This is a genomic window from Bradyrhizobium sp. MI1.11, from assembly GCF_055811255.1.
Genome location: NZ_JBVVPM010000030.1, coordinates 48,077 through 103,480, shown reverse-complemented (window position 1 = coordinate 103,480; position 55,404 = coordinate 48,077). Strand labels below are relative to the sequence as shown.

At 63.7% G+C, this 55,404-nt stretch carries 53 protein-coding genes and 1 pseudogene; 20 read left to right on the top strand and 34 right to left on the bottom strand.

Annotated features, from left to right (window positions below; genetic code table 11):
* Positions 1-41: 41 nt before the first annotated feature.
* From AC0L30_RS27105 to AC0L30_RS27065, 9 genes are all read right to left on the bottom strand, one after another.
* A complete protein-coding gene (locus AC0L30_RS27105; RefSeq protein WP_473405630.1) occupies positions 42-2,219 on the bottom strand; it encodes an EAL domain-containing protein in 2,178 nt (725 codons plus the stop codon).
* 77 nt (positions 2,220-2,296) lie between these two features.
* Positions 2,297-3,658, bottom strand: a complete 1,362-nt coding sequence (locus AC0L30_RS27100; RefSeq protein ID WP_473405629.1) for a protoglobin domain-containing protein — start codon at positions 3,656-3,658, stop codon at positions 2,297-2,299.
* Between the two features lie 296 nt (positions 3,659-3,954).
* Entirely contained in the window at positions 3,955-4,956 is a 1,002-nt protein-coding gene (locus tag AC0L30_RS27095) for a PAS domain-containing protein (RefSeq protein ID WP_473405628.1), read from the bottom strand.
* 194 nt (positions 4,957-5,150) lie between these two features.
* The gene (locus tag AC0L30_RS27090) at positions 5,151-5,648 is read right to left on the bottom strand and encodes a hypothetical protein (protein ID WP_473405627.1); all 498 of its coding nucleotides are present in this window, start codon (positions 5,646-5,648) and stop codon (positions 5,151-5,153) included.
* A 13-nt stretch (positions 5,649-5,661) separates the two neighbouring features.
* Positions 5,662-8,826 carry an efflux RND transporter permease subunit gene (locus AC0L30_RS27085; RefSeq protein ID WP_473405626.1) on the bottom strand — a complete coding sequence of 1,055 codons (3,165 nt, stop codon included), beginning with the start codon at positions 8,824-8,826 and terminating at the stop codon, positions 5,662-5,664.
* The gene (locus AC0L30_RS27080; RefSeq protein WP_354129328.1) at positions 8,823-9,896 is read right to left on the bottom strand and encodes an efflux RND transporter periplasmic adaptor subunit; all 1,074 of its coding nucleotides are present in this window, start codon (positions 9,894-9,896) and stop codon (positions 8,823-8,825) included. Before AC0L30_RS27080 ends, AC0L30_RS27085 begins: the two co-directional genes overlap by 4 nt.
* A complete protein-coding gene (locus AC0L30_RS27075; RefSeq protein ID WP_473405625.1) occupies positions 9,893-11,011 on the bottom strand; it encodes an efflux RND transporter periplasmic adaptor subunit in 1,119 nt (372 codons plus the stop codon). The genes AC0L30_RS27080 and AC0L30_RS27075 overlap by 4 nt, the downstream gene beginning before the upstream one ends.
* Complete coding sequence (locus AC0L30_RS27070) at positions 11,008-11,178, bottom strand: hypothetical protein (protein WP_473405624.1); 171 nt, start codon at positions 11,176-11,178, stop codon at positions 11,008-11,010. The genes AC0L30_RS27075 and AC0L30_RS27070 overlap by 4 nt, the downstream gene beginning before the upstream one ends.
* Positions 11,175-11,837 (bottom strand): sensor histidine kinase family protein, encoded by a 663-nt coding sequence (locus AC0L30_RS27065; RefSeq protein ID WP_473405623.1) that lies wholly within the window; start codon positions 11,835-11,837, stop codon positions 11,175-11,177. The genes AC0L30_RS27070 and AC0L30_RS27065 overlap by 4 nt, the downstream gene beginning before the upstream one ends.
* Before the next feature lie 185 nt (positions 11,838-12,022).
* Here AC0L30_RS27065 and AC0L30_RS27060 point away from each other — a divergent pair, with 185 nt between their 5' ends.
* The gene (locus tag AC0L30_RS27060; protein ID WP_162479041.1) at positions 12,023-12,685 is read left to right on the top strand and encodes a TetR/AcrR family transcriptional regulator; all 663 of its coding nucleotides are present in this window, start codon (positions 12,023-12,025) and stop codon (positions 12,683-12,685) included.
* A 19-nt stretch (positions 12,686-12,704) separates the two neighbouring features.
* On the opposite strand, the gene AC0L30_RS27055 is transcribed toward AC0L30_RS27060, so the two are convergent.
* Genes AC0L30_RS27055 through AC0L30_RS27045 form a run of 3 tightly spaced genes read right to left on the bottom strand, consistent with a single transcriptional unit; the run spans position 12,705 to position 14,081 of the window.
* Positions 12,705-13,355 carry a TetR/AcrR family transcriptional regulator gene (locus AC0L30_RS27055; protein ID WP_354129329.1) on the bottom strand — a complete coding sequence of 217 codons (651 nt, stop codon included), beginning with the start codon at positions 13,353-13,355 and terminating at the stop codon, positions 12,705-12,707.
* A gap of 8 nt (positions 13,356-13,363) precedes the next feature.
* The gene (locus AC0L30_RS27050; RefSeq protein WP_245289054.1) at positions 13,364-13,801 is read right to left on the bottom strand and encodes a hypothetical protein; all 438 of its coding nucleotides are present in this window, start codon (positions 13,799-13,801) and stop codon (positions 13,364-13,366) included.
* 4 nt (positions 13,802-13,805) lie between these two features.
* Positions 13,806-14,081 (bottom strand): hypothetical protein, encoded by a 276-nt coding sequence (locus AC0L30_RS27045; RefSeq protein WP_473405622.1) that lies wholly within the window; start codon positions 14,079-14,081, stop codon positions 13,806-13,808.
* Between the two features lie 181 nt (positions 14,082-14,262).
* Here AC0L30_RS27045 and AC0L30_RS27040 point away from each other — a divergent pair, with 181 nt between their 5' ends.
* The 3 genes from AC0L30_RS27040 (at position 14,263) to AC0L30_RS27030 (ending at position 15,988) form a co-directional block, all read left to right on the top strand.
* Positions 14,263-14,517, top strand: coding sequence for a hypothetical protein (locus AC0L30_RS27040; protein WP_183259299.1), 255 nt, complete (start codon positions 14,263-14,265; stop codon positions 14,515-14,517).
* A 1-nt stretch (position 14,518) separates the two neighbouring features.
* Positions 14,519-14,737, top strand: a complete 219-nt coding sequence (locus tag AC0L30_RS27035) for a hypothetical protein (protein ID WP_183259300.1) — start codon at positions 14,519-14,521, stop codon at positions 14,735-14,737.
* A 711-nt stretch (positions 14,738-15,448) separates the two neighbouring features.
* Positions 15,449-15,988, top strand: coding sequence for a PepSY domain-containing protein (locus tag AC0L30_RS27030; protein ID WP_473405621.1), 540 nt, complete (start codon positions 15,449-15,451; stop codon positions 15,986-15,988).
* A 629-nt stretch (positions 15,989-16,617) separates the two neighbouring features.
* Here the strand turns inward: AC0L30_RS27030 and AC0L30_RS27025 are convergent.
* Genes AC0L30_RS27025 through AC0L30_RS27015 form a run of 3 tightly spaced genes read right to left on the bottom strand, consistent with a single transcriptional unit; the run spans position 16,618 to position 19,111 of the window.
* Positions 16,618-17,157 (bottom strand): 4-hydroxylaminobenzoate lyase, encoded by a 540-nt coding sequence (locus AC0L30_RS27025; protein ID WP_354168840.1) that lies wholly within the window; start codon positions 17,155-17,157, stop codon positions 16,618-16,620.
* Positions 17,158-17,180: 23 nt separating this feature from the next.
* A complete protein-coding gene (locus AC0L30_RS27020) occupies positions 17,181-17,921 on the bottom strand; it encodes a nitroreductase (protein ID WP_354168843.1) in 741 nt (246 codons plus the stop codon).
* Entirely contained in the window at positions 17,897-19,111 is a 1,215-nt protein-coding gene (locus tag AC0L30_RS27015) for an ABC transporter substrate-binding protein (protein ID WP_473405620.1), read from the bottom strand. Before AC0L30_RS27015 ends, AC0L30_RS27020 begins: the two co-directional genes overlap by 25 nt.
* Before the next feature lie 529 nt (positions 19,112-19,640).
* Here AC0L30_RS27015 and AC0L30_RS27010 point away from each other — a divergent pair.
* Complete coding sequence (locus tag AC0L30_RS27010) at positions 19,641-20,624, top strand: LysR family transcriptional regulator (RefSeq protein WP_473367219.1); 984 nt, start codon at positions 19,641-19,643, stop codon at positions 20,622-20,624.
* Here AC0L30_RS27010 and AC0L30_RS27005 read toward each other — a convergent pair.
* Positions 20,617-21,048 (bottom strand): annotated as a pseudogene (locus AC0L30_RS27005) (3-carboxy-cis,cis-muconate cycloisomerase); the annotation flags it as partial. The gene AC0L30_RS27010 and the pseudogene AC0L30_RS27005 sit on opposite strands and share 8 nt — an antisense overlap.
* Positions 21,049-21,237: 189 nt before the next feature.
* Here AC0L30_RS27005 and AC0L30_RS27000 point away from each other — a divergent pair.
* The 4 genes from AC0L30_RS27000 (at position 21,238) to AC0L30_RS26985 (ending at position 24,100) form a co-directional block, all read left to right on the top strand.
* Positions 21,238-22,887, top strand: a complete 1,650-nt coding sequence (locus tag AC0L30_RS27000; RefSeq protein ID WP_473405619.1) for an amidohydrolase — start codon at positions 21,238-21,240, stop codon at positions 22,885-22,887.
* Positions 22,888-22,987: 100 nt separating this feature from the next.
* Positions 22,988-23,221 carry a hypothetical protein gene (locus AC0L30_RS26995; RefSeq protein ID WP_473405618.1) on the top strand — a complete coding sequence of 78 codons (234 nt, stop codon included), beginning with the start codon at positions 22,988-22,990 and terminating at the stop codon, positions 23,219-23,221.
* Positions 23,222-23,328: 107 nt separating this feature from the next.
* The gene (locus tag AC0L30_RS26990) at positions 23,329-23,457 is read left to right on the top strand and encodes a hypothetical protein (RefSeq protein WP_473405617.1); all 129 of its coding nucleotides are present in this window, start codon (positions 23,329-23,331) and stop codon (positions 23,455-23,457) included.
* A gap of 409 nt (positions 23,458-23,866) precedes the next feature.
* Entirely contained in the window at positions 23,867-24,100 is a 234-nt protein-coding gene (locus AC0L30_RS26985) for a hypothetical protein (RefSeq protein ID WP_007600644.1), read from the top strand.
* 470 nt (positions 24,101-24,570) lie between these two features.
* Here AC0L30_RS26985 and AC0L30_RS26980 read toward each other — a convergent pair whose 3' ends face one another.
* From AC0L30_RS26980 to AC0L30_RS26960, 5 genes are all read right to left on the bottom strand, one after another.
* A complete protein-coding gene (locus tag AC0L30_RS26980) occupies positions 24,571-24,861 on the bottom strand; it encodes a hypothetical protein (protein ID WP_007600642.1) in 291 nt (96 codons plus the stop codon).
* A gap of 154 nt (positions 24,862-25,015) precedes the next feature.
* Positions 25,016-25,507 carry an Hsp20/alpha crystallin family protein gene (locus AC0L30_RS26975; protein WP_007600641.1) on the bottom strand — a complete coding sequence of 164 codons (492 nt, stop codon included), beginning with the start codon at positions 25,505-25,507 and terminating at the stop codon, positions 25,016-25,018.
* 167 nt (positions 25,508-25,674) lie between these two features.
* The gene (gene rpoH / locus AC0L30_RS26970) at positions 25,675-26,547 is read right to left on the bottom strand and encodes an RNA polymerase sigma factor RpoH (RefSeq protein ID WP_473405616.1); all 873 of its coding nucleotides are present in this window, start codon (positions 26,545-26,547) and stop codon (positions 25,675-25,677) included.
* 25 nt (positions 26,548-26,572) lie between these two features.
* On the bottom strand, positions 26,573-26,755 hold the full coding sequence (locus AC0L30_RS26965; RefSeq protein ID WP_354201052.1) for a hypothetical protein: 183 nt from the start codon (positions 26,753-26,755) through the stop codon (positions 26,573-26,575).
* Positions 26,756-26,876: 121 nt separating this feature from the next.
* Positions 26,877-27,428 (bottom strand): TetR/AcrR family transcriptional regulator, encoded by a 552-nt coding sequence (locus tag AC0L30_RS26960; protein ID WP_219685313.1) that lies wholly within the window; start codon positions 27,426-27,428, stop codon positions 26,877-26,879.
* A gap of 115 nt (positions 27,429-27,543) precedes the next feature.
* On the opposite strand from AC0L30_RS26960, the gene AC0L30_RS26955 reads away from it, so the two are divergent.
* Together AC0L30_RS26955 and AC0L30_RS26950 are read left to right on the top strand one after the other, a co-directional pair.
* Positions 27,544-28,401, top strand: coding sequence for an oxidoreductase (locus AC0L30_RS26955; RefSeq protein WP_354128866.1), 858 nt, complete (start codon positions 27,544-27,546; stop codon positions 28,399-28,401).
* 47 nt (positions 28,402-28,448) lie between these two features.
* A complete protein-coding gene (locus AC0L30_RS26950; protein ID WP_473405615.1) occupies positions 28,449-29,450 on the top strand; it encodes an NADP-dependent oxidoreductase in 1,002 nt (333 codons plus the stop codon).
* A 28-nt stretch (positions 29,451-29,478) separates the two neighbouring features.
* Here AC0L30_RS26950 and AC0L30_RS26945 read toward each other — a convergent pair whose 3' ends face one another.
* The 4 genes from AC0L30_RS26945 to AC0L30_RS26930 form a co-directional block, all read right to left on the bottom strand.
* A complete protein-coding gene (locus AC0L30_RS26945) occupies positions 29,479-30,276 on the bottom strand; it encodes an adenylate/guanylate cyclase domain-containing protein (protein WP_473405614.1) in 798 nt (265 codons plus the stop codon).
* A 133-nt stretch (positions 30,277-30,409) separates the two neighbouring features.
* Positions 30,410-31,594: an adenylate/guanylate cyclase domain-containing protein gene (locus tag AC0L30_RS26940; RefSeq protein ID WP_007600633.1), complete on the bottom strand. Its 1,185-nt coding sequence runs from the start codon at positions 31,592-31,594 to the stop codon at positions 30,410-30,412.
* A gap of 143 nt (positions 31,595-31,737) precedes the next feature.
* Complete coding sequence (locus AC0L30_RS26935) at positions 31,738-32,322, bottom strand: HutD/Ves family protein (RefSeq protein WP_473405613.1); 585 nt, start codon at positions 32,320-32,322, stop codon at positions 31,738-31,740.
* Positions 32,323-32,425: 103 nt separating this feature from the next.
* Positions 32,426-34,516: an adenylate/guanylate cyclase domain-containing protein gene (locus AC0L30_RS26930; protein WP_473405612.1), complete on the bottom strand. Its 2,091-nt coding sequence runs from the start codon at positions 34,514-34,516 to the stop codon at positions 32,426-32,428.
* 319 nt (positions 34,517-34,835) lie between these two features.
* On the opposite strand from AC0L30_RS26930, the gene AC0L30_RS26925 reads away from it, so the two are divergent.
* From AC0L30_RS26925 to AC0L30_RS26910, 4 genes are read left to right on the top strand one after another with little or no spacing between them, the layout of a single operon-like run.
* Positions 34,836-35,141 (top strand): BufA1 family periplasmic bufferin-type metallophore, encoded by a 306-nt coding sequence (locus AC0L30_RS26925; RefSeq protein WP_007600627.1) that lies wholly within the window; start codon positions 34,836-34,838, stop codon positions 35,139-35,141.
* A 46-nt stretch (positions 35,142-35,187) separates the two neighbouring features.
* Entirely contained in the window at positions 35,188-36,102 is a 915-nt protein-coding gene (gene bufB, locus AC0L30_RS26920; RefSeq protein WP_473405611.1) for an MNIO family bufferin maturase, read from the top strand.
* Positions 36,092-36,871 carry an HvfC/BufC N-terminal domain-containing protein gene (locus AC0L30_RS26915; RefSeq protein ID WP_473405610.1) on the top strand — a complete coding sequence of 260 codons (780 nt, stop codon included), beginning with the start codon at positions 36,092-36,094 and terminating at the stop codon, positions 36,869-36,871. Before bufB ends, AC0L30_RS26915 begins: the two co-directional genes overlap by 11 nt.
* Positions 36,871-37,380 (top strand): DoxX family protein, encoded by a 510-nt coding sequence (locus tag AC0L30_RS26910; RefSeq protein WP_354168897.1) that lies wholly within the window; start codon positions 36,871-36,873, stop codon positions 37,378-37,380. The genes AC0L30_RS26915 and AC0L30_RS26910 overlap by 1 nt, the downstream gene beginning before the upstream one ends.
* A gap of 15 nt (positions 37,381-37,395) precedes the next feature.
* Here the strand turns inward: AC0L30_RS26910 and AC0L30_RS26905 are convergent, their stop codons facing one another.
* The 3 genes from AC0L30_RS26905 to AC0L30_RS26895 are packed head-to-tail and all read right to left on the bottom strand — an operon-like array spanning position 37,396 to position 39,482.
* Entirely contained in the window at positions 37,396-38,241 is an 846-nt protein-coding gene (locus tag AC0L30_RS26905) for an SDR family NAD(P)-dependent oxidoreductase (RefSeq protein ID WP_354128865.1), read from the bottom strand.
* 1 nt (position 38,242) lies between these two features.
* Entirely contained in the window at positions 38,243-38,803 is a 561-nt protein-coding gene (locus AC0L30_RS26900) for a carboxymuconolactone decarboxylase family protein (RefSeq protein WP_473405609.1), read from the bottom strand.
* Positions 38,781-39,482, bottom strand: coding sequence for a TetR/AcrR family transcriptional regulator (locus AC0L30_RS26895; protein ID WP_219685324.1), 702 nt, complete (start codon positions 39,480-39,482; stop codon positions 38,781-38,783). The genes AC0L30_RS26900 and AC0L30_RS26895 overlap by 23 nt, the downstream gene beginning before the upstream one ends.
* Positions 39,483-39,571: 89 nt before the next feature.
* Here AC0L30_RS26895 and AC0L30_RS26890 point away from each other — a divergent pair, with 89 nt between their 5' ends.
* From AC0L30_RS26890 to AC0L30_RS26880, 3 genes are all read left to right on the top strand, one after another.
* Entirely contained in the window at positions 39,572-40,561 is a 990-nt protein-coding gene (locus AC0L30_RS26890; RefSeq protein WP_473405608.1) for a Bug family tripartite tricarboxylate transporter substrate binding protein, read from the top strand.
* A gap of 40 nt (positions 40,562-40,601) precedes the next feature.
* Positions 40,602-41,138 (top strand): VOC family protein, encoded by a 537-nt coding sequence (locus AC0L30_RS26885; protein WP_219685325.1) that lies wholly within the window; start codon positions 40,602-40,604, stop codon positions 41,136-41,138.
* A 115-nt stretch (positions 41,139-41,253) separates the two neighbouring features.
* Positions 41,254-42,066, top strand: coding sequence for a class I SAM-dependent methyltransferase (locus AC0L30_RS26880; protein ID WP_473367208.1), 813 nt, complete (start codon positions 41,254-41,256; stop codon positions 42,064-42,066).
* Positions 42,067-42,091: 25 nt separating this feature from the next.
* Here AC0L30_RS26880 and AC0L30_RS26875 read toward each other — a convergent pair whose 3' ends face one another.
* From AC0L30_RS26875 to AC0L30_RS26865, 3 genes are all read right to left on the bottom strand, one after another.
* Positions 42,092-43,648 carry a L,D-transpeptidase family protein gene (locus AC0L30_RS26875; RefSeq protein WP_473405607.1) on the bottom strand — a complete coding sequence of 519 codons (1,557 nt, stop codon included), beginning with the start codon at positions 43,646-43,648 and terminating at the stop codon, positions 42,092-42,094.
* A gap of 357 nt (positions 43,649-44,005) precedes the next feature.
* Complete coding sequence (locus AC0L30_RS26870; RefSeq protein WP_473405606.1) at positions 44,006-45,031, bottom strand: fatty acid desaturase; 1,026 nt, start codon at positions 45,029-45,031, stop codon at positions 44,006-44,008.
* 167 nt (positions 45,032-45,198) lie between these two features.
* Positions 45,199-46,635: a lipopolysaccharide biosynthesis protein gene (locus AC0L30_RS26865; protein WP_473405605.1), complete on the bottom strand. Its 1,437-nt coding sequence runs from the start codon at positions 46,633-46,635 to the stop codon at positions 45,199-45,201.
* A gap of 306 nt (positions 46,636-46,941) precedes the next feature.
* Between AC0L30_RS26865 and AC0L30_RS26860 the strand changes: the two genes are divergently transcribed.
* Positions 46,942-48,009: an endo-1,4-beta-xylanase gene (locus AC0L30_RS26860; RefSeq protein ID WP_473405604.1), complete on the top strand. Its 1,068-nt coding sequence runs from the start codon at positions 46,942-46,944 to the stop codon at positions 48,007-48,009.
* 12 nt (positions 48,010-48,021) lie between these two features.
* Here AC0L30_RS26860 and AC0L30_RS26855 read toward each other — a convergent pair whose 3' ends face one another.
* The 3 genes from AC0L30_RS26855 to AC0L30_RS26845 form a co-directional block, all read right to left on the bottom strand.
* Complete coding sequence (locus AC0L30_RS26855) at positions 48,022-48,972, bottom strand: DUF6492 family protein (protein ID WP_354128863.1); 951 nt, start codon at positions 48,970-48,972, stop codon at positions 48,022-48,024.
* Positions 48,973-49,067: 95 nt separating this feature from the next.
* Positions 49,068-49,862: a protein-L-isoaspartate O-methyltransferase family protein gene (locus AC0L30_RS26850; protein ID WP_473367203.1), complete on the bottom strand. Its 795-nt coding sequence runs from the start codon at positions 49,860-49,862 to the stop codon at positions 49,068-49,070.
* Between the two features lies 1 nt (position 49,863).
* Positions 49,864-53,328 (bottom strand): ATP-binding protein, encoded by a 3,465-nt coding sequence (locus AC0L30_RS26845; RefSeq protein ID WP_473405603.1) that lies wholly within the window; start codon positions 53,326-53,328, stop codon positions 49,864-49,866.
* Positions 53,329-53,470: 142 nt separating this feature from the next.
* Between AC0L30_RS26845 and AC0L30_RS26840 the strand changes: the two genes are divergently transcribed.
* The gene (locus AC0L30_RS26840) at positions 53,471-55,399 is read left to right on the top strand and encodes an AMP-binding protein (protein ID WP_473405602.1); all 1,929 of its coding nucleotides are present in this window, start codon (positions 53,471-53,473) and stop codon (positions 55,397-55,399) included.
* Positions 55,400-55,404: the final 5 nt, after the last annotated feature.

Genomic DNA, 55,404 nt, shown 5'->3' with positions numbered 1-55,404 from the left:
AGATGGCAGCTCAATTGCGCGGGTATGCAAAGATGATTTTGTCAGGAAACCTCTTTGCGGTTCCGAGCGCAACCGCTCGCGTACCGGCGGGTGAAATTGCCAAGGTCCAGGCTTTCGGGCGCGCAAGGCTTCCCCAGCAAGTAGCCCTGTAGCTGGTGGACACCTTCGTGTCTCAGGTAATCAAGCTGTTCCGGAGTCTCCACGCCTTCAGCCGTCACTTCCACGCCCAAGCCGTGCGCCAAGGACATGATCGAGGCAACGACCGCCCTGTTCGCTGACTTGGTCAGAATGTCTTTCGTGAAAGATCTGTCGATTTTGACCTTGTCGAACGGAAACGAGACGAACGAGGCCAGCGAGGCATACCCCACCCCGAAATCATCCAGCGCGATCGAGATGCCGATGCTCTTGAGCTGGCGGAACAGGAGAAGATTTTCATGTTTCTCCTGCAAGAGCATCGATTCGGTAATTTCCAGCTCGAGCCGATGCGGGGGCAGACCGGTCTCCAACAGCACGCCGAGCACGACCTCGAAGAGGGTTGCACCTCGAAACTGGGCGGCCGAAAGATTCACGGCGACCCTGACATCGTCGGGCCAAGACAAAGCATCAGTGCAGGCGCGCTTAAGTATCCAGCGGCCGAGTGGTTGCATTAGTCCTGTTTCCTCCGCGATTCCAATGAACAGGTCCGGAAACAGCAACCCATCCGTTGGATGTTGCCATCGCACAAGCGCCTCCATCCCGCGGAGGCGAAGCGACTTGGAATCGAGTATCGGCTGGTAGTGCAACTGGAATTCGTCACGCTTCAGCGCCGCACGGAGATCATTTACCAGTTGGTTACGTGACATCGCCCGTCGGCTCATGTTTTCCTCGAAGAACTGGAAGCCGTTTCTGCCCTCGGCCTTGACCGCGTAAAGCGCAAGGTCCGCCTTGTGCAGCAGCTCGGAGGGTGTAAGCCCATCGGCGGGCGCAAGCGAAATTCCGATGCTGGCACCGACCGAGATCTCTTGCGTCTGAACGGCGAAAGGCTTCGCCATGGCATCGAGCAGATCGACACCCAACATCATGGCTCTCTCACGTTGATCCGAGGCGCCCATTTGCACAATCGCAAATTCATCTCCACCCAAGCGGGCGATGAGATCGCCAGGCGAAGCAAGGCGCCCCAGGCGCTCGCTAACCTCTTTCAAAAGAACGTCGCCTGCGGCGTGGCCAAGCGTATCGTTCACGACCTTGAAACCGTCAAGGTCGAGCATGTAGACCGTCAACGTCTTTTCTTCCTGTTGCGATCGGGCGACGCGTTCCGCCAGCTCCTCCATGAGCGCGGCGCGATTGAGCAGACCGGTCAGCGCATCGTGCCGCGCAGCATAATATATCTGCGCTTCGGCCTTCTTTCTGGCCGTGACGTCGATCCGGATCGCCATGTATGCAATCGGCTTCCCTTCCGGGCCGAGTTGCGGGGTGATGACCGTGTCGACCCAGTAGAGCTCGCCACCCTTCGACCTGTTGCAGAGCTCGCCGCGCCAGACGTCGCCCCGCGCGATGCCCCGGTACATCTCGCGAAAAACCTGCCGCGAGTGCAGTCCAGATTTCAGCATGCGGTGGTTGCTTCCGAGCAATTCCGTCCGCGAGTAGCCGCTGATTTGGCAAAACCTGTCGTTTGCATAAGTGATGGTGCCGCGCAGATCTGTAATTGCGACGATGACGGCCTGGTCAAGTGCATATTGCTTTTCAAGCAATTCCTGTCGCGCCTGCTCGGCACGCATTTCGGCAATTCGGAGTTCGGTGATGTCCCTGTGCCTTTCGACCAGGCCGCCATCGGGCATCGGGTGCATCTCAACGGCGATTAAGGTGCCGCCGCGAAGCTGGTAGCTAGTGTTGAAGGGCAGGCGGTCCTTGATCGCGGCAATACACTGGGCCAAGTGATCGGCCCCCGTCACCTCGCCACTGATCCGGGCAAGCCTATTCTTCAAGATCTCGTAGACCGATAGTCCAGGTCGGGCCTGGCTTTCAGCTAAGCCATACATGTTCCGGTGATGCTCGTTGGCAATCACCAGTCGAAGCTGATTGTCGAAGATGCAGAGGCCATGAGAGCTGCTTTCGATGGCGGTGCGCAGCAGGGCCTGCCAATCCATTTCTGCGGTATAATTTTGGATCGGTTCTTCCGGGCTTGTTGGATACGCAGAGGTGGTATTGTTGGAGCGCTGGTCTGGAGATGAACTCTTCATGCTACTTGTACCTACACGTGCTTCGCACCAAGACAGTAGTTCACAATTCCCGCTTACATCGATTGCCGGCCGGAACGCTAAGCCGCGCGGATGGCCGCGAGAAATTGTTCCACTTCGGAGCGAACTGCCTCCGCCTGACCCGACAGTTCATCGGACGCCTGCAGCAGTCCGCCGGCCGTCATCTTCGTGTCGGTCGCCGCCTGACTCACGCCCGAGATGTTGCTGGACACGTCCTGCGTGCCGCGGGCGGCATCTTGGATGTTTCGCGCTATCTCGGCCGTCGCAACCCCTTGTTCCTCGACGGCCGCCGCGATTATTGTTGCGATTTCGCTCACTGAGGCGATCGTCCCTCCGATGTCCTGAATCGCCCCGACCGACTCCTTGGTTGCGCCCTGGATCGCCTGGATCTGTGCGCCAATTTCTCCCGTAGCCTTCGCAGTCTGCTCCGCAAGCGCTTTGACCTCAGAAGCAACGACTGCGAAGCCACGGCCGGCTTCGCCGGCCCGTGCAGCCTCGATCGTCGCATTGAGGGCGAGCAGATTGGTTTGTCCGGCAATCGAACTGATCAGTTCGACGACATCGCCGATCCGCTGGGCCGCTTTGGCGAGCCCCTGAATGGTCGTACCAGAGCGAGCAGCCTGCTCCACGGCAGCTTGCGCGATCCGCGTCGACTCAGAGACTTGCCGACTGATCTCCTTGATCGAGGAAGTGAGCTGCTCTGTGGAAGCCGCCACCGCCTGTACATTTGCGGACGCCTCTTCGGATGCGGCCGCGACTGCGGTCGACTGCTGAGTCGACTGCGAGGCGACCGAAGCAAGCGCGTTTGCGGCGCTCTGTAAATTCCTCGCCGATCCGCCGACCGTATCCAGCACCGTCCTTATTCTTCCATCGAAGCTCTGGATCGCGGTCGAGACCTTCTCCTGCCTCTTCTGGCGCTCGGCGAGCATGGCTTCCTGGTAGACGGAAATGGCGATTTCCATGTCGAGCATGACCGCACAATTCACGGCGGCAAGCAGTTCCGAAAGATGGCCCGTTTGCCAGCGATAGCGCCGAACGGCCAGCGCAACAAGCTTGCTCAGAACAAAGTTGTAGGCCCCGATATACCAGCGCGGCTCAAGGCCAATCTTGTTATGGACCATGCCGATCGTGCGAACGCCTTGCATATACTCGTGGTCGAAACGACCATTGAACAGTCGCGCCCAGTGCGTCCCCTGGGCTTTCTTCAATCGAGGAATGTTGTTCCCGATCAATACGGCGAGTTCGCTCTCACTGCCGACATGGTGATAGAAGCCTTCAAGGATATCCGGCAGCGCCGGCTCGGCAATCTTCCAGAATTCACGAAGCAGCTCGCCCGTTCGGCCAGTGATGCCCATAAAGCGCATCCTTGCTTCCCGATCCTGCTCTGAGTTGGTGGGAGCTAATGCAGCGGCTGAGGACATCGTATGGGCTCCTTGAAATGATCTGAGTTGCAGAAATTCAGTCAGAGCGTGCGAACAGTTGCTCGCCAGCGGTTCGACCGCGAAAATTGAGATCAACTTGAAGCGATTGCAGAACAATAGTGCGAGCCAGCTAACCTTCCGTTAGGCAAACTTGGCCGCATACCTTGGGCAGACTGCGCCATCTGGCCGCGCGCGTTGAGCAACTTTGGTGATCGACAGCCAGATTGGCTCACATGTGGTTCGGATCGAACGATACCCGGCCGAAATTGCCGAGACACAAGCGTCGAGCAACCAATTTAGCGGGGCCGAACGCCAGGTTTACCAGCCTCGGGAAAGATGAATTCGACTCCGGCTTCCGAAAGAGCGGCTTCGATTGACGCGAGTGCCGGGTCGATTTGCGGCAAAGTCGCGTCCGTCTCCTCGAGGCGCCGTATAGTCGCTCGCGTAATTCCCGCAGCGTGCGCCAGGTCCATCACAGACCATCGAACCAGTCCTCGTGCTGCTCTGATTTGCGCGCCGGTGATGCATTGACTTCCGTCTTTCGCTCGCGCCCGCTCCAGATCAACACTGATCCCAAGCCATTCCTTGATCTGGCCGCCATCATCCAGGAGAGGGAGACCTGTTGACCGCTTCCATTTGAAGCCGCCGTCGGCCCGACGAATCCGATGCACCACCTCATAGCTGCGCTTTTCCCTGCCAGCTTCCTCTTGAGCCCTTATGACCCTTTGCCTGTCATCAGGATGAACGATTTCGAGCCACCCGGACTCCAGCGAAACCGCGTTGAGGCCCCCACTCTGATCGCAATTGATGACCTGATAAATCCGGCCATCGGACTTGGCGCTCCACACCACGGCCCCGGTCGCCTTGACGAGGGCCTGATAGCGTTCGTCTGCGACCCGAAGCGTGTTCAGCTGATCCTCTCTGACAGTGATGTCCGTGCATACTCCAAGTGCCTTTTCGGAGCGGCCTTCTGAGTCGACAAAAATGATGATCTGGCAATAGATCCAGACGATATTGCCGCCCGGGCGGATGACGCGAAACTTGCGTCTGATCGTGGAGGCCTTCTTGATGATGCGCTCAACTTCGGCCTGCTGAGCTCGATCTTCCGGATGCGTCACCTGAAGTATCGCTGCGAAAGACGGAGAGAGCTTCCCTGGCTCCACGCCCAGAAGATCATAGTACCCGCGGGACCACCGCATCTCGGTACTACGCAGATTCCAGCTCCAGAACCCGCATCGCAACTCACGTTCGATAACGCCGAAAGTCCCTTCGGCCCCCTCTCGCAGGAGGTTCAACATTTCTTGCTCTTGTCTCATTGTTGGCGCGCAAAGTACCGAACTTGGGAGGCTTGTCCAGCGCCCCTGAGTGCATCGATCCGGACCGCCAATGGCCCTCGCGGTTAACCGTGCACGGTAAAGAGAGGTGCTCGGAAGCACAAATCACGTCGAAAGTTGCGACGCGAAGAACGCGCCAGAGCCGTTCCTCATTTCAGCTAGTTGCAGACGAGAGTGCGGCTGTGGCGGCTGTAGACGTAATAGCAGTCGTTATCGGAATAGTACGAGCTCGAGCCGCCATAGGCATAGCCGGCGTAAGCGCCGGCGCCATACGCCGCGCTGCGACCGTATCGGGGTCCGCCATAGCGGCCATAGCCGCCGAAACGGTTGTAGGTGATGGATGTGCCGCGAACCGCACTTGTCAGCGCCGGGCTGCGACCCGTCGCTGCGACGGCGCCCCGCGAGGCGGGTCCGGCACCAAAACGAGGCGCCGCACCGCCCAGCGCGGCGCGTGGTGCGCTGCCTGGCACGATCGGAGGACGGCCCGCGAATGCCGGGGGTCCTCCGGCTGCCAGCGGAGACGGTCCGCCGGCCGCAATCGGCGGAGGCCCCGCGATGGGCGGCGGCGGAGGGAACTGCGCGAACGCGGCGTGCGTCGACAGCGTCAATGTTGCGAGCGTCGCGGTGAGCGACAGCATCAGTGTCATTCGTTTCATGGCGTTCTCTCTCTCAGGACTGTGTTTCGAGGACCGGCGTCGGCTTGGACGCGGGAACGGATGCCGGCGTCGGCGCCTCCGGACGCCGGGTGTCGTGCGCAGGCGCGGCGGGCTCCTCCGCGGATGTTTCATGGTCGAGATCGGGCTGAATGCGGAACCAGGCCACATACAGCGCCGGCAGGAACAACAGCGTCAGCAGCGTGCCGACGATGATGCCGCCCATCATCGCGTAGGCCATCGGGCCCCAGAAGATCTCGCGCGCGATCGGAATGAGGGCGAGACTTGCGGCGGCGGCCGTCAGCAGAATCGGCCGCATGCGATGCTCGGTCGCCTCCACCACGGCGTTCCAGGCCGGGCGTCCCTCCTTCCTGAGGTCCTCGATCTGGACGATCAAGATCACGGAGTTTCGGACCAGGATGCCGATCAGGGCCAGCACGCCTAGGATAGCGACGAAGCCGAGGGGCGCTCCGCTCGGCAACAGAGCCATGACGACGCCGATCACGGCGAGCGGGGCGACCGCGAACACCAGGAACAGGCGATGGAAGCTCTGCAGCTGAATCATCAGCACCGTCGCCATGACGAACAGCATGAGCGGAACGATGGCCACGATCGGCGCCTGGCTCTTGGCGCTCTCCTCCACCGAGCCGCCGATATTCACCGAGTACCCCGCCGGCAGCTCCTTCGTGAACTCCGCCACCTTCGGCGCGAGCTGATCGACCACGGTCTTGGGCTGCGCGCTGCCGACGATGCCCGCCTTCAACGTGATGGTCGGGATCCGCGCGCGCCGCCAGATCGTCGGCTGCTCGAGCTCGTAACGCAGGTTGGCCACGGCCCCGAGGGGCACGGACTGACCACCGACGCCCGTCAACTGCAGATCGCGCAGAGTGTCGATGGACGCTCGTTCCGCCGCGGTCGCCCGTCCGGTGACATTGACCAGGTAGATGCTGTCGCGCACCTGGGTGATCGGCGTGCCTTCGAGCACCGAATTCAGGGTGGTGGCGATGTCCTCGGAGGTCACGCCGAGTTGGCGCGCCTTGTCCTGGAGAACGTCGACCTTGACGACCCGCGCCGGCTCCATCCAGTCGAACACGACGTTGCCCAAATCGGGGCTGCTCCGGACGATCCCGGCAAGCTTCTGCGAAAGATCCCGCAGCTTGCCGATGTCAGGACCGCTCAACCGGTACTGCACGGGACGCCCCACCGGAGGACCGACCTCGAGCAGCTTGACGTAGGTGTCGGTGCCGGGGAACGTCTTCTTCAGGTAGGCCTCGAATTGCGCCTTGACCTGGTCGCGCGCCTTGATGCCGCCCTTGGTCACGACCACCATCTGGCCGAACCAGGTGTTCGCCGTCTGCACGTCGAAAGACAGGACGAAACGCGGCGAGCCGGTTCCGACATAGGTCGACCAGTGATCGACCGAATGGTTGTCCTGAAGCTGTTCGCGCTCGAACCGCGCCATCTGGACGTTGGTGTCGGCGATGGAGGCGTTCTGCGGCAAGTTCCAGTCGATCACGAGCTCGGCGCGGTCCGAGGACGGAAAGAACTGCTGCTGCACGAATTGAAGACCGAACAAGGCGACGAGGAAGGCTGCGGCCGTCACCGAGATGGTCGTCCAGCGATGATGCATGCAGAATAGAAGCAGACGCGCAAACACCTGCGCCACGCGGCCCTTCTCTCCATGATGGCCCTTCATTTTGGCGGGCAGGATCGTGACGCCGAGCAGCGGCGTGAACAGCACCGCGACGATCCAGGACACGATCAGGGAGACGGCGATCACCACGAAAAGCGTGAAGGTGAACTCACCGGCATTGCTGCTGTTGAGCCCGATCGGGATGAACCCGGCCACCGTGACCAGCGTGCCCGTGAGCATCGGAAACGCAGTCGACGTATAGACGTGGGTCGCCGCCTTCTCCAGGGGTTCGCCGATCTCTAGCCGCGCCACCATCATTTCGACGGCTATCATGGCGTCGTCGACCAGCAGGCCCAGAGCGATGATCAGCGCGCCAAGCGAAATTCGCTGAAGCGAGATCCCGGCATAGGCCATCACGACGAAGGTGATGGCGAGCACCAGCGGGATCGCGACGGCGACCACCAGGCCTGCGCGCAAGCCCAGGCTGAGAAAGCTGATGCCGAGCACGATGATCACGGCCTCGAACAGCGCTTCCGTGAAGCCGGAGACGGCATGCTCGACGATGACGGGCTGATCGGCGACCTGGTGAACGCCGACGCCGATCGGCAGGTCGGCGATGATCTTGGTCATTTCCTCCTTCAGCCCCTCGCCGAAGTGAAGCAGGTTGGCGCCGGACTTCATGCCGATGGCCAGCGCGATCGCGGGCTCGCCGCTGTACCTGAACAGGGTGCTGGGCGGATCGGCGTAGCCTCGCGTGATGGTTGCGACGTCGGTCAAGGGAAAGAAGCGGTCGTTGATGCGGAGGTTGACCGCCTTCAGGCTTGCCTCCGAGGTGAACTGGCCGTTCACCCGGACGCTGATCCGCTCCGGCCCTTCCTGGAACACACCGGAGGGCGCGACTGCATTCTGTCCCTGCAGCGAGGCCATGATGGCGTGGACGTCGAGGCCAAGGGCCGCAATCTTCCGGGTCGAGAATTCGAGATAGATCACCTCGTCCTGCGCACCGAGAATGTCGACCTTGCCGACGTCCGGCACAGTCAGCACCTTGGCGCGGATGTCTTCGACGTGATCGCGCAGCTGACGCTGGCTCAAGCCGTCGCTGGTGAACGCATAGATGTTGCCGAACACGTCGCCGAAGCGGTCGTTGAAGCCCGGCCCGATCACCCCTTGCGGAAACTCGCCCTTGATGTCCGCGATCATGTTGCGGACCCGGATCCAGGTCGGCTTCACGTCGGCGGCCTTGGTGGTGTCACGCAGATAGACGAAGACGGTGGTCTGGCCGGCGACGGTGACGCTCTTGGTGTAGTCGAGCGATTCCAGCTCCTCGAGCTTCTTCTCGATCCTGTCGGTGACCTGCCGGGTCATTTTCGCGGGCGAGGCGCCCGGCCACTGCGCCTGGATCACCATGGTTTTGATGGTGAAGTCGGGATCTTCCTGCCGGCCCAGCTGAAGGTAGGCAAACAATCCCGCCGCCATGAAGGCGATCATGAAATACCAGACGAGCGAACGATGACTGAGCGCCCAGTCGGAGAGGTTGAACGACTTCATGGCTTCTGATCCTGTTCGATGCGGACTTGCTGTCCTTGCTTGAGGCTGTGGATTCCGGCGGTGACAACGCGGGCGCCGGAGGCAAGACCGCCGATGACGCGGAGACCCGCGGGATCGGCAACGACATCGACCTTTTGCAGCGAGGCGGTGTTGGCGGTCTGGTCGACGACCCAGACGAAATTTGCGCCCTCTTTGGCGAGCAGCGCCGAGGCAGGAACGTGCAGGGCCCGGGGTTGAGCCCTGTCGAGTCTGGCGGTCACGGTCGCGCCAAGCCGAAAGCTGTCGGGGGGACTGTCGAGGGCAATCCGGACGCGCCGCAATCGGGTGACCGCATCGGCTTGGGGCGCAATCTCCCGGACGGTCCCCTGCACCTGAACAGCCGGTAGAAGCTGTAGGGAGACCGTGAACGGCAGCCCGATCTCCAGCGGCAGCGGAAAGTCCTCGCCGATATCGACGACGGCTTCGCGAACGTCCGGCCTCGCGATCGTCACCACCGTTTGACCAGGGGACACCACCTGGCCGACTTCTGCGCCGATCGCTGTGACCACGCCGGCGAAGTCGGCCTTGATCTGCGAATATCCGAGCTGCTCCATCGCCTTGGTCAGATTTGCCTGTTCGCGCGCTACCGTTGCTTCGCCGCCGGCGCGCGCCTGCTCGGCATTGTCCAGAGTCTGCTTCGTGGTGGCGTCGGTGGTGATGAGCGTCCGCTGCCGTTCCTCCGTCGCTCGAACCGTGGCGAACTGCGCCTCGGCCTTGGCAAGCTGTCCTTTGGCGGCGCGAACGGCGAGTTCGAGGGCCGTCGCGTCGATGGTGCCGATCGTCTGTCCCTCATTGACGAGATCACCGACGTAGACGGGACGGCTCGTCAGGCGTCCCAGCACGCGGAACCCGAGATTGGTCTTGTAGCGCGGCTCGATGACGCCCACTGCGACGGTATCGGCGGAATGATCGGCTTCGAGGAGCATTGATTGGACGGGACGCGTGGGCTCAGGCGCCTTCGCTTCCTGCTGACATCCGGCAAGCGCAAGCGCGCATGCCAGCGCGCCCGCCATAGTCACGGGGCTCGTCATGAGTGATCTCCTTCGTAAGTCACGGACTGGCCGACGCTCAGGAGCTTGCCACCGTCCACCACCACTCGCTCGCCCGGCTCGAGACCCGCCTTGATCAACACTTCGCCGGCTTCGTACCCACCGACGATCACCGGCTTCAGGGAGGCGATCCGCGTCGCCGGATCGACGATCCAGACCGCGGGTCTGTTGCCCGCCGCCATCAAGGCGCTCCATGGCAGGGCGACCTGCCGCTCAGCCTTCACTTTCACCGTTCCCGCGACGGCGCTTCCAAGCGTCATCGTGGGGGGCGGAGCCTTGATCGCCACCTTCACCCGAATGGTCGAACTCCTCGGATCGACGGCCGGAGAGATCTCTCGAACCTCGCCGTTCGCGGTCACGCCCGAGTCGGCCACCAGCCTCAACGAAACGTCGCCGCCGTCGGCATTTCCAAGAAACATCGACTCGTACACATCGAAGACCGCGTCCCGTTCGCCGTCTTGCGCCAGCGAAAAGACCGGCTGCGCCGCCTGTACGACTTGACCGGTTTCGAGGTTGCGGGCGGTGACGACGCCGTCTGCCTCGGCCCGCAGCGCGGTGTAGCCGAGGGCGTCTTTCGACGTCCCCAGCAACGCTCGCGCCGATTCAAGCGCACCTTCAGCGGTTCGCAATCCTTCCTGCGCCTGGTCGTAGGCCGTGCGCGTGGTGAAGCCGCTTGCGATCAGCGACTTCTGGCGCTCGAAAGTCGTCTTCGCCACACGGAGCTGGGCTTCGGCGGCCAGCACCGCGGCCGTCGTGGCATCGACATCGGCCTCCTGCTCGGCGGGATCGAGCAACGCCAGCACTTCGCCCGCCTCGACGTGGGTCCCCACTTCGACGAAGCGCGCGATCACACGTCCGCTGACACGGAACGACAGATCGGCGCGGAAGCGAGGCTGGACCTCACCGGTCAAGGTGATCGAGGCTTGCCGATCCTTCGGCTGCACGATTTCCGTGCGCACGAAGGCGGCGCGGGCAGCGGGAGCGGCCGCGTGATCGTCGCAGCCTGCGAGCGCGGCGGCGACGAGCGCGAGTGTCAGTCCGCCGACGGGCCTCATCAAGCGCTTGTCACGGACGAATTTGGGACAGGGAGGTTTCATAGCGCGACCATGCGGTTGGGGGATGAGAACAGCTGACCCAAGGCATCGGACGGTTTCGGATCCGGCTTGGCTGCAACGGGATGATTGGCCTGGTGCGAGACGGCAGCAGGCGGAGGAAGAGCCGCGGTGTCGGCCGACTTGGCCTTGACGGACCGCGTCAACCTCATGCCCGCGTCGCCATCCCCCAATTCGTCTGCCGCTCTCGCTCGGTCAGCGGAAACGAGAGAACGACCGACGTGAACTCGCTGCCGAAACCCTGCTCGATCCGACCGCCCAGGCTCCTCGCCAGGTCGTTGTCGGTCCGAACCCGCCGTCCGGCATCCGACCGCGCCGAACGCGAGCCGTTGTCCAGCACGACGCAGTTCACCAGTGCGCCGCGACGGGTCAGCTTGACCTTGATCTCACCGGCACGCGCATCGAAACAGGCGTGTTTGGCGGCCGTCGCGATCAGGTCATGGACGATCAGACCCAGCCGCCAGCACCGCTCCGACTGAAGGGGGACGCACTCGGTGTCGAAGATCAGCTGGATGTTCATGCCGTCCAGTCGGGACCGGCGCATCGCGCAGCCCAACGTACGGACGTGCGCTGCGGCATCGACGAGGGCTTCGCCCTGAGGCCGCGCGAGCATCAGATGCACTTCGGCATGTCCGTGCAGCAGGGAGGCCACATCGTTCAAGGCGGCCTTCGCTTCGGCCCCTTCGGCCCGGACGATCGCAGCCGAGACCAGATCGAGCGCCGAGGCGACGCCGTCCGCGACCCTGTGATGCGACTCCCGCAACAGGACGCCTTCCGGCAGACGATGCGAATCTTGGCTCAAAACCGGCACTGCGTTCTCCTGAAGTGGGATCGGATGATCGGCCTCAGCGCGAAGGCTCTTGCGGCCCCGATCACCCGAAGGCGCTGCAAAGCGTTAATCAAACTATACCGTATATTTTCTTTTTCTTGCCTTTCAGTGCCGCCTATGTCAAGTGGCTTCTGCGTACGCACAGACTCGTGATTGGGAGACCGTCGATGACGAAGAAGACCACCCCGAAACGGGGCCGGCCGGCGAAGGAATTCGCCGGCGACGTCCAGGCCCGGATCCTCGATGCGGCCCAGCAGCTTTTTCTCGACAAGGGCTACCGCAGCGCCAGCATCGACGACATTTCCGAACTGGCCCCTGCGAGCAAGCCGACGATCTACGCGCATTTCCAGGGCAAGGAGGCGCTGTTCGCGGCGGTGGTGGCCCGGACCATCAGCGGCCTGTCCGATTTCGAAGGCTTCGAGCCGGAGGGCCGCACCCTGCAGGACAAGCTCATGAGCCTGGGCACCGCGATCGTGGAGAAGGTAATCGAAGAATCTCTGGGGATGGTTCGCGCCACCATCGCGGAAGCGCAGCGTTTCCCGGAGTTGAGCCGCAACGTCCACGACGCCGCGCGGGATCGTTCCGTCGGCGCCATTTCTCAACTGCTGAACGAGACGACCCAGAAGGTCGCACGCGCACCGAAAGGTCCCTTCACGGGCAAGCGCAGCATCGCCACCGCTCAGATCTTCCTGGATCTGATCCTGCTCCCGATGCTTTTCCGTTCACTGGTGGGAGAAACGCCGAAAGACTTGCGACGGGAGTTGCCGTCTTTCGTGCGGGAACGCGTCCGGTTCTTCCTCTCGGCGTGCGAGGCGGATTGGACGCCTTGAACCGCACCTTCGCCAGCCGCTAGGCGCGGCACGTCGCGCGGTAGTGCAGCGGCTGGCTGGCGACCTGCGCCGGCGTGGCGCTGCGGAGCGCGCCCGAGCAGAAGCTCATCATCTCGTCGAAGGCCGCCCTGCCGGCCATCGTTCTCATGCGCGACGGATCGAGGTATGCACCCATTGCCTCACACGTGCAGCGGGCCAGCGCCGTCGGGCTCCCTGCCCGAAACTCGCCACTCGCCTGCCCGGCCGCGATGATCGACCGGACCAGGCCGCGGACCGTGTCGGCATGGGACAACACGACCGGCCAATCCGCTTGTTCTGCTGCAATCACCAGCTCGTGCAGCCTCGCATCGTGCGCCAGCCTATGTTCATGCCGCTGGCAGATCGCCCAAAAAGCGGCCTCCAGGCGCTCTTCGCCCGAGACATTACTGCGGGCCTCGATTCCCGCATCGGCGCACATCTCGCCGAGGAGTCCTGCCACCACGGCCTCCTCTACCGCCTGGCGGGAAGGAAAGAACCGATAGATATTTGCCGGGGACATGGAGGCGCTGCGGGCGATGTCCGCAACGGTCGTCTTCCGATAGCCGATGGCCCGGTACAGTCGAATGGCGGCCTGCACGATTCTTTCGCGAGGGCACGGCGATCCGCCCGGGGATGCCTGGGTCTTGTTCATCTTCGGGCTCAATGCGGCGGAATTGCCTGCACCTCGCGCCGGCAAGCCTCGCCGAATTCACGCAGCGGATCCATCTCTTCGAGGAAGCCCGGCAGGTCGACGAACGAGGTGTTCGGTGCCAGGTAGGTCTCGATGATCAGCCGTCCCGCCCGCTCTGCGGCATGGACCACCTCGTCGTCGGACAGTATCCGCATACGTCCGATCAGCGCATACAAATTCACCAGTGCCGGAATCTCCGATTTGTCGCTGGTCAGCGCGTCCGCATAGAGCCGGGACGCCTCCTCGATGAAGCATCGATACAGCTTTTCACGTTTGACGAACGCGTGAGCATGATGGCGTTCGCGTACCCTCCGACGGCGGGTCGCCCACCCCGTCACGATCGTGGAAATCGCTCCGAAGGCCGAGCCTCCGAACGCGGCGAAAGCGGGGAAATAGATCGTGTTCATGCGATCACTCCTCATCTTTTGCGCCGCGATGCCGACGCGCTTCCATCGTTCTGATCGAGGCTGCGGCGGCGGCTGCCTGGTCGAAGACGGCTCCGCAAGCTTCGCTCAGGTCCGACCTTCTTTGCCGGAGACAGGCTTCCACACCGGTGGGGTCGGGAATGTAGCCGATGCACAGGCGAAACGCGTCAGGCGCGCAGGCGGCCCTCTGCTCGGCCGTGCCGCGGTCCTCCTGCGCGAACGCCGCACTGGCCACTGAAATTAACGTCGCACCGACGAGCACCGCTCGCTTCCTAAACATATCCGATCCCTTTCACCGGTTGAGTCATTCGACCGCGCATCGCAGGACCCGAAGCCCCGCGGCCGAGCAGCGCGAACACGCGCTTGTGAGTCTCTGCACTTGACACTTTCGCGCCCCATGCGGTATGCGAAATATACGGTATAGTTTATTTAATGGTGGAACGATGTCAAGCCTGCTGTTGACGCTCGCAAGGGAAAATCCCTGGCCCGGAATTGCACTCGCATCTCTCAACTTCATGGTGGCCTTGTCGCTCGTGGGCATGAGCCTGCTGCTGACGGTGACCATCGGGGCACTCGCCTGGCTTCACGAGCTTGCCGACCGGGAGCCCGCGCCGCTGCGATGTGGCGAGCCGACCGGGCTCCGGATGCCTTCGACGACGCTCGGTTGCACCCCACGACAATCCTGGCGGAAATTCTGACATGCTCGGCGTGATCGAAGTCTTCGACGTCATGCACCCGGATCCGGCCACCGGCCATCCAGTGTGGACCGGCCTCACGGGCACGCGCACAGCCCTCAAGCGGGACGGGCACGAGATCGATCCGAAAGCCATGGCCTATTGCCCGGTCGAATGGATCGACGAGCGCGGGTATCTCGATGCCCAGCTCGCGCGCCGGCATCCGCGACCCTGGGGCATCTGACAATGAGAAGGTCTCGTGCCATGTCCAGGATCGAGCTGCCATGAGCAGGCAATCCATGCTGTCACGAAGTGCGAGCGGCCTCGTCGAACCGGAGCTACCCCTGCGGGGCTATTTTCTCTGGGTTGGAGGCGCGCTGCTCTTGCTGCTTCTGGCAGCCGGTTGGACGCTGCCTGCTCCTGCGCCGAGTCCACTCACGGACTCGCGTTCTGCGCTGCCGCCGATCCGGATCCGCTCCGACACCAAGGCACCGGAGGCGGTCGTCATCGATACCAGCGGGTTCGAACTGCACGCGAGGGCTGCCGAGCATGACATCGCTGCCGAAGCTCCATCCCGGCTGCCCGAAACTCACCTCGAAAGTAGCGACGAAACTCCGAGGCAGCCGACTGATCTGCGCCTTCGGCAAAGCCTGGCGCAATCGGAGCCGGACGTTCACGACCACGCAGGCCAAACCGCCAGTCGAGAGGAGATCGGAGCGCGAGAGCGCAAACTCGCTCGAGCGCATCCCGTAAAGCGGCGGCACGCTCCGCATTCTGCTTTCGCAAACGGCCTTGGTGCTTGCGGTTCATCGATCCGCGAGCGCCGTCATTGCCGGTATGCGTGGGCGCCGAACTAATCCCGGCCATGAATGAAAACCATAGGACTTATCCGATGCCAAAAATACAGTTGCTTGCCCTCCTGTTTTGCTCCGCCGTCGCGACCGGGACGGGAGCGATGGCCGACATCACTCGGGCTCCTTCCGACGCTGCACGGCAAAGCGCCGCCGCGCTGGACGATGTCGATGAAGCCACCATGCGCCATGTGCTCGAGCAGTTCCGTGCCACCCGCGTGCCGCTGGATCAGGCGATGACGATCGCCGAGCGCCTGCACGACGGCTCAAGAACCGCTGACGTCAACTTCGAGATATCCGGTCCACCCGTCTACCGCGTGCGCACGGTCAAGAACGAGCATATCTACGAGAACGTGATAGATGCGAGCACCGGGAGCGTGTCGCAGCGCGAGGTTGCGTCGTCATTGAAGGAGCTCGATCGAGAAGACCTCGCCAACGTCGTCGCCCTGAAATGGATCAAGCAGGAGCTGTCGGATGCGGTGCGGGTCGCGGAGAAAGCGGCGGAGGGAAAAGCGCTCGCTGGCGGACTGATGAAGCAGGACGGCAAGCTCAATTTCGTTGTCGTCGTCGCTGCCGGCGACCGCTTGAAGGAAGTGCTGCTCGAGCCGCCCAAGGTCGGGCGTCGCGAGTCGACGCACCGCTAGGCCGCTGCAGCGGTGGTATGCACCGCCATCGACAGTGCATCTCCGCGCCGGGGCCGGTGCGAGTGCCGAGGTGCGTGGCCTGCGTCCCCTCAAAGCGGCCGGCTCGCACAGAAAAAAGGTGTCGATTCCCGCAGCGTACTGAATAGCTTACGCGATCGAGTCGTTTTCAAAGCGAAAACCGGGGGGATCGAGTCGTTCTTAAAGTCAAAACCGAGTCGTTTTCAAAATGTGGGGTCGTGGAATATCAAAGGGATAGCCGAGTCGTTTTCAAAGTGGCCCCACACAGTGACCTGTCGATTACGCCGTCAGAAATTCCAACGGGATCAGGAACGATCTCGACGCAAATAACCAAGTCATCTCAATGGCACCTACGACAAGCGGGCCGTGCGTGACGGTGCGCTTGCAGGTTTGCTCACCCGATCGCCAGCAACGAAAACTGCTGCCGACTGAACAACTGTCTGCCAATTCCTGCGTTGGGTTCTCCGTCAGTGCGGGGCGAAGCTTTCCTCGGTACTTTCGCGCGGGTAGACGAATGTCATGTTTCTCACTTGGGTTGTCATTATTAAAATTTCAGGGTAGCCCGGCTACAGGTCACCTCAAGCAATCTGCAAACCAGCGGCCGGCAACAATTACTTCGGCGCTTCGAAATCGTACGAGATGCGGCCCGCCGGCAGGTAGAACAGGGCAATCACGGCTCCCCCTCTTACCTCGGGATAATGCCGGCTTCCAGGATCCGGCGCGGTCCAACCCGGTCCTTGCCAGCCCTGCAAGCCTTTGAGCTCTGCGCCCTCATCGATCGGAATGACTACATTCAGCTCTCCATAGGGGTGGCCATGATACTGGCCGCGCAGTACGTCGTCGTCGTGCTCGTCCTTGAATCGTTTAGGGTCCTTGCTGTCCATGTAGACGGCCGTGATGCTGAAATGGAAGCTCTCAGGCGATGGCTCCAGTATCCTGCTGCGCCGGTAGTTGGGTCCATCCACTTCCTGATTGGCAGCCCACCCCTCCTTCACGCCGAGCTTTATCAGCCTGGCGAGGTCCTTATAGAGCTCGCTGTTTTCACCGTACTTCTTGTTCAGCCACTTCTCCATGTCTGCGCCCGGGGTCATGTCCTTGACCTCCTGAAGAAATGGAATACTGCGTTGAATTAAGTCTTCCCGGTGTCCCATCGATCCTATCCTTTCGCTCGTGGTCAGTCTTCGAAGCCGATAAACCTTGTGAATTCGCTCACAGCGGCTCTTGGCATCAATCTGCCTGAACTCACCAACTCCTCTTCCGCAAAGCCGATTGAAACGCCGCAGACGACCATTTGCTCGGCAGGGATCGGAAGAAATTCCCTAAGCACAATGTGATACTTCGAGAACGTCTCTTGCGGGCAAGACTGAAGGCCCCGTGCGCCCGCTGCGATCATTACATTTTGGACGAACATTCCCAGGTCGAGCCAACTTCCGACTTGCAGCCGCCTATCGATGGTGACGATCAGCCCAACCGGTGCGCCGAAGAACCCATAGTTCTTCGAGGTTTGACCTGCACGAGCCACCAAGTCCGCCTGCTCGATTCCGAGCGATCCATAGAAGAGACGACCAAACTGATTGCGCCGCGACAGATAAGGCTCAGGCAGCTCCGTGGCGTAGTACTGGTACTCGGACTTATGTTGATCCCTGGCATTCTCGTGGGCTTCAAGTAGCGCCCGCGAGATCTCTTCCTTCTTGTTCCCACCGAGGACGTAAACATTCCAAGGTTGGATATTGGCTCCGCTCGGCGCGAATCTGGCGACGTTGAGAATGTCTTCGATCGTCTGCTTTGGGACCGCTCGGCTCGTAAAGGACCGATTGGCGAAGCGACCCGTTATGATCCTGTCGACAGGCTCCCGCCCTTCGCTGCCGCGCTGCGGGGAGGCCTTGGCGACTACTTCTTGCTTACCAGAGGACATCCACCCTCCTCCTGAGGTTTGAAAGCTTCATTGCCCGGTATTGTTGCCAGAAGCTGATAATAGTCGAACCTGTACTTGGATTCCTCGGGCTTCTTAACCCTGAAGAGATACATGTCTCTGACCAGGCGGCCATCCTCTCGGATCTTGCCGTTCTTGGTCATGAAATCGTTGACGGGAGTCTCGCGCATTTTCGAAGCAATCGTCGGACCGTCAACCGAACTAACGGCCGCCACTGCCTTGAGGTAATGCATAACGGCGCCGTAGGTACCGGCATGAATCATCGTCGGAACTTTGTTGGTCTTGTCGATGAAGCGCTTCGACCAGGCGCGCGTATCGTCATTGAGATCCCAATAGAACGCCGAGCTCAGTATCAACCCCTGGGCACTCGGCAACCCGAGACTGTTGATGTCTGCGATGAACACTAGAAGACCCACCAGCTTCTGAGTCCTAGTCACACCGAATTCACCGGCCTGCTTGACGACGTTGATGAAGTCGCCACCCGCATCGGCCAGCGCGATCGCTTCAGCCTTCGACGATTGAGCCTGCAAGAGGAAGGACGAAAAATCCGGCGTATTAATCGGATGCTTCACAGAGCCGACGACCTTGCCCCCCTCCGCATCGATGACCTTGCGACTGTCGGCCTCAAGTTGCGCGCCCAACGAGTAATCGGCCGACAGAAAAAACCACGGCTTCACACCTAGCTTGGAGACCGCCTTGGTGGTTCCTTGCGAAAGCGCATAGGTGTCGTAGGTCCAATGGATCCCGGTTTGCGAGCATTCATCCCCGGTCAAACGCGAGGTGGCTGCGCCGGTAGCGAGAAACAGTTTCTTCTTCTCACGGGTGATACCCTGGACCGCGAGCGCAACGGCCGAATTAGGCACATCCAATATTGCTTCAATATTTTCATTTTCAATCCAGCGGCGCGCGATCACGCCGCCGACGTCGGCCTTGTTCTGGTGGTCCGCGGCAATGAGTTCGATCTTCCTGCCGAGAACGCTACCACCGAAATCATCGATCGCCATCTGAGCCGCTACGGCGGAGCCAGGGCCTCCATTATCCGCGTAGAGCGACGACATGTCCGTCAACACGCCGAGCTTCAAGGGACCTGTCGCCTGAGCGTTCGCCCGATTCAAACCGACAACCGCCACGAGGCACAAAATCGTCGCCCCTAGTCGCTTTCCGCCAACCATGATTCCCTCCGTTTGCCAGTATTGCGATATTGAGCAGAGTGACGAACAGCGGAAGTGAAAGTACTTCAGGGTGAAAATGCGCCTCATTCAGTTGGACGAAACCCAGCCGATACCCTGCTGATTCAGGCAAAAGCAGCCAAAAAGCCCGGTCAGTGCGTTTGTTCGGTCCCGGGGCGTCAAAACGACACCGGTGCCATTCCGAAATCTGCCGGCGGTTTCGGTCTCCCCCTGCAGGTCGCGGCGGCACCTTTCCTGTGCCCCGTTAGGTCTTCCCGAGCCAAGAGATGAAATGCGCTTACATGTTACCGGCAAGCGCATCGCGGCCACCTCTTCGCAACATAGAAGCCCTCAGGACCCCGCTCAATGACACTTGGAAACCTTTACATTCCGGTCTAGCAAGGATGGTTACGCTCGCCGTCACGGGCGAACGAATATCGAACCAACTATTTCGGTTCGGAAATGGCCGATTTTCGATGAAAGCATCTTCAGGGCCCGCGGTGCCGTCCGCTGCCCTTGGCACGGTTCGGACATGATGGGTTCCTTCAATACACTGGACTTGAATCTGCTTCGCGTCTTCGACGCCGTGATGGAGGAACGTAGCGTTCTGCGGGCCAGTCAGAAGGTCTGCCTTAGCCAGTCCGCCGTGAGCCATTCGCTCGCGCGCCTGCGAGAAATGTTGGACGATGAGCTGTTCGTCCGCACGGCGACAGGCATGCAACCAACCGCCAGGGCGGTGGCTATGGCGCCGCTGGTCCGGGAAGCGCTGAAATCCCTCGAACAGGCGATCGAGCTACCCAAGTTCGACCCGGAGACATCGACCAAGAAATTGACGATCGCAGCAAACGACTTCACCACGATGGTTGTCGCTCCCCGCCTTCTCCACATCTTGAGAACCGAAGCGCCACACGTCGATATCGTGATCAAGCCGGTCACACGGATCGATCTCGCGGAGCAGATTGATCTCGGCAGGATTGACGCTGCTGTCGGTACCTTCTCCGCCGTCCCCTCGCGGTTCAAGTCGGGTTTCCTGTTCGAATACGACGACGTCCTTGTCACGCATTCATCGCAGCACCTCGGCCAGCTCACCACCGAGACACTTTCCGAGCTGCCCATCGTTGTCGTCTCGTTTGGAGGCGAACCGGAGGGAGCCATTGACGGATTTATCTCGGAACGCGGCCTGGCGCGTAGATCCGAAATGTACGACCGAGCCTCGTTCGAACGGGCGATGACCGCGTCAGAACGGGTGCCGAGGATTGCCGTCTCCCTCCCCCACTTTCTCGCACTCCCGGCTTTTCTGGATGGTTCGGGGCTTTCCGCCATCGTCCCGCGGCCTCTGGCCAACTCCTTTGCCCTTACCAACCCGATCTCAATTCACGAGCTTCCATATCCGACGACACGCCTCGAAGTCCGGACACTCTGGCACGAGCGCCATGAAGGCGACGCATCGCAAGAGTGGCTGCATGAAGTCATGAGACGGGCAACGGAACACCTCCGCGCCGTCGCCGTTACGTGATGCAGCGGCCTTCGAGGGACGCGAGCAAGCGGTCGATCATGGCCTGAGAGACTCCTTGATAGGTGCCAGGCTCGAAAAGCTCCGCGATCCGGTCCGGATCGAGCTGTGCAGTCACTTTCGGATCGCTCGCCAGCACGCTGCGCAAATGAAGCTTTGCGGCGGCCGCGTTTTTGCGAGCGCGATGTCGACTACGGCGGCAATCGCCCCCGACGTGACGGCGAGAAGCGGCGGCAGGGTTGGCCATTCCGCGTGCCAGGCTCCGGCGCTCCGTTCGTGCTCCTGGACTTGAGCGGCGAAAATCGTCGCAGCCAGGTTCGGAGCCATCGTGGCCGCCGCCAGTGCGCTCGCGGCCGCCACGGGATTGCGTTTATGCGGCATCGTCGGAAGAGCCGCCCCGCCCCTGGCCTGACGGCTCAAAGGACTCCGGGCGAAGGCGGGGCTGTAAAATCAATCGCTTGAGCCGTCACCGAATTTTCCGGTGGACCGGCTCATTTTGTTGGTGCCAGACATAGCCAGGATCGCGACACTCCCTGTTGCGACACGCGATGTCCGCGAGCGCATCCAGCGGCGGATGTATAGCGCCGCTTCGGCCTCTCTCATGTCGGGACTGATGATGCGAAAGCTTCTGGCGATTTTGGTGATCTCGTGCTGGGCCGGTTTGGCTTACGCACAAAAGGCCGACCTCATTGTCACGAACGCGAAGCTCGTGACGCTGGATCCCGCATCGACGATCGCGCAGGCTCTCGCAGTCCGCGACGGCAGGATCGTCGCAATTGGCGGCGACGACGCCATGGAAGGCCTGATCGGGCCCGCGACGCGCCGTGTCGACGCAGGTGGACGCACCATCATTCCGGGATTGATCGATTCCCATATTCACGCCGTGCGCGCCGGGCTCACCTACGCAACCGAGGTCAACTGGATCGGCGCAAAGACTATCCCTGAGGCCATGGAGCGCTTGCGCCAGGCGGCAAAGGCGCGGCCGGCGTCCTGGATTATCGTGGCCGGTGGCTGGAGCGAGTTGCAATTTGCGGAGAAGCGGCGGCCAACGCTCGCCGAGGTGATGTCGGCCGTTCCCGACAATCCGGCTTACATCCAGCTGTTCTATTCGGCGGTGCTGATGACGCCAAAAGCGCGACAAGCGCTCGGGATGTCCGCGGATCAGCTGCCGGCCGGTATCACGTCTGAGCGCGCCGCATCGGGCGACACCACGGGCTGGCTCAACGGCTCCATTGTCAGCATCTCCGCGCTGTTCGATCGGCTGCCGAGGCCGAATTTCGAAGAGAATGTCGCCGGGACCCGGCAGTTCTTCACGGAGCTCAATCGTCTTGGCGTGACCGGGGTCGTGGATCCCGGCGGCTTCAGCATTTATCCCAGCCATTACGCCGCCTTGCAAAAGCTCTGGCGCGAGAAATCACTTTCGGTGCGGGTCGCCTACAGCCTGTTCGCCCAGAATGTCGGCGCGGAATTCGAGGAGTACAAGTCTCTCACGCCGTTCCTGCCGATGGGATTCGGCGACGACATGCTGCGGTTCAACGGACTAGGCGAGCGGATCACCGGCGCCATGTACAACAACAATGCGCCCGACGCGGCGGCCAAGGACAAGTTCCGCGAGATCATTCGCTGGGCGGCCAAGCAAGGGCTGACAGTCACCATCCACTGGCAGGAAGACAAATCCGTCCATCACCTCCTGGATCTCTATGACGAGGTCAACAAGGAGACGCCGCTCGCGCCGTTGCGCTGGTCCATCGCCCATCTCGACAACACCTCGCCAGAGACGCTGGCGCGCATGAAGGCCCTCGGTATCGGCTGGACCATGCAGGACGCGATGTATCTCGGAGGCGACCGTATCGTGGCGCAGGTCGGCGAAGCCGCGCGCAGCATGCCACCCCTCGTCACGGCGTTGCGCATGGGGGTCCATGTCGGGGCCGGCACGGATGCGCATCGGGTCGCATCCTACAATCCGTTCGTGGCGCTGCAATGGATGCTCGACGGCAAGACCGTCGGCGGACTGTCGACGCGCGGCCCGGACGAAACACCCAGCCGCGAAGATGCCTTGCGCCTCTACACGGTGGGAAGCGCGTGGTTCTGCTTCGACGAGACGCGGCGCGGCACGTTAGAGACCGGCAAGCTCGCCGACTTCGCGATTCTCGATCGGGATTTCATGTCCGTCCCCGTCGAGCAAATTGGCGCCACGGCGTCTCTGCTGACGGTCGTGGGCGGCAAGGTCGTCTACGCAGCGGATGCTTTCGCGAGCGCGAAATAGGAGCTGGAGACCTGGTGTGCGGCGCAGCCTGAACCGGGTGAGAGCAACTAAATCGCCGATCCGGCATTATCCCCGCGAGCCGTTTCGCGGAGGTCTCACGATGGAAGACCAGAATCGGATGACCCTGGTTTTGAGTGCTATCGCCCTCGCCGTTGCCGTCGTGGTTGCATCTGCGATCACGATGGAGCGCGTCAACATGCCTGCGGTCAGCAACGACGCAGCTCCCGGAACGGTCGGACTCGCCAGGCCGCACCCGCCGCTGGACCGTGCGGCCGGTGAGCCGATCCAGACGGTCGGCGGCCCCTCCGGCGCGAATATGCGCGGCCGTCCCTGATCGAACGCCGGGATTACGGCACGGCACTCTTCATGATTTCTGCCGCTTTCGCGGGTTCAATATCCTATACAAGGCGCCCGTCCCCCCTCGCGCGGCAGGAGCCATCCATGACCAGTGAAAAAGGCCCGAACATCAAGAAGAAGCAGAAATGCAAGAACTGCGAGGGCAAAGGCCTGCTCAAGAAGGGCGAGAAGGTGGTGAAGTGCCAGCGCTGCAAAGGCACGGGCGTGCGGTGATGTTGGGCTGCCAGCCTCTCCGATGCCGAGGTGGAGGCAGTCAAATTGCACAAACCTTCAGTCCAGCGCGAACACCAACCTGATGTTCGCCCCGATCAGCCGCCTCGCTCCAACCTCGATTGGCACTTCCTGCGGCAAGGCGCGTTGCGGTCTTTTCAGGGAGGTGCAGATGACCAAGACCGACGCGCAAGGCGTAAGGACCGGGACATCAGGTTTGTAGGAACGACTTTGTAGGAACGACTTGGGCCCGTTGCGTATTGGGCCGCGCCGGGTCCTTGCGATTTCCGGCAATGGCGGCCTCGGCTCGAAGCCCCGCCCCCGGGCCACAGGCCGGGGCCGCCTGACGGGGATCGGCCCGTCATCTCAGCCCGTCATTTCAGGGCCGTCTTGGAGGACTGCGCGAGAGACCATGGAGGCGCCCACACCAGGGATGCAAAACCCGCTTCGACAGGCGCGGCTCTACGGCTACCTGATCGAACGCGAGGGCGCGCTGTTTCATCCCGGCGGCAGCCACCCGCTGTGCAGCGCAGGCATGACGCGACGCATGATCGAGGCGGGCTGGCTGATGAAAGCCGACGATCGCTACGAGCTGACGCCGCAAGCGCAGGAACGGATCGCCCCGGGCGCGATGAGTTCGGGATGACTTCATCGTCGCTGGTGCCGGATTTGCGCTGCCCCGCAGGAACAGGTGCGTCCCCAAATCTTTGCCTCGGCACGGCATGTGACCGTCAAGCATAGGAGCGGACATGAAAAAGCTGGTTCTCGCAGGGCTCGTTGCGGCTCTCGCATTTCCCCCTTCCGCATTCGCGCAAGGCGGCACGGGTGCGTCCAGGACCGGGTCGAGCATCGACTCCTCTGGCACCGGCGGCGCGACGGGAGCGGGAGCCTCCAGCCTCAACACGTCATCGGACAACAATGGCGGCGGCGCGAACGCACCGGCCAAATCGTCGACGACGCGGCCAGGCGATAACGACACAAGGCAAACGCAAGGAGGCCAGCAGGCCATGCCAGGTTCCGGCTCCACCGGAGCGAACCGCAAATAGGCGCGCCACGAACGATTGACCGATTGCGCTCACGCAGGAAGGCCCGGATGATGGTCCGGGCCTTGTCTTGTCACCACCAGGGATCCCAGTAGGGCGGAGGAGCGTAGGCGTAAGGCACATAGTAGGCCCGCCGCACGACGCGCGGTCCATAGTAGCCGTAGGGCGGGCCATAGTAGCGCGGGCCATAATAGGCATCGGCCGCGAGCCCCGCCGCAAGCGCACCGGCAACAAGACCGAAGCCGATACCCGGGCCTCCCCAATGGCCGTGCCAGCCGCCGCGCCAAGCATGGGCTTCCGCCGGCGAAGCCGCCGCCACGAACAGGGCCGAGATCATCGTCAGGACTAAAGCAAGTTTCTTCATGTGCGACTCCCAGAACTTGGAAACCGACCGCAAAACGCCAGACCGGAATTGAAGTTTCCGGGCGTTCCGGAAAATTTTGCAGCGAGCCGACGGACGCGAATGCGGCCGCCGGCAGGACGCGGGCGAGAGAGACGACTCCCGCCCGCTTCATGCTTTACTTGCCGTTGATCGCGATCCGCTTCACCTTCTGTTGTGCCGCCGGTGACTTCGGCAGGGTGACGGTAAGAACGCCGTTGTTGAAGGAAGCCGCGACCTTGTCCTGGTCGACGTCATCGACCGGAATGCGCCGCTCGAAACGGCCATAGTAACGCTCGCTGAAGAGACGCTCCTTGTCTTCCGTTTCGCTCTTCTTCTCGCCGCTGATCGTCAGCACCCCGTTTGCAAGCTCGACGTTGACGTCCTTCTGTTCGAGACCGGGAAGCTCGGCGACAACCTTGACCTCCTTGTCGCTCTCGTCGAGTTCGACGTTCGGCCAGCCCATTGCGGTCGAGGAACCGAACGGGCCGAGATCAAAGCTGCGGAAAGCGTCGTCGAACAGCCGGTTCATCTCGCGGTGAAGCGCAAGCAGCGGATTGCCGGCTTCGCCGCGCTGAGCGGCCATGTTGCGTGAGCCGTTGTTCCACGGAATGAGATCACGTAGTGCCATTGTCGTTTCTCCTTATCTCCTGTCTTGGTTGTCGATTGGCGCAGCTCAGCGCGCGGCGAGGGCCACGCACGCGCTGCAAAACCCGGACGATCAACTCGTCAGGCATCTGCTTGTGCTCGATGTTTCGGTCGGGGCTGCCAAAAGAATTAGGAGACGGCGATTTGGTTTCAAGAGCCGGCTGCCAAGCGCCCCCCGATGGCAGCCCGAACCTTTTCGAACGCGCGCATTTCGATCTGCCGCACCCGCTCGCGTGAAACGCCATACCGTGCCGCGAGCTGCTCAAGTCTCAGCGGCGGCTCGGAGAGCCAGCGCGCCTCGAGAATGTCGCGCTCGCGCGGCTTGAGGACGTTCAGCGCGCCGGCGAGGGCTTCACGCCTCCGTCTGGTTTCTTCCTGCTCGGCGTATTCGGCTTCAGGACTGGACGCGGGATCGACGAGCCGGTCCTGGACTTCGCCGCCGTCGGCGTCGCGCACCAAAACGTTGAGCGACAGGTCGCCGCCGAGGCGCCGGTTCATCTCGATCACGTCGTTCTCCTGCACGCCGAGCCGCCGCGCGATCTGGCTGGCGTGCTCGGGGCGGAGATCACCATCCTCCAGGGCGGAGATTTCCGCCTTGGTCCTGCGAAGCTTGAAGAACAGCTTCTTCTGCGCCCCGCTGTTGGCGATCTTGACCAGCGACCAGGACCGCAGGATGTATTCCTGGATCGACGCCTTGATCCACCACATCGCGTAGGTCGCAAGCCGAAAGCCGCGCTCCGGCTCGAAGCGCTTGACGGCGTGCATCAGGCCGACGTTTCCTTCGGAAATGATGTCCGCAACCGGCAGGCCGTAGCCGCGATATCCCATCGCAATCCTGGCAACGAGCCGCAGATGGCTAGTGACGAGATGATAGGCTGCCTCGCGGTCGCCGTGCTCGCGCCATCGCTTGGCATAGGCGATTTCCTGGTCGGGCCGCAGCATCGGAAACTTGCGAATTTCCGCCAGGTAATGTGTCAATCCGCCCTCAGGCGACAGCATCGGAACAGTTGCAGTGCTTCCCATTGCCCACCTCTTCGAGTTTGTCTGCTTACGCTCCAAAATCGACATGACAAAAAATGGTTTCGGCCGACGATGTTACGACCGGTGGGGCCGGCGCGTGAGTTTGCGGCGGCTCCGGTCGCGTCACGAGATAGAGCTCGCCCGCCACCAATAGGAGGGCAGCGACGGCCAGGGCCAACATGCCGAGCACCAGATCGCTGTCATCATCCATGCGCGTTCGAAACGTGTGTCGATGTCGAAGATCGGCAGCCATTGCCATTGGCTATCCGCGACATCGAACGTCGACACCGGAATTTTGTTCCGGACTTTCGGCGTCCCGCCGAGACGCGGTCTCACCCTCCCAGCGAATTCCTCGTCGCGCGAAGAATATCGTCCGACAGCTTGGGATCGTCCACGGCGCGGGCGAGCACGAGGGCGCCGACCATGGATGCGGCTGCGGCGAGCGCCTTGTCCTCGCGCTGGCGTGGCTTCAGCGTGGAAGCCATCCGGCTGCTCAGCAGGGCGATCGTGCCGCGCACGCCGGCGGTGAAGCGCTGCCTCAGGCCGCCGCCTTGACGTGACACCTCACAGGCGAGCGCAGCAAAGGGGCAGCCGGCGGCGGGATCGTCGCGATGCCCCGGCGAGAGATATTCCGAAAGATAGTCCTCGAGCGCGAAGGCCTCGGGCAATTCCTGGCCTTTGGCCTTGATCGCATGGGCCACGGCTTCCTCGACCAGCCGCTCCTTGGAGCCGAACTGGCTGTACAGGCTGCCGTGCGTCATCCCGGCCGCCTCGGCGAGCGCGTCGACACCGACGCCGGCGATGCCGCGCTCCCGCAGCAGGCGCGAGGCGGTCTCGAGAATATGCTCGCGATTTTTGGCAGCCTGTTCCTTTGAGACGCGCATGGGACCGATCCTCGGATACGGGGCTTGACTTTTATAATTACGATCGTCATGTATATCAATAGTTACGATCGTAATCAAACGATTTCAGGCCCGGTAGTGGCGTCGGAGAGGCATTATGAACAGGATTACACCGAAGATCGCGCTGGTGACCGGCGCCTCCTCAGGCATCGGCCAGGCCACGGCGGAGCGGCTCGCGAACGCCGGCTATAAGGTGTTCGGCACCAGCAGGCGGGGCGCACAGTCTGGCAAGCAGGCCTTCGAGATGCTGGCCCTCGACGTCACCAGCGATGCGTCGGTGGAAGCCGCCGTCGGCGAGTTGATCCGGCGCGAGGGCCGCATCGACCTGCTGGTGAACAACGCCGGCTTCGGCGTTGCCCCCGCCGGCGCGGAAGAGAGCTCGATGGAGCAGGCGCGCGCGATTTTCGAGACGAACTTCTTCGGCCTGATCCGGATGACGCGCGCCGTCGTGCCGCACATGCGCCGCCAGGGTAATGGCCGCATCATCAATATCGGCTCGGTGCTCGGCTTTCTGCCGATGCCTTATGGCGCGCTCTACGCCGCGACCAAGCACGCGGTGGCAGGCTATTCGGAATCGCTCGACCATGAACTGCGCACGCGGGGCATCCGGGTCTCCGTGGTCGAGCCCGCCTACACCAAGACGCCGTTCGACGCGAACTTCATGGAGCCCGACGCCACGCTCGAGGAATATCGCGAGGCGCGCGCCGGCGTGACCAAGCGGGTGAACGAGGTGATGGCGACGGCCGAACAGCCCGGCGTCGTGGCCGAGACCGTGCTGAAGGCGGCAAGCGCGGCGCGCCCGCAACTCAAATACGCGGCCGGCAGCCTTGCGAAGCGCCTGCGGTTTCTGCGGCGGTTTGCGCCTGCAGCCCTGGTGGATGCCGGGCTTCGAAAAGATTTGCGGCTCGATGCGACTGCGGCGCCGCAGCCCGCCCGCACCGCGCGGGCTTTCTGAGGGCCGCAAGCTTGCCGTTGCGAAGAACCTCCGGACCGAGAGAAAAAATGAAAGCCCTCATCTTCAAGCGCTACGGCAAGCCGGACCAGATCGCGTTCGTCGAGATCCCGCGGCCTACGCCCAAACCGAACGAAATCCTGGTCCAGGTTCACGCTGCGGGCTTGAACCCGATCGACAACATGATTCCGAAAGGGACGTTCAAGCCGATCCTCAAGTTTCAGCTGCCGGCCACGCTGGGCAGCGATCTTGCGGGCGTCGTCGTCGAGGTCGGAAGCCGCGTGACCCGCTTCAAGCCCGGCGATGCCGTCTTTGCCAGCATCTTCGATCTCGGCACCGGCGCTCTCGCCGAATTCGCGATCGTGCCGGAGGATGCCGCCGCGCTCAAACCTGCGAATCTGGACTTCGTGCAGGCGGCCTCGATCCCGATGGTCGGCCTGACATCGTGGCAGGCGCTTAGGGAGCGCGTTCTTCTGAAGCCCGGCCAGAAGGTGTTCATTCCCGCGGGCGCCGGCGGGATCGGCACGTTTGCGATCCAGCTCGCGAAATATCTCGGAGCGAAAGTGGGGACGACGACCAGCACTGGAAATATCGATCTGGTGCGCAGCCTCGGGGCTGACGAGGTGGTCGACTACAAGACGCAGCAATTCGAAGCGGTGCTGCGGGACTACGACGCGGTGCTGGGTACACTCAGGGGCGACGCAGTCGAGACATCGCTTCGGATCCTGAAGCGGGGGAGCAGGATTGCTTCGCTGGTCGGGCCGCCGGACGCCGCGTTCGCGCGCGCCCGCGGGATGAACTTCGTCATGGTGCTGCTGTTCGGATTGCTGAGCCGCAAGATCATCCGCCAAGCCGGCAAAATCGGCGCGGACTATTCGTTCGTGTTCGTGCACCCGGACGGCCTCCAACTCGCCGAAATCGGCGAGCTGCTCAAGTCCGAGCGCATCCGGCCGGTGATCGACAAGGTCTTTCCGTTCGAGCAGGCGAAAGAGGCACTGGCCTATCTCGAAGAGGGACGGGCCAAGGGGAAAATCGTCGTCCAGATGAGATGAGGGCGTGGATGCGGCCCGCCCAATCGCCTCAGCCCTCCACCCGCCACAGCCGCCATCGCTCCGGCACGCCCTTGAGCTGGTGCATGCCGTGATCCCTGAAACGGATCCCGGACTGCGGCGCCAGTAGCTCCTTGACCGCGCTGGAGACCAAGACTTCACCGGCGCGCGCCTTTGCGGCGACGCGGGTGCCGATGTGGAAGGCGAGGCCGACCGCCTCGGTGCCGCTCACGGTGTATTCGCCGGCATGCAGGCCGACCCTGATCTCGAGGCCGAGCGTACGCACGGCCTTCTGAATCGCGGTCGCGCAATTGATTCCGGCAGCCGGCGTCTTGAACGTCGCCAGCACGCCGTCGCCCGTCGTCGTGACTTCCTTGCCGCGCGAGCTCTTCAGCTCCTTGCGGACCGCCGCGTAATAATGGCCCATGATCTTGGTCCAGCGGACATCGCCGAGCTTTGCGGCTTTTGCGGTGGAGCCGACGATATCGACGATCAGGATCGTGGCGAGGGCCCGCTTGAGCTCGATGCTGCCTGCGGCCGGTCGGCGCCGGAGCACGATCGCGCCGGCCAGCGGTTCATAGCGATGGTTGCGGCGCCGCGCGATCGCGGCCTTGGCGTAATCCTGGGCCCGCTGCGCGCTGCCGCAGCGAATTGTCTTCTGCTGCGGCAGACGCGTCCAGTAGACCTTTCGTCCGTCACCGGCGCCCTGGACTTCCACGGCGCCCCATTTCAGGAGGATCGCGGTGCCAACGCGCCGGACACACCACGCCTTCGACGTGTAGCCCCATACATTCGACTGATGGATTCCGATGCGGAGGAATTTTGGCATGAACGTGCGGCCGATCGATGACACGCTTGGACGAAACGCTTGGGCGGCGTCGCAGCGAGCGTAGTCACACAATCCCGGGTTGGCAACAGGACTCGAAGCTCGCCCGCTGCTGGGCCGGGGGCCGCCGTCATCTTCAAAACGCAAAAAGCTCGATCGGATCGCTGAAGCCGCGCACCTCATATTTGCCGACATGCTCCAGCTCGAACTCTCGCTCGACCAGCTCGGCGAAATCGCGTGACAGCAGCACTTTCTTTCCCAATTGCTTGGTCAAAGCTTCGAGTCGCGAGGCCATGTTGACGGCGGGACCGATCACGGTGAAGTCGAGCCGGGTGGACGATCCGATATTGCCGTACATGACGTCGCCGACATGGACGCCGATGCCGTAGTTCAGCGGCGCTCGGCCGGTGCCGTCGTTGCGCGCGTTCAACGCGATCATCGCCTGACGGGCTTCGGTCACGGCATGCAGCAGGTTTGCGCAGGCCTTGGGCTCGCTCAGCGGAAAGATGGCGAGCAGGCCGTCACCGATGAATTTCAGGATCTCGCCGCCATGCCGCGCGATCGGCTCCGACATCGCGTCGAAATAATCGTTGAGCAGATCGATGACGTCGTCGCGCGGCCAGTTGTCGGAAATCTTGGTGAAGTCGCGCAGATCGCAAATCATGATCGCGGCGCGCACCGTCGTGCCGGTGCCGCGCCGCGTGGCGCCGGCCAGGATGAGCTCGCCGGCATGTGAGCCGACATAGGTCTCGAGCAGCGTTCGCGCCAGCCGGTTCTTGATGCGAATCTCGCTGACCAGCGCCAGCACCGGCAATAGGTTCTTGAGGGCGGCGACGTGCGCGTCGTCGAAGCCGCCGGGCCGGTTGGTCGCGAAGGTGACGAGATGGCGCTTGCCGAGCGTATGATAGAGCGGCCAGGCCACATAGTCGGTGAGGCCCTGCGCGCGCATCTCGCGGTAGAGCGCGTGCTTGCGGCCGAGCGCTGGGTCCTGCTCGAGATTTTCGCGCAACTCGGTCGCGCCGTCGAACATTTCGTTGGCGGGACTGCCGATGAACTCGGACCGCTCGCGGACGTCATGGTCGACCCGTGCAATCTCCGCCTCGCGCATGCCGTCGGACCACATGAAGCGGGCGCCCAGCCATTGCGGATGGTGGATCAGCACGTGAAGCGTCGACCGCGCCAGCGGAATGCCGGCCTGCTGAAGCCGGATGCACATCTCGGCAAAGATATTGTCGATGAAGCGCTGGTCGCGCGTGCCGTTGATCAGCCAATCGACGACGCCGTCGGACAGCGTGGCGGATTTCTTCTCTGGCGCGGTCATATCTGCCCGTTCATATCCTGGCCGTCCACATCGTGTTTTGGGCGGCGGTCTGCATCAAGGCAGATATCGTGCTCCGGCGCGACGGCGTCAACCTAGCCAGTTGCATGGATTGTACGCATCGCTCTGATCGGCGGGAACGCCGTTCAGCCGACGACCTGGATAGACCCCAGCACGGCCAGCCCCGAGACGAGCGCAAGCGCCGATGCTCCGGTCAGTTCGACCTTCAAGGTGTTTTCGTGCGAAATCGCAAAATCCGTGCCGTCGAGACGGATGTCGCAGTCGCCATGCGCCGCGTAGATGAGATGCGTGCCGGCGGGCAATCGCCGGTCACCGGGCGCCCTGAGCGCTTCGAGCTCAAGCGCGACCGCACCGCTCCGGCCCATCAAATTCACGACTTCGACTGGCCCTTCCTGGAGCTCGGTGACGATCTCGAGCTCGCCGGTGAAACGCACCGTGGTGAACGGCTCGCGCTCGTCGAATTCCTGCGTGGGCGACTTCAGCACCAACCCGCGGCCGCCGACCACCATCTGTAAACGGTCGATGCCGGGCATATGGGAGAATGGCCCGGCCGCCACGATCGGCGTGGAAGCAAAGCGCCACAGCAAGCTGTCCCAATCCCTCACGCTGGAATCGGCGCGATGGGCATCCGCGATATCGGTGAAGATGCCGCCGCCGTTCTTCCAGGGCGAGCGGGCGTAGTCTTCGGACTTCAGCAGTGTGGTTTTCATGTCTTGAGGTGGTCCGGGAGCGTAGGAGGGCGGGTGTCAGCTGCGTATCATGCAGATAGGTTTGTAGCCAGCTCGCTTCCCGCAGCACGCCAATCTTTCGCGACTACTTCGTCGTCAGTGCCGCGACCGGGCGCCACGCAACATCAGGCGCGCTCTCAACCAACTGCCGGCAGCGATCGCGCATCAATTCAGCCGGACGATCCGAGCCGCGCATGTTCAGCACGGCTTCAAAATCAGCGAGTGCAGCCGCAAACCGGCGCGCGCGATAGTTGGCGAGGCCCTGTTCATAGCGGACGATCCAATCGAGCGTCTCGCCGCCGTCCTCTCCGACGAGTCTGACCAATTCGTAGACCGCAAAACCCTCCTCGCGTCCATACACGGCGATGCTGTCGATCTCGCGCGTGACGATGGCGCCGCGTGCGAGACGTTCGGTCGCTTCGCCAACGAGGATTTGCGTGCCGTAGGATTTGTTGGCGCCCTCGAGGCGGCTTGCGACGTTCACGGCATCCCCGATCACGGTGTAGTTCAAGCGCAGTTCCGAGCCGATATTGCCGACCAGCATGCGGCCGGAGTTGATCCCGATCCGGATCTGGAGCGGCTGGCCGAGATCGTCGGCAAGGCCCGACGCCGAGATTGCCCTGCAACAGCCGAGCGCCGCGCGGCAGCAGCGCAGCGCGTGGTCGGCCTGCGGCTGCGGCGCGCCCCAGAACGCCATGACGGCGTCGCCGATGAACTTGTCGATGGTGCCGCCATTCGCGACAACGGCCTCGGAGGCGAGGTCGAGATAGCGCGACAGCAACGGCACCACGCGATCGCCGAGCCGCTCGGACAGCCCGGTGAAGCCGGCGATGTCGACGAACATCACGCTGAGCTCCTGCATGCTGCCACCGGGTCTTGCCTCGACGCCCTGGCGCAACAGCGAGCGGACCAGATCGGCCGGGATGAACTTGCGAAACGCCGACAGGCCGGCCGCCATCTCGGCGATCGCGCCCGACAGGCTCGCGATCTCCTTCAGCCGCGACGGATGGCGGCGGACCTGCTCCAGCGCGAAGGCTTCGACATGACGGAGCTCGCCGACGACACGCGACAGCGGCGCGGCGATGACGGAACGCGCCAGCATCGCCGAGGCCAGCGCTGCGAGCACGGCGCCGATGGCAAGGCCGAGGATCAGGCGGCGCAATGTCGTCTCGACCGGACCGAGAAACTCGGCCTCGGGGATCACGGTCGCCAGCGACCAGCCGGGAAACGGCAGCGGCGTGAGCGCCACTTCGTAAGCCGCGCCACCCGATGTCAGCCGGCTTCGCCAGGCTTCCTTACGGCCATCTTCGCCCGCCTTCACGAGTGCCATCCGCGCCAGCGGTAGCAGCGTCGTATCGCCCTTCGCAACGTGCAGCTCGTCGGCATCCTTGTCGGGCGCCGCGATCAGCTCACCACTGCCGTCGATGATGAAAGCCGTTCCGGTGCGCCCGACCTCGAGCTGCGACAGGAAGCGTGCGAGCCTGGTGTATTCGATGATGACCGCGAGCACGCCTTGCCGCTCCTGGTACACGTCGATAGGTCCGGCAAAGGCAATCGACGGCCGCTCGCCGGTCGGATGGTCCATGACCTTGAACCACTCCGGCTCCCCGGCCGCCAGCCCGGTCTTGAACCAGGCGCGATCGGCGACCCGAAAATCCGTGGGCTCGAAACGGCGATTGGCGAATTCGATGTCGCCGGGCACCACCTCGTATTCGTCGATGCGGCGCTGGCCGGCATGATCGGTCAGCGAGATCTCCATCATTTCGAGGCGGCGGTCGCCGAGCTTGTGCGCGGCGAAGAAGGAGCCGTCGGGCCAGCCGAAGGCGACCCAGGAGATCGTCGCCTGCGATTGCAGTTGCGACAGGAACACGAATTCGCGCTTGTCGGCCTCGCGGGTGTCGAGCACGTTCTGCAGGAACAGGGTGCGGATCGCGGTGTGGGCGGCACGCGCCTCGTCGACGATCGCGGCCACCTCCTTGCGGACGGCGGCCACGATCTGCTCGTTGATGGTCGATGCGAGCTGCCGGCTCGCCGTCTCCGCCGTGCGCCACCACAGGAGGCTGGAGAGAGCCGCGGTCAAAAGGATCGCGGTCAGGACCAGCGCCGAGACGGCGAGCCGAATGCTGACCGTCAGCTTCGCGATCTCGCGCAAGTGCCGTCCGGGATCAACATTCATCGCTGTTTCCGTTCTCCGGCAAAGCGGCGACTGGCCACCTCCTGTTACCGCTCTACGCAGCGCGTATGCATTCGTTACCTGTGGCATCCATCGCGCCCCGCCGCCAATGCTCTCCGGCTAAGGTCTCGATAGAGACTAGGCATTGGATTGACCGGCCAGTCACCCGCTAATCCGATCCAAGCGCACAGCCCGTGCGCCCATCTAACCGCCTCACGAACTCGTGACCTACTTGATTGGTAACGCGAGCCGGGTGCGAGGCGAACCGAACAAGGCGCTCTTCGCCTGCCAGGCGATGCCATCTCGAACAGGAGAAACTTCAATGTCTGCCAAACTTGCCGTGACCACGCTCGTTCTCGCCGGCGCCATGTCGACCGCACTGGCGACTCTGGCCACTGCTGCTCCGCTGACCAAGGCCGAGGGCGACGCGGCCGTCGCCGCCAAGAAGGAAAAATGCTTCGGCGTCGCCCTCAAGGGCCAGAACGATTGCGCGGCCGGACCAGGCACGACCTGCCAGGGCACCTCGACCGCCGACTTCCAGGGCAATGCCTGGAAATTCGTCCAGGGCGGCACCTGCACCAGCATCGAGCTGCCGGGCGGCAAGAAGGGCTCGCTCAAGCCGGTCTGACGCGCTGCGTCGCGACCACCACAACAGGGAAGAGCGGAGAGAAACCATGACGACGGCAATCGCGCCTGACATGTCTGCGGTGCCCCTCCGCTATTCCGCGTCCCTCGGCGGCGTCGCCGGGACGAGCTTCAAGCCCGAACACCTTCAGGCGATCCTGAGCACGAAACCGCAGCGCGGCTTCTTCGAGGTCCACGCCGAGAACTATATGGGCGCAGGCGGACCGCCGCATCGCGCACTGGAAGCGATCCGCCGCGACCATCCCGTCTCGCTGCATGGCGTGTGCATGTCGATCGGCGGACCGCAGCCGCTCGACAAGGCGCATCTGGCCCGCTTTCGCGGACTGGTGGCGCGTTACCAGCCCGCGCTGGTATCCGAGCATCTCGCCTGGTCGACGCATGAGACCAGCTTCTTCAACGACCTGTTGCCACTGCCCTATACCGCGGCGACGCTCCGAAACGTCTGCGATCACATCGATCAGGTGCAGGACGCGATCCGTCGTCCGCTACTGCTGGAAAACCCGTCGACCTATGTCGCTTTTCGCGAATCGTCCATGAGCGAGACCGATTTCATCCGCACTGTTGCCGAACGCACCGGCTGCGGACTGCTGCTCGATATCAACAATGTCTTCGTATCAGCAACCAATCACGGGTTCTCGGCGCTCGACTACCTCGCGGACTTTCCGCTGTCCCGCGTCGGAGAGATTCATCTCGCCGGCCATGCCGAGCAGGCCGACGACGGAGGCGACCTGCTGCTGATCGACAGCCATGACGGCCCGGTCGCGGACGCCGTGTGGAAGCTGTACGAGATCGTCATCCAGCGCCGCGCTCCGGTGCCGACGCTGATCGAGTGGGACAGCAAGATCCCGGATTGGCCGGTCCTGCAAGCGGAAGCCGCCGCTGCGCAGGCGATCCTCGATCGTTACCGCCCGGTCGGGCTGACGGGAGATCGTCATGCCGCCTGAGCCTGACCTTTGCTTTGCCGCAGCCTTTGCACCGGCGCTGCTCGACCCGGTGCGCCCTGCGCCTGAGATCGTGGCCGGTCCGAACGGCAAGGCCCCCGGCAAGCGCTACGATGTCTACCGCAACAATGTCACGGTCAGCCTGATCGACGCGCTCGCCGCGATCTATCCGGCGGTGCAGCGCATCACCGGCACCGACTTCTTCCGTGCCATGGCGCGCTTCCATGTTCGCCAGACGCCGCCGATCTCACCGCTGCTGTTCGACTACGGCCGCGACTTCCCCGTCTTCATCGCGCAATATGAACATGCGCAGATGATGCCATGGCTCGCAGATGTCGCACGCATCGAGCGGGCCTGGCTCGATGCCTATCACGCCGCCGACGCAGCACCGCTGTCGCCGGCGCAGCTTGCCGCGGTTGCGCCGGAGCGGCTGGGCGATCTCGTTCTCATACCGCACCCGGCAGCGGGAATCGTGCGATCGCAATTCGCGGCGGTGACGATATTCGCGGCCAACCGCGATACGTCGCCGGTCGGGCGCATCGACGCTGCGACACCGGAGGACGCGTTGGTCACGCGCGCCGAATTCGACATCGAGGTCCGGCACCTGCCGCCCGGCGGTGCGGCATTCGCGAGCAGCCTGATGTCGGGTCGGCCGCTCGGCGAGGCCGCTGCACGCGCACTGGACGCCGCGGCCGACTTCGACCTCGCTTCGAACATCACCGGCCTGATCGAGGCGGGCGCCTTCACCTCAATCGCTTTCGGAGACGTCTGATGATCACCGACCAACGCATGCAGGCCGGTGGCGGCCTGCCCGCACTCGGGCTCCTCGTCGACAAGGCCAATCATCTCGTGCAGGCCATCGCCTCGCCGTCGATCGTTCAGCTCGTGCTCCGCGTCGCGCTGGCGGTGCCGTTCTGGCGTTCCGGCATGCTCAAATGGGCAGGCTTCCTCAGGCTCAACGACACTGCCGTGACCTTGTTCAGCGACGAGTTCATGCTGCATCTGCCGGGCGGGCCCTATCACTATCCGGCGCCGACCGTCATGGCCTTTCTCTCCGGATGTGGGGAAATCATGTTCCCGATCCTGCTCCTGCTCGGCCTCGGCACGCGGTTTGCGGCGCTCGGGCTGCTGTTCATGACTGTCATTGTCGAGCTGACTGTGCCTGACGGCTGGCCGATCCACACCACCTGGGCGGCGATGGCGCTCGGCATCATGGCTTACGGGCCGGGCCGGGTCTCGCTCGACCACCTGATCTGCCGAGCGCGCACGCCCGAGCCATAGGCGCGAGGCGCCCTCTCACATCCCGCTCAGCCCGCTATCGACCGCGAGCGCCTGCGCGGTGACGTAGACGCTCTCGTCCGAGAGGAAGAACAGCACGGCATAGGCGATCTCCCAGGCGGTAGCCTGGCGGCCGAACGGGATTTGGCCCTTGCCGCGCGAGGGGCGGCCGGCGCCGGCTTCGCGGCCGTTCGGCGTGTCGACGAGGCCGGGATAGACCAAGTTGGCGCGAATGCCGCGGCGCGATCCGAGATGGGCGATGTTGCGCATCAGGCCGCCGAGCGCGGCTTTCGAGGAATCATACACCGCCATCTGCGAGCCGGCCTTCAGCGCGGCGATCGAGGAGATGAAGACGATCGATCCGCCGTCGTCGAATTTCGGCAGGCCCGCGCGGCAGCACAGCATGGGCCCGCGAACGTTGACGTCGTAGATCGCATTCCACTCCTCGGGGCTGACGGCATCGAGCCCGACCTTGCCGAAGGTGCCGATGTTGAGCACCATGCCGTCGAGCCCGCCCATGGCGCGATGCGCCTCCTCGATCATGCGCACGATTTCGGCCTCCGAGGTGACGTCGGCGGCAATCGCAAAGGCTTCGCCGCCTTCGTCGGTGATGCGCTTGACGGTGTGCTCGGCCGAGGTGCGGTTGCGATCGGCGACCGCGACCTTGGCGCCCTCGCGAGCGCAAAGAATGCTCATGGCGCGGCCGTTGCCGATCGGATCGGTGGCGGCGTCGAACACGCGCTGGCCACCGCCGACGATCAGGATGCGGCGCCCCTTAAGGCGCCCCCTGCCCAGCGCTTCGCCCAGCGATTCCGCACTCGGCGGGCGGACGTAGCGGTCCCGCTTGCTATCGGTATCCGTCATCTCAGGCGCCCGGCTTCTTGCCGCCGTCATAGACCGCCATGCCGGCCGCGGGATCGAGATCCGTTTCGGTCGCCTCGGTGACGCGCGCCATCATCATGTAGAAGCCGAGCGCGACGATGGATTCGACGATCTCCTGGTCGCTGAAATGCTCGCGCATGGCGGCGAAGATCGCCTCGGGAACGCGGACGTTCTCGACCACTTCGCGGCCGAATTTCAGCAGCGCGCGCTCGGCCTCGCTCGAGCCGGCGGCATCGTAGTCGGCGCGCTCGACCGCGTCGATCTGTGCTTGCGTGCAGCCGACGCCAAGCGCGATCGGCACGTGCTGGCGCCATTCATAGGCGCCGCCTTCGAGCTGGGCTGCCTGGAGGATCAGGAGCTCGCGATTGACCGCACTGAGCTTCTGTTTGTGCAGGATCGAATTGCCCAGCCGCATCGCCGGGATCATGTTGGCTTCGGCGTGCGCCATCATGCGGAAAATATTCAGCTTGACCGGCATGCGGTCGAACGAGGCGCGGATGTCGCCGCTGGTCGTCTCCGGATCAATCAGGGGCAGCCTTGCCACGATTCTCTCCCTTGGCTTTTCGTTTCTTGTTGTCGTTTGTCCCGCCATCCGCCGCGATCAGCGACAGGAAGAAGGCGAGATAGCGGTCGATCGCCTCGATCACCTTCGCCCGCGACGACGGTGCCGCGCCCATCACGTAATGCTCGAGACGGATGTAGATCAGCCCGGCCGCAAACAGCCGCGCGGTCTCACGCGGATCCGGAGTCGAGACCAGACCGGCGAGCGCAAAGCCGCGGAAATAATCCGTCATCATGCTCTGCTCGCGCGCATAGAAATGATCGGCGAATTTGGCGCGGATGCCGGGCACGCGATTGCGCTCGGCGGTGATGACTTTCTGGAACTGGTGCTCGCGCGGATCCGACCATTGCTCGACCAGATCCAATGCAAACTGGCGGCAGAACGCGGCGGGCTGGCGCGCGAGCTGCTTGTAGCGCGGTTCTTCCAGCCGGCTCGCCGAGCTGGCCGGACCGTGCTCGCTGACGATCGCCTCGAGGATCGCGGCCTTGCCGGCGAAGTGATTGTAGAGGCTGCTCTCGCGAATGCCGACGCGACGCGCGAGCTCGCGCATCGAGGCGCCGCCATAGCCGCTCTGCGCGAACAGATCGAGCGCCTCGGCGAGGATGCGCGCGCGGGTCGTGGGCGCAGCCGCTTCCGCCGCGCTGGTGGTGTGAACAGCCATTTGGCTTGACTAACGAACGATCGTTCGCTAGTCAACCGCTTCAACTCCGCTCTCAAAAGAAGCGGAGAGCAATCTGGGGAGACTAGGTCATGGCGCGCTTCGTCCATTTTCGTCTGCTGCGCGCCACAACATTGTCATTGGTCGTAACGTCCTCGGCAATGCTGCCTGCGCGCGCCGAGGATCCGGCCGCCTATCCCACCCACAAGATCAGGATGCTGCTGCCCTATGCGGCCGGTGGCGGCGGCGACGTGATCGGGCGGCTGCTCGGCGACAGGATGGGCAAGACGCTCGGACAGAGCGTCTATATCGAGAACCACACCGGGGCCGCCGGCACGCTCGGCACCCAGATGGTCGCGGCGTCGGCGAATGACGGCTACACTATCACCGTCGGCGGCATGACCACGCATGTGCTGGCGCCGGCGATCTATCCGAAACTGCCCTACGATTCGATCAAGGATTTCACCACGATCGGGCGCATCGGCACGTCCTCGATCATGCTGGTGGCGACCAAGGATTTTGCGGCCGACGACATCAAGGGCCTGATCGCGTTGGCCAGGAAGGGCGAGCCGATCCGGTACGGAAGCTGGGGCGTCGGCTCGACCGGACAATTCTGCGCGGAAATCCTGATGCAGCAGACCGGAATCAAGATGGACCACGTGCCGTTCAACGGCATCGCCAAATTGGCCGGCGATTTGCTCGGCGGCCACATCTCGCTGGCGACACTCGACATGGCGACCGCGACTCCGCTGGTGAAGGACGGCTCGATCAAGGCGCTGGCCGCCTGCGGCGAACGCTCGCCGAGCCTGCCGGATGTCGCAAGCTACAAGGAACAGGGCGTGCCGTTCGACCGCAGCCTGTCCTGGGCGATGTATGCGCCTGCGGGCCTTGCCGAACCGATCGCAAGAAAGCTGTCGGCGGCATTGAAGGACGCGCTCGCCGATGCCGAGGTGAAGGAGAAGCTGCTGGGGCTCGGGATCACGCCGCAATTCGTGCCCGGCGACGAGCAGCGCGACATCAACGCCCGCGACATCGCGGCCTGGAAGCAGGTCGCGAAGGACGCGAGCATTGAAGTGAAGTGAATCGAGGTCAGGTGAACAAGCTGACAAGAGGAGCGCTGGCATGAGCCGCATCTTCGGCGCGGTGCGCCAGAACGGATATGTGGTGCGGGACATCCACGCCGCGATGAAGCACTGGATCGAGGTGATGGGCGTCGGTCCCTGGTACTACATGGACCGCGTCAAGACCGACTGGTTTCGCCATCGCGGCGAAAACTCCGCCGTCGAGATGAGCATCGCGCTGGCCAATTCCGGCGACCTCCAGATCGAGCTGATCCAGCAGCGCAACGACGCGCCCTCGCTGTACAGGGAATTCCTCGAGTCCGGCCACGAAGGCCTCCAGCACATGTCCTACTGGAGCCACGACTACCAGGCGCTCTATGACAGGGCGCTCGGGCTCGGCTACAGGATCGGCCACGAGGGCCAGATCGGCGGCGACAAGGGCCGCTTTGCCTATTTCGACACCCAGGCCCATCCTGGGACCGTGATCGAGATCTCCGACATCAGCGGCACCAAGGGGCCGTTCTTTGAGAAGGTCCGGCAGGCGGCTTTGAGCTGGGACGGCACGCGGCCGATCCGGGAGGTCGGCGGGAGCCGATGACGCCGGCGGCCGGCAAGGCGATGCAACAACCGGCCGGGTTCACCGCGCTGCTGGCGCGGGAGACGGCAATCCATGGTAACGTGAGCTTCGTGTCCGAACCTTCAGCGAGGCAAGCATGTCCAACACTGACAAGGTTTTCGCCGGCTCGATCCCGAAACTCTACGACGAATATCTGGTCCCGCTGATCTTCGCCGTCTACGCCGAGGACATCGCAAGACGTGTCGCGGCCCGGTCTCCCTCCGTGCTGCTCGAGATCGCGGCGGGCACCGGCGCCGTGACGCGCGCGGTCGCGGCGGCGCTGCCGCGCGGCGTCCGTTATGTCGCGACCGACCTCAACGAGCCGATGCTCGCCGTCGCGGCGCAGCGCCAGGCGGATGACGATCGCATCTCGTGGCGTCAGGCCGACGGATCGGCCCTGCCCTTCGACGACGCCGAATTCGACGTGGTGTGCTGCCAGTTCGGCGCCATGTTCTTTCCGGACCGCGTCAAGGCCTACGGGGAAGTGAAGCGCGTCCTCAACGGCAATGGCACGTTCGTGTTCAACGTCTGGGATCGCATCGAAGACAATGTGCTGACGCATGAAGCCACGGTCGCGCTCGAAAAGCTGTTTCCCGACGACCCGCCCCGTTTCATGGCCCGGACGCCGCACGGCTATCACGACAAGGCCGTCATCAGAACCGACCTCGAACGCGCAGGCTTCCGTGACATATCGATCGAAACGCGACCTGAAATAAGCCGCGCGCCATCGCCCGAGCACGTCGCGATCGCGCTCTGCCAGGGTACGCCGCTGCGCAGTGAGATCGAGGCAAGGGACGCCAGCAAGCTTCAGGCTGCGACCGACATCGTTGCCGAGGCGATCCGGACGCGCCATGGGTCCGGACCGATCGAGGGCAAGATCCAGGCTATCGTGATCGAGGCGCGGCGATAGTGGCGGGCTTCGATCTGCCCGCCTCCTACCAGAAGCCCCGCTGCATCGGCTGTGCCGGCTGATAATATTGATACTGGCCGCGCCGGCGCGGATTGACCGGCTGCGGATTCGGATCGCGCTGGAAGAAGAAGCCGAAACCGTTGCCGCCATTGTCCCAGCCGTCGTCGCTCGCCATGGCCATCGGAGGCGCGGTCGGCTTGCGCGTAATGAAACCGCCCTGGGGCTGGTTGCTCAGCACCGCGACGAACTCGGTGCGGTAGTTGGTCTCGCTGCTCAGCGGCTCGTCCGAGATGATGATCGAAGAGCGCGGCAACGCGGTCGGCGCAATGCGATCGAGCACCTCCTGCGGGATGGTGATGCGATCGAGCGCGTTCCTGGCGTTGTCGCCGTCGTCGATCGTGACCACGCTCCAGCGCAGACCCGTGTCGTTCTTCGCCATCGCCGTGAAGATATGCGTTCCGAGCGGCTGATCCGGATTGCGGATCGTGACGGGAACCTCGATGCTGGTGTCGAACACCTCGCCGCCGCCGTCCGGTGCCGGCTTGTGCGTGTTCCGCCGCACATAGAGCTTCTGCGTCGCGCGGCTGATGTAGACCGAGACCGGCTCGAGCGCGAGCTTTGCGTCGGTCGCAGCCTTCACGGCGTCGGCCTTCCTCGCCGCTGCCGCCTTGGCCGCCTCTTTCGTGGCAGCGACCGCATCGCGCTTCGGCTGTGCGGCGGCCTTGGCGGCATCGAGCTGCGTCGCCGCGTCGGCGGCCCTGGTGGCGGCCTTTTGCTTCAGCTCCTCGGCCTTGGCGCGGGCCTGATCGGTCTTGGCGGCCGCGAGCTGCTTGTCGGCGAAGGCGAGCTCGGCGTCAGCGCGGGTCTTCTGCTGTTCCAGCTTGCGCAGCGAAGCCGGCAGCGATGCCGCCTCTTTCGCGGCCAAAGTCGCGTCCTTCTTGGCCTCGTCGGCCGCCCTTGTCGCCTCCTCGGCCTCGCCGGAGAGCCTGCCGATCCGGCCCGGCGCCGCCGCAATGGCGTCCCGCTTCGGCATGAACAATGCGGGATGAACGATGTCGATCGGCGCCGCGTCGTTCGGCGAGATGATCACCCGCATCCCGATGTTGGTCTTGTCGAACAGGCCCTCCGCGAAGCCGAACGGCATCCGCACGCAGCCATGCGAAGCGGCGTAGCCGGGCAGCGGCCCGCCATGCAGCGCGATCCCGTTCCAGGTGATGCGCTGCATGTTCGGCATCCAGGCGTCGTCATACATGGTCGAGTGGTGGTCCTTGTCCTTCTCGACGATGGCGAAGACGCCGGCCGGCGTCTCGCGTCCCGTGGTGCCGGTGGACACCGGCGCGCGGAAAATCCAGCCCTCGGCGTCGTAGAAGGTGACCTGCTGGCTTTTGATCGACACGATCGCCATGATCGGCTCGCCGGCCTCGCGCGGCGCCACCGCCTCGACCGGCTGACGCGCCTGCTTGGCCGCATTGGCCGGGGCCACAGCCGCAAAGGCGAGCATTGCCGCCAAGGTCGCAATTCCGGGAGGCCCCCAACGCCGCATCGCCACGGTAGATTGCGCCGTTGTCGTCAGGTTTCTCATGCCATCCTCGGTCGAAATGCCAGTCCGCCGGTCATTGATCAGATTGCGATCTTTGAATTAAGAAATTGCAGCCGCCTTACGTTCCGTCTGTGGCGACATTCGGCACGTTCCGGCGATAAATCTCATATACGACGGTTGACGCAGGCGGAAGGGCGGCGCGCGGCCGAAGCTGGCGGTCTATCGCTGCGACAGAATGACCGGGGGTCGGTGACACGGCTGCCAGCGCCCGGCGTCGGACGGCGAAGCCACCTTGAACGGGCGCAGAACGCCCATCGCCTTCCGATCGCGCGGATTCACGCCATTCGGCGGCCGCGCGGGGGCGGTGTAAGCGAAACCGCTGGGGCCAAGGCCGCCTTTTCAAACAAGCTTGGCTCCCTTGCCAAACAAGGCTGCCTCTCCAAAGGAGACGAGCCGCTGCCGCTCCTCGTCCCACAAGGTCAGCCGCACGGTCCGCAAACTCTGGAGCAGCGTAATCCGCCCGACACCAGCGAACTGCGGATTGTCGCGCAACACGTCCTGCAAGCGATAGTAGGGAATTCGACTGGACAAATGATGGATGTGGTGGACGCCGATATTTGCCGTGAACCATCGCAGGACGCCCGGCAATTGATAGTGAGAGCTGCCGTGCAGCGCAGCGTCGTGAAAATTCCAGGTCTCGTCGTGGGCCCAATGCGTGTGCTCGAACTGGTGCTGGACGTAGAACAGCCAGACACCGATCGACGCCGCCAGAACAATGATCGGCAGATGCACAAGCAGGAACGGCCCATAGCCGACCAGCTGGATCATCGTGACGACGAGAACCGCGAGGGCGATGTTCGTGCCCATCGTGCTCAGCCAGGGCTTCCAGCCGCGACGCATCATCCCGACCGGCAATCGGTGCTTCAAGATGAACAAATACGAGGGACCGACGCCAAACATCACCAGGGGATGTCGATACAAACGATATAGCGTCCGACGCCATCGCGACCGCCCGAGAAATTCGCGCGTGGTCAACGTGTCGATGTCGCCTAAGCCCCTTTGATCGAGATTGCCGGAGTTCGCATGATGGCCTGCATGGTTGCGCCGCCAGTAGCCGTATGGCGTCAGTGTCATCACGCCGAGGGCACGGCCGACCCAATCGTTCGCAAGGCGGCCGCGGAAGAAAGAGCCGTGTCCGCAATCGTGCTGGATCATGAAGAGGCGGACCAGCAAACCCGCCGCGGGCACCTCGAGCAGGAGGGCAAACCAATAGCCCTGGTCAAGAGCGGCCCAGATCAGAGCCCAGATGACGACGAACGGTATCGCCGTAATCGCCAGTTCGAGGATACCCCGCGCATTGTCGGGCTCGCGATAGCGGGCAAGCAACTGCGCCGATGCGCGGATTTCCGGTATTCCTTGGCTCATATCTGCTCTGCTCCCGACATGCGGCCCAAGAAGCACGGTTATGGCCATGGACGCAACAAAAACGCCCTCCGCCTGGAGCGCTTCCGGTCGGAACCGAGCCATCGCCAAGCCAAGCGGCGCTTTCAGAGCTTCAGACGGTGAGGCCGAGCCTCGTCAGATATTGCGGCTTAAACGCCCAGCGCCTTGCGGTTGAAGGTTCGCAGGAAACGCAGCGACATCGTCCGGACGTTTGCGACGTTCAGCAACCAGCCGGCGGCGGCATAAGCGAGCCCGCCGGCGAGGCTCACGACAATGAGCGGGACGAGGCCGATGCCGTTGACCTGGGATTGTGCCACGAGGATCGCAGCCGCCATCGCCGCGGCGGAGACGGCAAGGCCGGCGAGGCGGTGGAGGTCGAACGGGACCGGATGGGCGCGATGCATCAGGACGACGGCAACGAGGAAGCCGATCGCTTCGGTCGCAAGCGTCGCCAACGCCGCGCCGTAGAGACCATGGCCGGCCACCAGCACGAACATCAATGCCACGCTGACGACCAGCGTCAGGAACGACTGCGCCGCCAGCATGAACGGTCGCTCGGCGAGCTGGAAGCTGATCTGCACGTAGAATTGATTGGCGATGCCGAACAAGCGCGCGAGCACCAGGGTCGGCAGCAATGTCGAGACCCCGGCGCGGAAGTCGACGCCGACGAGCGTGCCGGCGACCTGGTCGGCCGCAAGCGCAAGCCAGACGGCGACGGGCGCGACCACGACGAGCAGAAGTTCGAGGCTCTCGGTCAGCCGCTCCCGCGTCGTCTCGATGTTTTTGTCCGACAATGACCGGAACACCAGTGGCACGGTCGCCGCGGCGACGCTGGAGGCGATCATGACCATGAACTGTCTCGGCAGATCGGCGGCGACGCCAAAGATGCCGGCGGCGTCCTTCCCGAGCAAATAAGCCACGATGAGCCGGTCGCAGGCCGAGTAGACCGCAACCGACAACCCCGCCAGCGTCAGCGGCAGGCCGTAGCGCGCGAGCTGCACGAACTGGCTGCGCTGAAAGCGCGCGATCCTGGTGCGGTCACCGACGAGGTTCAGGATGATCCCGGCGAGCGAACCCAGGCCGAATGCGGCGAGCAGTCCCAGTCCACCCCAGCCGAGCCAGATGCCGAGCAGGCCGAAACCGACGCTCGACACGCTGCGCACGATCGAGATCGCCGCGAATCTGTAAGGTCGCAGTTTGGCGCGCTCGAACTCCTGGCCGACATCGACGGCATTCGCCATGATCGCAACGAACATGCTGGCAAGCAGCAGCCCAACGCTGAGATCGCTGCGGAACAGGAAGACCAGCGGCGTGGTGGCGCAGAGGACGGCAACGGTGAGCGCGAAGGCGACCATTGCCGTGCCGCGAAAATCCACCTCGGCCGACATCGCCTGATAGCGCGACACGGACAGCTTGATCCAGGCGAAGAAGATCGCGCCCAGAATGCCGGCCAGGCTGATGCCGACGACATAGACGCCGTACTCCGCCGGCGTCAGCAGCCGGGTGTAGGCCGTGACGGCGAAGAAGCCCACCGCCGCAGGCAGGATGTAGGCGACGAGATAAATCGAGAAATGGCGGTTCAGCATGCGAGCACGGGACCGGCAACGTTATTGCGAGTGTGACGGCCGTTCATCAATTGGACCATGGCGGGGCGAACGAAATGCGCCGCAGCATCTCTCAAGAATGTCACATAAGTCTGGAGATCGGGCGGCGAATGCGGCTTTGAGGCCGCTTTCGCGGGTTAGCGTTAAATTTGCCCTTCCCTGGTGGGGGGCAGGACCACTGAAAGGAACCGTAATTCGGAGATGGCAAAGTTAACCCAAGGAGGGAAAACCCCGGCGTTGCAAGGCGTCGCTTGGTACGATGGCGCGTTGGCTCCGATAAGGAATGCCGTGACCAGGCTCGACAGACGCGAATTTCTCCTCGGCAGCGCCGCAGCGCTCACGGCGGCCGCATCGGCGTCCGCAGCGCCGGCGTCGAAACTCGCCCAGCGCCGTCAGGGATTTGGTGCCGCGGCCACGCTCTGGGATCTGCAAGCCGATCCCAGGCTCGGCGAAGCCATCAGCACCTATTGCACGCAGGTGGTTCCGGTGCTCGAGCTGAAATGGCCGATGCTGCGTCCCGACGCGCACACCTTTGCGTTCGAACGCGCCGACGCGATCCTGGATTTCGCCCGACAGAACGACCTGACGATGCGCGGCCACGCGCTCGCCTGGTATCACGACATTCCGGACTGGACCAAGCAGATCAAGGATGCCAAGGGCGTCGAGCGCGCCTATGTCGACCACATCGGCACCGTCGTCTCCTATTACAAGGACAAGCTGACGTCGTGGGACGTCGTCAACGAGCCGATCCCGGACAATCCGCGCAGCCCGAAAGACCGGCGCGAGTCGTTCTGGACGCAGCATTTGGGCAATCGCTGGATTCCGCTGGCGTTCCGCACTGCGGCCGCGGCCGACCCCTTCGTCAAGCTCGCGATCAACGAATACGACATCGAGTCGGCCAAGGACACGTTCATTGCGAAGCGCGCGGCCTACCGTCATCTCATCATGGACCTGCTCGACCAGGGCGTGCCGTTGCACGCCGTGGGACTGCAATCGCATCTGCATGCCGAGCTCGAGATCGACACCCATGGGCTCGCGGAATTCGTCACCGAGCTGCGCGCATGGGGCCTTGAGGTGTATGTCACCGAGCTCGACGTCGACGATCAGAAGCTGACGGGGACGCCGGCGGAGCGCGATGCCATCGTAGCCAAGCGCGTTAATGACCTCCTGACCGCGATCTCGACCAGCGGACCGGTGCACTCGATCCTGACCTGGGGCCTCTCGGACCGCTATAGCTGGATCAACGGCACATTTGCGCGGGCGGACAAGCAGCCGAACCGTCCTTTGCCGCTCGACGGCGAGTTCAAGCCGAAGCCGTTCATGAACGTGATCAGCAAGTTCACGAGAGACGCGTGAAGGCGCCGGGTCTCAGCGCGTCTTCGGAGCCTCGAACTGAACCTCGTCCCCCATGTCCTCCGGAGACAGGCTCGGACCGCGACGGTCGCGCGAGCTGAGACGGAACACGTCGCGGATGTCGTCGATCGAGGTCGACGAATAGGACTGGATGCACAGCGCCACCTGGTCGGGCGAAGCGGCGCGCATCATCGCTTCGATGGCCGGGCGGTCGAGGCGCGTGTCGTCCCAATGCGAGACCGCGATGCTGTCTTCGGTGACCCGATGGGCGGCCAGATGCGCGGGCGCGTTCGCGACGAAATGGCCGTACATGAGATATTCCGAGAACTTCTTCTTCCGGCACAGTGCCAGAACCCAGTTCAGTCCCGTCGCCGACTTGATCGCCTCAGTCATCGCACGCGCGGTGTCCTTGTCCCAGACCAGCGCGTTGCCGACATAGTCGTCCGCAGGGAAGGACCGGTCCTTGATGCCAAGGAGCTGATCGACGGTGCGGAGCCACAGGACATGCAAGGGGTGGGCGGCGTCGATCCCGTTGCGCGTGACGAACAGCGGCGTCTTCTCGGCGCCGGCATACTGGCCGACGTCGAATTCGCGGAAGAACAGATTGTCCGAATCCAGGATGCAGACGCGCTGCTCCGGCGCGTTGAGGACGCCGGCGATCTTGAGAATCTGCTGAATGTGCCAGCCATGAACAGGTGACGACAGCAGCGACAGCCAGACGCGCCGTTTGCTGATGAACTGCAGAGCCGGCGGCAGCGCCCACAGCCATTTCGGCAAATAGCGCGAGGCCGGAACGATGACGCGCTTGTCGGAAGCGAACCGCGCGAACAGCGGCAGATCCTCATCGTTAACGAGAACATAATGCCGCGTGTAGCCCGTCAACCAGGTGTCGATGCTTTCGCTGAGCAGCGAAAAGCGCTCGATATCCTTGGCGTAGCTGGCGGTCAGCAGGGCAACGGAATGCATGGCGCGCGCTCGTATGGCGATCAGGCCGCAGTCATAGCGGCGCCGAGGCGTGTTGAATACTTACATTCGCAATCAAGGTAAAATGAAACGAAGCATTAGCCATCCGACGGCAGCCCCTGCTCGATGCCGCGAAAACGCAGCGTCGCCAGTGCGGAGGCGCGCTGCCACCAGTCGGCGACGCGGTCGTCGAGCGCGGTCACGCCTCGACCCTGACCGGGGAAGATCCGGATCTGCTGCACCGCCTCGGCTTCGAACCCCTTGCCCTTGCGGGTGATCTTGAGCGCGGCGCCTTCGCGGTCCCGCTGGGTCAGGGGTACAAGAAGCCGGCCGCGCGGACGAAGCGACCGAAGCCACAGCGGATGCGGCTGCGAGAAGCCGGCATGAACGATGATCACGTCCGCGGGCTCGCGGATGTCCTCGCATCCGTCGCCATGGACGACCGCGACGTTGCGATAGGCGCCGAGATAGGTCGCGGCCCGCGCCGCAAGCCGCTCGTCGCATTCGATTGCCTGCACCCTGCCCTTCGGGCCGACGATCTTCGACAGCACGGCCGAGAAATAGCCGAGCCCGCAGCCGATCTGGACCACACGGTCTTTTTCGCCGACGTCGAGCAAATCGATGAAGTGCGCCCACAGGCTCGGCAGTCCGGTGTCGAGCTTGCGGCGCGCATCGATCGCGACCAGCACATTGTCCTGGAGATGAACGGGATCGGCATCCGGCGTCAACCGATAGTTGCGCGCCGCCTCGCTCTTGATGCGCCATGGTCCCTTCGCCAGAAACTTTTCGCGCGGAACAGTGCCGAGGGCTTCGAGCAGGCGCGTTGAAGAGATCCGCTCGCGCCTTGCGATCAGCTCCACGTAACGCGCACGCGCGGCGGCAAGATCGCTCATCTCAGGGATCGGCCTGTTCACGAACAAGCGCGCCCGCGCCGAGCTCGTCGATCAGTTGCATCGCCTGTTTCAGGTCCGGCGTGGAGAAGCCCTCGCTGAACTTGCCGAGGATCGGTACGAGCAGGAGACGAGCGTGCTCGCGCTTGCCGCCTTCGTGCGACAGGCGCGCGAGGCTGACGGCGGTGCGAAGCTCCCAGGACAGCGCGCCCTGTTTGCGCGCGATCTCCAGCGACAGGTTGAACAGGTCCTCGGCCTCCTGCACCGAGGCCGGATTCCCGTCCGACAGGGTGATCTCGCCTTGCAGGCGGTAGACTTCGGCGAGGTAGGAGTGGTCGCCGGTCCGTCTTGCGGTCGCGAGCGCACCGTCCAGCGCGCGCAAGGCGGCATCGCGCATCCCGACCTTGGCGTAGGCCTCCGCAAGCAGGCAGCGAAACCAGCAGCCGGCGAGCCAGGAATCCATCGCTTCGTATTCGTCGAGGCCGAACCGCATCTGGCTGAGGCCTTCGTCGGCCTCGCCGAGCTGCGCCAGCGCCCAGCCGCGCAGGATCGCCGCCTGCTGCTTCCAGTGCAGGAAGTTGTGCTCGGTGGCGATGATCATGGCACGGTTGGCGTGGTCGCGCGTGCCCTCGACATCGCGCAAATGCTGGCAGAGATAGGCGCCGAACACGAGCGCGAAGGCGAGCGTGAAGGGGTGGCGGATCTTCTCGGCGTTCGCGATCGCCTGCTCGCTGTGCTGGCGCGCCGCGTCGGGCCGGCCGAGGAACCACAGCAGATAGCCGAGATAGGACAGCGAGACGACGCCGGGATCGGTGCCGTGCCGCTCCATCAGATCGGAGTGCAGGTCGGGGCTGTAGAGGTCGATGCAGCGGTGCAGATGATGCTGGGACGCGGCAAAGCGCCCGCGATAGAGCATGGTCATCGCGATCGAGCGATGCGCCTCGATCAGATAGCCGGTCTGCTGCGCCGGCTGTGTCCCCTCGTTCAGCCGCTCGCGCTTGGCGAACTTCAACAGCTCGACGCTGAGATCGTGCGCGCGGGTCAGATCGGCGCGGATGAAATGACAGACCCAGAGCCCGCGCGTGGCGGCGAAGGCCTTTTCGTCGTCGTCGAGCTGCTGGCCGAGTTCGAGGGCGCGAACGTAGTTCTCCTCGACCTCCTGCACGGCATAGCCCTTGGCGGCGATCAGCGCGTTGCCGAGCGCGATGCGCAGCTCGAGCTCCATCTCGTCGGCGCCCTGCATGCGCGCATTGGCCTGCACGACGCTGAGGCCGCGGCCCAGATGCCCGATCGCCTCCAGATTGGCGCCACTCTTGGCCGCCTGCTTGCCGGCCTTGAGCCAGAAGCTGGCGGCGCTCTCGCTCTGGCCGGATTCGGTCATATGATGGGCGAGCAGTTCCGGTTCGCGCTCGGTCTTCTCGGGATACATCTCGGCGAGCACCTGGGCGATCCGGGAATGCAGCTTGCGCCGCTCGCTGTGCAGCAGGCTCGCATGTGCGGCGTTCTGGATCATCACGTGCTTGAAGGAGTAGAGCGCGTCGGGCGGATGGCCGCGGCGCATGATCAGCCCGGCCTCCTCCAGATGATTGAGCGCGGCCTCGATCTGTTCGGCGGGCGTGTTGGCGACCGCGTGCAGGGTCTCGTAGGAGAATTCGCGGCCGATAGTGGCGCCGATCTGCGCGATCCGCTTGAACGGCCCCATCCGGTCCAGCCGCGCCATCAGCGAGTCCGTCAGCGTCGCCGGGATCGCAAGCTGCCGCCACGGGCCCGACAGCACGTAGCGCCCGTGCCGTTCGGTCAGGAGGTTGGATTCGAGAACCGTCTTGGTCAGCTCCTCCAGGAACAGCGGCACGCCGTCGGTCTTGACGATGATCTCCTCGATGACTTCCTTGGGAAGCTCGCGTCCCGCCACGCGCTCGACCAGCGTCGCGCGCAACTGCCGGCTCAACCGGCTCAGCACCAGGGTCGTGATATGCGAATGGGCGTTCCAGCTCGGCTGGAATTCGGTGCGCGCGGCGATGATGACCAGGATTGCCCGGTTCTGTGCCCGGTCGACCAGGAGATCGATCACCTCACGGGACGTCGGGTCGATCCAGTGCAGATCCTCGAATGCGATCACCAGCGGCTGCTCGCGCGCAAGGCCGAGGAAATGATTGACCAGCGCCGCGACGGTCGCATCCTTTTGCTGCTGCGGCGACAGCTCCAGCGGCGGATAGCGGTCACCGGTCGGAATGGACAACAGCGCGGCAAGCAGCGGCGCAACCTGCTCGATGTCGCCATGAGCGGCAGCGATCGCGGTCTCCAGGCTCGCCAGCGACTGCACGGACGCATCCTCGCGATCGAGACCGAGAGAGTATTTGAGCTGCTCGGCGAACGGATAGAACGCCGTGGAGGTGTAATAGGGCGAGCACTGGAACGAGACCTGTCCATGGCGGTCACCGGCGATCCGTTCGAAGATTTCCTGGATGATGCGCGACTTGCCGATGCCGGGCTCGCCGAACTTGACCACGACCTGGCCCTCGCCCTCCTTGGCCTGCTGCCAGCGCCCCATCAGCAGCGCAATCTCCTCCTCGCGGTTGACGAGCGGGGTCAGCCGCGTGCCCATCGCGGCGGCGAAGCGGGTCTCCACCCGCGAGGCGCGCATCACGTGCCAAGCCTGGGCCTTCTCCGAGATGCCCTTCAGCGCGTGGACGCCGAGATCGCGGTAGTCGAACTTCCCCTTCAGCAGCGACTGGGTCGACGTGGAAATCACCACGCCGTTGGGCGGCGCCAGACTTTGCAGCCGCGCGGCGAGATTGACGGTTTCTCCGACCGCGGAGTCGCGCTCTTCGGTGCCCTGTCCGACGAGGTCCCCAACCACGACGAGACCGGTCGCGATGCCGATGCGGACGGCGGGTGAGTGGCTGAGCGCACCACGTGGCTCGATCGCGCGGGCGGTCGACAGCACCCGGACGATTTCCAGCCCCGCTCGCACGGCGCGCTCGGCGTCGTCCTCATGTGCGGTCGGATAGCCGAAATAGACCAAAATACCGTCCCCGACGAAGCGGGCGGCAAAACCTTCGTAATGCTTCACCACGCGGACACAGGTTTCGCGGAAGCTCGCGATCATGTCGCGCACGTCTTCCGGATCGAACTGCACCGAAAGCGAGGTGGAATCCACCATGTCGCAGAACATGGTGGTGAGCTGACGCCGCTCGGCGCCGACCTCCGTCCGGACTTGCGGGCGCGCCGTCGCGTCGGGCTTTTCAGCGGTTTCGGCCCGGAACAACGCGGTCATGGCTCGCTGGAGCCGCTTCCGATCGCCGAGCGGCAATCCAAGCTCGACGAGATCGGATTCGGTCAGGTCTCCCATGACGTCGAGATCGAGACGGTGCTGCGCGAAGAGATCGGTATAGTGGCTAAGACCGATACCCTCGAGCCAGCGCTTCAGCCCGCCTTCCGCTCCCGTGCCCGGCTCATTCTCCAGCATGGTGATTCCGCCCGACCAATCACTCCGTCGAAGGGCTTAGGGCCCCGCAACCACAGATTTTGGGGCCAAAACTTCACCTCAGACTGGACGCGTTCCCTAACTTCTTGGAAGAATAGCCCAATCGGATCAAAAGGGAACGGAATTGTCGGACGCCACACGCCCAGCGCCGCAGGAATTGGCCGGCACGACGGCCGAAACGGAGATATTCGCGGATATCGGCGGTCTTCTCGATTTCCATGCCCGCAAGACGCCGGCGGCCCCCGCCCTCCTCGCCCCCGGCCGGCCGATCCTCAACTACGGCGGGATTGGCGCGCGGACGCAGGATCTCGTCCGCACGCTGCGCGGGTTTGGCATCGCCCCTGCCGACCGCATTGCGGTTGCGCTGCCGCGCGGTGCCGACAGCGCACTGGCCCTGATCGCGGTCGCCTCGAGCTGCGCTTGCGTCCCCGTCAATCCCGATCTGACGGCGGACGAGCTGCAACGCTATTTCAGCGAATTGAAGCTGACGGCGCTCGTCACCCGGGCCGACACGAACTCGGCGGCCCGCGATGTCGCCAAGGTGCTCGATATTGCCATGATCGATTTCGTGCCGGGGGCGCAAGACGATCTCGGCGGCTGCACGTTCGTCGGGCCGGCTGTTGGACCGGCGAGCAGCAGCGGCGCCTCGCGCGGCGACGATGACGCGTTCATCCTGCTGACCTCGGGCACCGCGGCGCGGCCGAAGATGGTGCCGCTGACGCATCGCAATGTGTGCCTCTCCGCCTACAATGCCGGCCGCGTGCTGTCGCTTGCGTCCCACGATCGTCTGCTCAACGTCCTGCCACTGTTTCACGCCCATGGTTTGATCTCCGGCCTGCTAACGGCGCTGGCCGCGGGCTCCAGCGTGATCTGTACCGAGGATTTCGACGCAGCCTCCTTCTTCGGCTGGATGCGGCAGCTGCAACCGACCTGGTACACGGCCGTGCCGACCATCCATCGCGCGCTGCTGACGGCGGCGGAGGCCGACCCGGATCTTGCCCGATCGTCCTCGCTGCGCGTGATCCGCTCCGCCTCGGCGTCGCTTGCGCCTGCGATCCTCGACGGACTGGAGGCGACGTTCGGCGTTCCCGTGCTCGAAACCTACGGCATGACTGAGGCGGCCTCGCAGATCGCGGCCAACCCGTTCGAGCTGCGCAAGGTCGGATCGGTCGGCCGCGCCGCGGGCCCCGAGATCGCCATCATGGACGAGACCGGCCGCGCGCTCGCCAGCGGCGAGCACGGCGAGATCATGCTGCGCGGACCCAATATGAGCCACGGCTACTATAATGACGAGGCGGCGACGCAGGCCGCATTCCGCAACGGTTGGTTCCGGACCGGCGATCTCGGCTATCTCGACGCCGACGGCTATCTCTTCATCGTCGGCCGTATCAAGGACGTCATCAACCGCGGCGGGCAGAAGATCTCGCCCCTGGAGGTCGAAGATGTCCTGCTCAGCCATCCGGCGGTGCTGGAGGCCGGCGTGTTTGCCGTCCCGCACCCGAAGCTCGGCGAGAACGTCGCCGCAATCGTGGTGCTGCGGCCGAATTCCGAGGCGACCTCGGACCAGTTGCGCCAGTTCGCCCGGAAACGGCTTGCGGCCTACAAGGTGCCGAGCCTGATCCGTAGCGTGGCGACGCTGCCGAAAGGCGCCAGCGGCAAGGTCAAGCGCAATGCGCTGGCCGAGCTGATCGCAACAATGGGCGGCGGCGAGGAGGAGGCCCGTCTGCCGCGCAACGCGCTGGAGACTGAGCTCGCCGGGATCTGGGCCAATTTGCTGGAGCTGCCGCAGGTCGGGAGCGATCAGGATGTCTTCGCGCTCGGCGCCGACTCGCTCGCGGTGACGCAGATGCGCTCGCGCCTGCGCGAACGCTTCAATGTCGATTTCTCGTTCGAGGACGTTTTCGATTGCGCCACGCCCGCCGCGCTTGCGGCCCGGATCGAGACCGCTGCAACCCATCGCGAAACGATGCTGCCGGGGGGGGGGGGGGGGGGGGGGGGGGGCGCGCCCCGGGGGGGGGGGGCGGCGCGGGGGGGGGGGGGGGTTGTGTTTTGAGGGGG

What these genes read in the sequence shown, in the direction of transcription:
- AC0L30_RS27000 (WP_473405619.1), top strand. Translation starts at nt 21,238, where the DNA reads ATGCGAAAGCTTCTGGCGATTTTGGTGATCTCGTGCTGGGCCGGTTTG.
- AC0L30_RS27010 (WP_473367219.1), top strand. Translation starts at nt 19,641, where the DNA reads ATGATGGGTTCCTTCAATACACTGGACTTGAATCTGCTTCGCGTCTTC.
- AC0L30_RS27040 (WP_183259299.1), top strand. Translation starts at nt 14,263, where the DNA reads ATGTCAAGCCTGCTGTTGACGCTCGCAAGGGAAAATCCCTGGCCCGGA.
- AC0L30_RS26925 (WP_007600627.1), top strand. Translation starts at nt 34,836, where the DNA reads ATGTCTGCCAAACTTGCCGTGACCACGCTCGTTCTCGCCGGCGCCATG.
- AC0L30_RS27060 (WP_162479041.1), top strand. Translation starts at nt 12,023, where the DNA reads ATGACGAAGAAGACCACCCCGAAACGGGGCCGGCCGGCGAAGGAATTC.
- AC0L30_RS26935 (WP_473405613.1), bottom strand. Translation starts at nt 32,322, where the DNA reads ATGAAAACCACACTGCTGAAGTCCGAAGACTACGCCCGCTCGCCCTGG.
- bufB (WP_473405611.1), top strand. Translation starts at nt 35,188, where the DNA reads ATGACGACGGCAATCGCGCCTGACATGTCTGCGGTGCCCCTCCGCTAT.
- AC0L30_RS26845 (WP_473405603.1), bottom strand. Translation starts at nt 53,328, where the DNA reads ATGCTGGAGAATGAGCCGGGCACGGGAGCGGAAGGCGGGCTGAAGCGC.
- AC0L30_RS26980 (WP_007600642.1), bottom strand. Translation starts at nt 24,861, where the DNA reads ATGAAGAAACTTGCTTTAGTCCTGACGATGATCTCGGCCCTGTTCGTG.
- AC0L30_RS26960 (WP_219685313.1), bottom strand. Translation starts at nt 27,428, where the DNA reads ATGCGCGTCTCAAAGGAACAGGCTGCCAAAAATCGCGAGCATATTCTC.
- AC0L30_RS26910 (WP_354168897.1), top strand. Translation starts at nt 36,871, where the DNA reads ATGATCACCGACCAACGCATGCAGGCCGGTGGCGGCCTGCCCGCACTC.
- AC0L30_RS27050 (WP_245289054.1), bottom strand. Translation starts at nt 13,801, where the DNA reads ATGAACACGATCTATTTCCCCGCTTTCGCCGCGTTCGGAGGCTCGGCC.
- AC0L30_RS26850 (WP_473367203.1), bottom strand. Translation starts at nt 49,862, where the DNA reads ATGAGCGATCTTGCCGCCGCGCGTGCGCGTTACGTGGAGCTGATCGCA.
- AC0L30_RS27030 (WP_473405621.1), top strand. Translation starts at nt 15,449, where the DNA reads ATGGCCGACATCACTCGGGCTCCTTCCGACGCTGCACGGCAAAGCGCC.
- AC0L30_RS26875 (WP_473405607.1), bottom strand. Translation starts at nt 43,648, where the DNA reads ATGAGAAACCTGACGACAACGGCGCAATCTACCGTGGCGATGCGGCGT.
- AC0L30_RS27090 (WP_473405627.1), bottom strand. Translation starts at nt 5,648, where the DNA reads ATGAAACGAATGACACTGATGCTGTCGCTCACCGCGACGCTCGCAACA.
- AC0L30_RS26955 (WP_354128866.1), top strand. Translation starts at nt 27,544, where the DNA reads ATGAACAGGATTACACCGAAGATCGCGCTGGTGACCGGCGCCTCCTCA.
- AC0L30_RS26950 (WP_473405615.1), top strand. Translation starts at nt 28,449, where the DNA reads ATGAAAGCCCTCATCTTCAAGCGCTACGGCAAGCCGGACCAGATCGCG.
- AC0L30_RS27070 (WP_473405624.1), bottom strand. Translation starts at nt 11,178, where the DNA reads ATGAGGTTGACGCGGTCCGTCAAGGCCAAGTCGGCCGACACCGCGGCT.
- AC0L30_RS26990 (WP_473405617.1), top strand. Translation starts at nt 23,329, where the DNA reads ATGACCAGTGAAAAAGGCCCGAACATCAAGAAGAAGCAGAAATGCAAG.
- AC0L30_RS27015 (WP_473405620.1), bottom strand. Translation starts at nt 19,111, where the DNA reads ATGGTTGGCGGAAAGCGACTAGGGGCGACGATTTTGTGCCTCGTGGCG.
- AC0L30_RS26870 (WP_473405606.1), bottom strand. Translation starts at nt 45,031, where the DNA reads ATGAGCCAAGGAATACCGGAAATCCGCGCATCGGCGCAGTTGCTTGCC.
- AC0L30_RS26885 (WP_219685325.1), top strand. Translation starts at nt 40,602, where the DNA reads ATGAGCCGCATCTTCGGCGCGGTGCGCCAGAACGGATATGTGGTGCGG.
- AC0L30_RS26865 (WP_473405605.1), bottom strand. Translation starts at nt 46,635, where the DNA reads ATGCTGAACCGCCATTTCTCGATTTATCTCGTCGCCTACATCCTGCCT.
- AC0L30_RS27055 (WP_354129329.1), bottom strand. Translation starts at nt 13,355, where the DNA reads ATGAACAAGACCCAGGCATCCCCGGGCGGATCGCCGTGCCCTCGCGAA.
- AC0L30_RS26890 (WP_473405608.1), top strand. Translation starts at nt 39,572, where the DNA reads ATGGCGCGCTTCGTCCATTTTCGTCTGCTGCGCGCCACAACATTGTCA.
- rpoH (WP_473405616.1), bottom strand. Translation starts at nt 26,547, where the DNA reads ATGGGAAGCACTGCAACTGTTCCGATGCTGTCGCCTGAGGGCGGATTG.
- AC0L30_RS27085 (WP_473405626.1), bottom strand. Translation starts at nt 8,826, where the DNA reads ATGAAGTCGTTCAACCTCTCCGACTGGGCGCTCAGTCATCGTTCGCTC.
- AC0L30_RS27020 (WP_354168843.1), bottom strand. Translation starts at nt 17,921, where the DNA reads ATGTCCTCTGGTAAGCAAGAAGTAGTCGCCAAGGCCTCCCCGCAGCGC.
- AC0L30_RS27080 (WP_354129328.1), bottom strand. Translation starts at nt 9,896, where the DNA reads ATGACGAGCCCCGTGACTATGGCGGGCGCGCTGGCATGCGCGCTTGCG.
- AC0L30_RS27075 (WP_473405625.1), bottom strand. Translation starts at nt 11,011, where the DNA reads ATGAAACCTCCCTGTCCCAAATTCGTCCGTGACAAGCGCTTGATGAGG.
- AC0L30_RS26985 (WP_007600644.1), top strand. Translation starts at nt 23,867, where the DNA reads ATGGAGGCGCCCACACCAGGGATGCAAAACCCGCTTCGACAGGCGCGG.
- AC0L30_RS26930 (WP_473405612.1), bottom strand. Translation starts at nt 34,516, where the DNA reads ATGAATGTTGATCCCGGACGGCACTTGCGCGAGATCGCGAAGCTGACG.
- AC0L30_RS26945 (WP_473405614.1), bottom strand. Translation starts at nt 30,276, where the DNA reads ATGCCAAAATTCCTCCGCATCGGAATCCATCAGTCGAATGTATGGGGC.
- AC0L30_RS26895 (WP_219685324.1), bottom strand. Translation starts at nt 39,482, where the DNA reads ATGGCTGTTCACACCACCAGCGCGGCGGAAGCGGCTGCGCCCACGACC.
- AC0L30_RS26855 (WP_354128863.1), bottom strand. Translation starts at nt 48,972, where the DNA reads ATGCATTCCGTTGCCCTGCTGACCGCCAGCTACGCCAAGGATATCGAG.
- AC0L30_RS26975 (WP_007600641.1), bottom strand. Translation starts at nt 25,507, where the DNA reads ATGGCACTACGTGATCTCATTCCGTGGAACAACGGCTCACGCAACATG.
- AC0L30_RS26915 (WP_473405610.1), top strand. Translation starts at nt 36,092, where the DNA reads ATGCCGCCTGAGCCTGACCTTTGCTTTGCCGCAGCCTTTGCACCGGCG.
- AC0L30_RS27105 (WP_473405630.1), bottom strand. Translation starts at nt 2,219, where the DNA reads ATGAAGAGTTCATCTCCAGACCAGCGCTCCAACAATACCACCTCTGCG.
- AC0L30_RS27035 (WP_183259300.1), top strand. Translation starts at nt 14,519, where the DNA reads ATGCTCGGCGTGATCGAAGTCTTCGACGTCATGCACCCGGATCCGGCC.
- AC0L30_RS26880 (WP_473367208.1), top strand. Translation starts at nt 41,254, where the DNA reads ATGTCCAACACTGACAAGGTTTTCGCCGGCTCGATCCCGAAACTCTAC.
- AC0L30_RS26905 (WP_354128865.1), bottom strand. Translation starts at nt 38,241, where the DNA reads ATGACGGATACCGATAGCAAGCGGGACCGCTACGTCCGCCCGCCGAGT.
- AC0L30_RS27100 (WP_473405629.1), bottom strand. Translation starts at nt 3,658, where the DNA reads ATGTCCTCAGCCGCTGCATTAGCTCCCACCAACTCAGAGCAGGATCGG.
- AC0L30_RS27025 (WP_354168840.1), bottom strand. Translation starts at nt 17,157, where the DNA reads ATGGGACACCGGGAAGACTTAATTCAACGCAGTATTCCATTTCTTCAG.
- AC0L30_RS26965 (WP_354201052.1), bottom strand. Translation starts at nt 26,755, where the DNA reads ATGGATGATGACAGCGATCTGGTGCTCGGCATGTTGGCCCTGGCCGTC.
- AC0L30_RS26995 (WP_473405618.1), top strand. Translation starts at nt 22,988, where the DNA reads ATGGAAGACCAGAATCGGATGACCCTGGTTTTGAGTGCTATCGCCCTC.
- AC0L30_RS26940 (WP_007600633.1), bottom strand. Translation starts at nt 31,594, where the DNA reads ATGACCGCGCCAGAGAAGAAATCCGCCACGCTGTCCGACGGCGTCGTC.
- AC0L30_RS27095 (WP_473405628.1), bottom strand. Translation starts at nt 4,956, where the DNA reads ATGTTGAACCTCCTGCGAGAGGGGGCCGAAGGGACTTTCGGCGTTATC.